Consider the following 51,867-nt stretch of genomic DNA (forward strand, 5'->3'; position numbering starts at 1 on the left):
GTGACGTGAGGGGCGTGAGGGAGAGATGACCGTTCGGATGATCAGCGGGTGGACCGAGATCGTCGATCTGCCCGCGCTCGGCCGGTGGATGGATGCGCAGGGACTGCCCGAGGGGGAGATCACCGACCTCGCTCCGCTGGGCGGCGGCACACAGAACGTCATGTTGCGGTTCGCACGCGGCGACCGTGACTATGTCATGCGCCGCGCGCCGAAACATCCCCGGCCGGCGAGCAATGCGGTGCTGCGCCGGGAGGCGCGACTGCTCGGCGCGCTGCGGGACACCGATGTGATCGCACCACGGGTGATCGCGGCCTGCACGGACGAATCCATGCTGGGTGGCTCGGTGTTCTATCTGATGGAACCGGTGGACGGCTTCAATCCGGGTACGGAATTGCCCGACCTGCATGCCGGTGACGGGTCGGTGCGGCACTCGATGGTGCTGTCGGCAGTGGAGGGCATCGCCAAGCTCGGCAACGTCGACTACGCAGCCTTGGGCTTGGCCGATTTCGGCAAGCCCGACGGTTTTGTGGAGCGCCAGGTGTCGCGGTGGCTGCGCGAGCTCGAGGGCTACCGTAGGAACGACGACTACGCCGGACCGGATATCCCGCATCTGGACAGCGTCGCGCGGTGGCTGGAGAACAACCTGCCGCGCAGTTGGCGTCCCGGCATCATGCACGGCGACTGCCACCTGGCCAACATGATGTTCCATTGGGACGGGCCGGAGTTGGCGGCCATGGTCGACTGGGAGATGTCCACCATCGGTGATCCCCTCCTGGATCTGGGCTGGCAGATCGCCACCACCCCGGCCGGTGCGGCGGGCGCCGCGGTGACCCCGGCGCTGGCCGCCGCCGGGGGAGTACCGACCGCCGCGGAGATGGTCGAGCACTACGCGAAGTTCTCCGATCGGGATCTGAGCGCGATCACCTGGTACACCGTGCTCGCGGGATTCAAGCTGGGAATCATCCTGGAGGGCACGTATGCCCGCGCCGCGGCGGGCAAAGCGCCCCGGGAGATCGGCGACAAACTGCATGGGATCACCGTGCAGTTGTTCGCCGAGGCGGCCGCACTCCTCGAGTGAGGCCGATTAGCGTCGTGTGCGCGGGTATTCCTCCCGCGCCTGTGAATGCCGGTGTGCACGACGCGATGCGTGGGGCGGCGATCCTGATCGAGGGTCACCGCCCCACTGCTGTGTTCAGCCTCGTGCCGCCCGCACCAGTGCCTGGGTCTCGGTCAGCTTGACCCGAGGCCGGCCCGCCGCCGTGCCCGCTGCCCGTTCCGCCGCGTCGATGGCGGCCCATCCGTCGCGGCCGACGACCTCGGGCTGACGCCGCGCCACCAGGTCGGCCAGCGCTTCCCGGCCTGCGCGCGGAGCCTTCAGCTCGCCGGCGACGAAATCGGAGATCAGCTGGTCGACAGTCTCTTTGGAGTCGGTCTTATTGGTGCCGATGACCCCGCGCGGCCCGCGCTTGATCCATCCGGTCACGTAGACGCCGGGAGTGACACGGCCGCGCTCGTGCGGTACGACACCGCGGGCATGGTCGAACGGCAGCCCGTCGATCGGTTCACCGCGATAGCCGATCGAGCGCAGCACCAGCCCGGCCGCCAGCGACTCGGTGGAATCGGTCGGTTCGGCCCGCAACCGGTCCGCGTCGCCTACCAGGGCGTTGCGCACGATTTCCACGGTTTCGGCCCGGTCGTCGCCGATGATCGCGGTCGGAGAAGCCAAGTAGCGGAATACGATTCGCTTGTTCCCGGAGACCGGGAGCCGGTCGGCGTACTCGCGGGCGAGGTCGACCTTCAAAACCAGCGACGGCTCGGCCTCCGGATCATCGAGCTGAGCCTGTGTGACGGGATCGAGCACCAGGTCCTGCTCGTCGACGATGACGTCCACGCCCGGCAGGTGCCCCAGCGCCAGGAACTCCGGAGTGGTGTAGGCCGCCTGCGCCGGGCCGCGCCGGCCCAGCAGGACGACCTCGCGAACAGCGCTGTGTCGCAGGGCTTCCAGTGCGTGATCAGCGATATCCGTGGTCGCCAGCTGTTTGGGATCCATGGTGAGAATGCGCGCGATATCGAGGGCCACATTGCCGTTGCCGATGATGATCGCGCGTTCGCCGGACAGGTCGAATCGCCGGTCCGAGTACTCGGGATGCCCGTTGTACCAGGCGACGAATTCGGTGGCCGAATGGCTGCCCGGCAGATCCTCGCCAGGGATGTCGAGGCGGCGATCGGTGCTCGCGCCCACCGCGTAGATCACCGCGTGGTGGTACTCGAGCAGTTCCTCATGCGAGATGTGCTCGCCAACTTCCACATTCAGGTGCATGCGGACGGCATCGCGGCCGAAGCCGATCGTGAAGGCATCGGTCACTGTCTTGGTGCCCGCGTGGTCGGGAGCCACACCCGCGCGTACGAGACCCCACGGTGTGGGCAGCTTGTCGAATATCTCGACTTCGACATCGGCGCGGGCGCGCAACTCCAGTGCCGCATAGCAGGCCGCCGGTCCCGCGCCCACAATGGCGACGCGCAGTGTGCCCAATTCCTTGGATGGCCGCGTCTGTACGGGCAGCGGCGCGAGATCCGCCTCGAGCGGATGCCGCTCGAAGTAGGCGGCGTTGATGTCCCGGTACCGTGCCAGCGAGGCGGTGAGCTCGTCCTCCGGGAAGATCGCCTGTACCGGGCAGCTGTCGGCGCACGCACCGCAGTCGATGCAGGTATCGGGGTCGATGTAGAGCATTTCGGCCGTGGCGAACTCCGGCTGATCCGGTGTCGGGCGAATGCAATCCACCGGGCATTCGGCAATGCAGGTGGCGTCGTTGCAGCAGCGCTGCGTGATCACGTAGGCCATGGCGCTCCTCTGTAGGCGTCTAGTCGAGCGATTGACTGACCGCCCGTACGGTCATAATAATGAGCTACATCGGCGCAGTAGAAAAGAGGGACCGATGGTGAGCGACAACAACGGCGTGCTTGCGGGTCGTATCGCCCTGATCACCGGCGGCAGCCGGGGCCTGGGCAAAGAGATGGCGCAGGCGTTCGCCGCCGCGGGCGCCGACCTGGTGATCGCCAGCCGGCGCATCGACGGCTGCCGGGAACTGGCCGCGCGACTGAGCGAGAAGTATGGCTGCCGCGCCCTGCCGGTGGCCGCCAATGTCGGCGATTGGGCCGACTGCGACGCGCTGATCGAGGCCGCCTACGCCGAATTCGGCCGGGTCGACGTACTGGTCAACAACGCGGGCATCTCGCCGCTGTACCCGAGCCTGGCCGAGGTGGGGGAGTCGTTGTTCGACAAGGTGATCGGAGTGAACCTCAAAGGGCCGTTCCGGCTCACGGCGGAAATCGGCACCCGGATGGCCGCGGCGGGCGCCGGGTCGATCATCAACATCACCTCGGTGGCCGCCACCCGCTCCGATGTCATCGCGCTGCCGTATTCGGCGGCCAAAGCCGGGTTGAACAACCTCACCGAGGGATTCGCGCAGGCATTCGGCCCTACCGTGCGGGTCAACGCGATTCAGTGCGGCCCCATCGAAACCGATATCGCCGCCCACTGGCCGGAGGAGTTCCGCGCCCAGTTCGCCACCACGGTCGCGCTCGGGCGGCCGGGCCGCCCCGACGAGATCATCGGGGCGGCACTGTATTTCGCCTCCGATGCCTCCTCTTTCAATACCGGGTCGATTCTGCGCCTCGACGGCGGCATTCGCTGAGCCTCCCACTCACTCCCGGCCGTGACCGGACGCCGACGACCCGCCAACGCATCCAGGGCGCCGACCTCACCGACACGGCCGACAAGACGTCCCACGCGTCCCGATCATCCGGCTCCCCGTACGAGGGCGCCACCGCATCAAGGCTCAGGACTTCTTCTTCCGCAAGATCGGCGAAACGGCTGGCCGGGGAGAGGGATTCACCACCGAGCCCCGCCTCCTAGGGACGGCCGTTGCGGACGTGCGCGGGATGGCCGCAGCACTCAGTGGCTCCCTGGGTGCCGCCGAAGAGCAGCCTGAGGAGATCTACAAGGTCGGAACCGGTTCGGTCCGATTCCTGCGCGCCACCGGCGATTTGCTGGTGGGCTGGTATTGCCAACGCTGTCCTCGGTCCGCACCGTGCTCGCAGACCAGGACAACGACCCCATGACCCTTGGCATCACCGCATTCTGATCCCCGCAGGGAACTGAGCGAACTGTCGCACTCTAACGCCGTCGCGGGGATTCGGATTGCCTGGACACGGCGCGCTCCCCGGGTCGCTTGCGGACCGTACAAGCGGTCAGCAGAGCCGTTTTCTCCACCCGGACGGTCTCTTGCTCGCGAAATCCGTTCGAATACTAGCCAACCGTACGGTCAGTGTGGTCTACTGCTTGCCTCCGGCTCATCACTGAGTCGCAGCTCACAGCGATGCGTGGACCGTATAGCCGCTCCTGTCGCGGTTCGCTCGCGCGTCGCCTTCCCGATTCCAGGACCGAAATGATGACAATGCGCCGATCCTCCCTCGCCCTCATAGCGGCCGGAGTGCTGCTGATCGCTCTCGCGGGCGTGCTGCGCTTCGCCGTGGTGCCCGCCCTGACGAAGCTGCCGGGCGATACCGATACCATCGCGCACTACGAGGGCAGGGCTACGCTGCTGAATTCGAAAGCGCTGCAAAGCGGTGACACCGCGAATGCGTTGATGACCGATGTGCCGATCACCGTGGACCGGCACATCTACGTATCGTCCACCACCGGTGATGTCGCCGTGCTGCACGACGATGCCGTGATCAACGGGCCCAACGGGCTGAAAGTCGATCAGACCCATACTTACGCGCTCGACCGCGTGACGCTCGGGAGCGCGCCCGCGCCCGCGGGCACCGAGGTAGAATCGCACACCGGTCTGACCGTCTCCCTGGCGCTGGATCCGCCGGCCGATGATTCACAGCGGTACTGGGATTCGGGCACCCAGACGGCAGTTCCGTTGACCTACAAGGGCTCCGACACGGTTCTCGGGCGCGAGGTGTACCGCTACGAGGTGTCCGCGCAGGGGCCGCTGAAGAATCCCGCGACGCTGCGCACCCTGCCCACCGCGCTGCCGAAGGCCCTTGTCGAACAACTGCTTCCGCTGCTGCCCGCCACGCAGCAGGACGCCCTCCGCGGCGGACTGCCGACCCTGCCGGATGTAGTGCCGCTGACCTACACCTCGTCCAATGCGCTGAATGTGGCAGTCGACCGCAAACTCGGGACACCGATCACCGCCACGCAGCGACAGCAGGTGGTCGCCGGCGTGGAGGTGGGCGGTCAGCGGGTGGACTTGCTGCCCGTCTCGGCCTTCGATATCAAAACCACCGAAGCATCCGCCAAAGCGAGCGCGGAGCGCGCGAATTCCGCTGCCAACAAGCTGCGACTGGTCGCCGATATTGTCCCGCTCGGGTCGATTGCTCTCGGTCTCGTTCTGCTCGTGATCGGTATCGTTCGTCGCCGCCCGGCCGCGCGCGCCTGAGCCGGCGGTCCCGCAACGCGAATGGCCGTCCCCAGGGCTGGGGACGGCCATTCGGTGTCTTCGACGGAATGTCTCAGCCTTGACTGGCCGATGCCGCCTCGTGCATGCACTCGTGCACGATCTTCGGCACGCGGCCGGTCGGATCGGACAGCGCGGTCAGGGTGAATCGGTCGATCAACAGTCCGCCGAGGGTCAGATCGACGAAGGCCGCGCCGACCTCGTCAGGGGTGCGCCGGCCCTTGGGGTTGAACCAGGTCCACATCCATTGCAGGGAACCGAAGATCTGCAGGGTGGCGAGCCCTTCGTCCACGTCGCGGAACACGCCCGAGTCGATCCCGGAGCGGATCTCCTGCTGCATCATGCGTTGCACATCGGAGCGGTGCTCGCGGATCTTCAGCATCTCGGGATCGCCTGCGAGCTGGACGAATTCGCGCTGGCTGGCGATGGTCGCGTCGCGATACTCGACTTGGTAGAAGATGGCCGCGTAGATCATGGCCGCCAGGCGCTCGGCGGGCGACTGCAGGCGCTCGAAGATAACCTCCAGCTCGCGTTTGCGCTGGGACATGTAGTTGTCCTCGAGCTCGCGCAGCATCTGCGCCTTGGTGCCGAAGTGGTGCACGATGGTGCCCTTGGACATGCCGAGCTCATTGGCGATATCGCCGAGATTGGTCTGGTCGTAGCCTCGTTCGGCCACATGACGAATGAACGTCTCCAGTATCAGATCGCGGCGCCCGGGTCGGCCTGCCACTTCGGTACCTCCTTGAAAGACTTTACCGCACGGACGGTCACTTCGACCGTATCACCTGGGCGGTCAGTGCAGCAGCAGGAGGACCTGTAGTTCGCCGATCAGGAAACCGAGGACCGCGCCGACGGCCACGATCTTCCACTCGTCCTGTTTGAAGGCCGGGCGCAGAATGTTCTCGTACTCGTCGTTGGTCATGAGCCGCATCTTCTCGATGACCATGGCGTGTACGTCGAGGGCCCGCATGGTGTACTCCTCGATCTGCCGGGTGCTGTCGGGCAGCCGAGCGCGCATGGTGTCGACCACCTCGTGCTTCATGGCTTCGAGGCTCGGGCCGATGGCGAATTCGACGAGGGGCTTCGCGCGGCCGAGTTGCTGATCGAGTACCCGCTGCACCTCGTATTCGACGAGGGAGAACAACCGATCGGACTGCGGGCCGGTCAGCATGGCGTGAATGATATTGGCCGGGGTCAGGATCTCGTTGGCGATGAGCCCGCCGTAATCCACGGCAACCTGGTCGCGGCGCTTGTGAAAGAGTCCCTGCCAACGGAATACGCTGAGGTAGCGCTTCGGCTCGATGGGCCGGAAGACCATCTGCAGCGCCAGCCAGTCGGTGGAATAGCCGACGAACGCGCCGAACAACGGCATGATCAGCGCGGAATGGGTGAACGCCCAGATGACCGCCTGCACGATGCCCAGCACGAAACCGAATACCAGGCCCGAGCGCACGATGAACCGCATCTCGGGCGCCGCGATCTCGCGAATCATCCGGACGGTCAGCGCCTTGTCGCGCATGAGCGCGTCGATGGCCATCGAGCGCATGTCGAAGACCAGATCCACATTGACCTTCAGGTCGTCCATCATCTGCGCGATCAGTCGCGGCGAATCACTTTGGATGCGGCGGATCAGTATGCGCCGCAACTGATCCGGCAGCAGCTCCCAGATTCCGGGCTGGTGGCGCATCATCAGCTCGTGCACAACATCGGCGACGGTGTCGAGCATCGGCTCCTGAATGTGCTTGGCCAGTTCCTCCGGATCGATGCGGTCGATGATCTCCTGCGGATCGATCAACCGTGCCAGCATGAGATCCACCGCCACGGTCGCCATCCGCGCCGAATACCTCGGAACCAGGCCCTGCCATCCGAGATACGGCGGGATGCCCTTGAATTCCAATGGGCGGAAGAGCATCTCGACCGCGACCAGCTTGGTGAACCAGCCGATCGCGGCCGCGACGAACGGCATCAGCGCGTACAGATGCCAGTTCTCCTGTAGGTCGGTGGCCACCGTCGACCAGTCCATGAATTCCCCCTCGGTGAGCGGGCCGCTACGCGGCGCGACGTGTGCGGTGCAGAAAGCGTGCGATCTCGGCGATGGCGTCCGCTGCCTCGGGCACGAGTCCCGCCAGCATCTGGAAGACGTGCACCTGACCCGGCCAAACCTGCAATTCGCACTGCACGCCAACGCTTTTCAGCGCGGATGCGAAACTCCGCGCGTCATCGAGCAGACATTCTCGCGTGCCGACCTGGATGAAGGTCGGCGGCCAGCGGCGATCCACCCCGTCGATCGGCGTGGTGCGCTGATCGCGAATGCCCGCACCGCCGAAATGGGCGCGAAGGGCCGGCGCCCAGAACGGCACGGCGAGAACCGGATCGCGGCGCCGCCGGTCCCGGGCCATGGCACTGGCCGCGGTCGGATCGATGACGGGGGAGAGCAGCACCACCGCGGCGGGCCGCGGCAGTCCTTCCCGAATGACATCGTTGATCAGCCCGGCCGCCAGATGTCCGCCCGCGGAATCACCCGCGACGACCAGTCGCGCCGGGTCCACGCCCGCGGCGAGCAGTCCCCGATAGGTCGCGAGTGCGTCGTCAGCGCCGGCAGGATGCGGATATTCGGGAGACAATCGATAGTCCGGCAGGCAGATTCGGGCATCGCAGGCCGCGGAAAGTCGCACCGCCAGGGCGGTGTGCGACCGCGACGACCCCACCAGGAATCCGCCGCCGTGCAGGTACAGCACGGTCGTCTCGCCCAGTACGGCACTGTCGGCCTGCACCCAGGTGCAGGGCACACCGTTGAGGGTGGCGGTCGATACCCGGTGCGCTATCCGGCGCGCCGAGCCCGAGGCGCGATCGGCCACGAAGCGAATGGCCCACAGGGTGTTGCCCCCGGGCTCTCCAAAACGAAACAGCGGCCGGACGGCCACTCCGAGAAGTATTCGCGCTGCGACACTTTGCCTGCTCGGCCGACCTGTCGGCGCCTGCGACCTCTCGGCAGCGGATCCTGCCAGTCCTGCGAGCGATCGCGCTGTCGAGTCCGCGCTCCCCATGGGTTGTGCTCCATTCGGCGTCATTGCCCGTGGATGCCTCCGAGGCATCGATATATCGGATGGTAGGCACAACCGTACGGACAGTCAAAAGGTAAGTCTGATCGACACTGAAGCCCTGCGGTGGCGAAGCCCATCCAGGAGGCTGGTCGTTGGCTCGGTGTTTGCCCAGTCAGACCCGAGGGCGTTGACGAGAGGTGTGACCCCGTGCACAATAGCTGCCCATATGCAATTGACCGTACGTACGGCTAAAGCTCGATTCAGAGGGGATGGAATGCGGGAGTCCGGTACACACGCGGGGGAGGAGGGACCGCCGATCGCAGCCGATCGCCTGGGGTTGCACGCGCTGCGCGACAACTTCTCCACCACGACGATGGCGAGCGTCGAAACCTTCGGTCGTGCCATGCGTTCGGGTGTGGAGGCGACGGGCGTGGTGATGACCGATCTGGTGCGGGGGCGGTTCCAGTGGCGGGAGACCCTGGCACAGGCGTGGTTTGTCATCACCGTGACGGCGATTCCTGGTGTGCTCATGGCTATTCCGTTCGGTGTCATCGTGTCCGCCCAGGTGGGGAATATGGTGAATCAGCTCGGCGCGGATTCGCTGATCGGCGCGGCCGGCGGACTCGGCGTGATCAAGCAGGGCGCGCCGCTCGCCACCGGACTGCTCCTCGGCGGGGCGGCGGCCTCGGCTATCGCTGCTGATCTGGGGGCGCGCACCGTGCGGGAAGAGGTCGACGCCATGCGCGTCATGGGCATCGATCCGGTGCAGCGGCTCGTCGCGCCCCGCCTGGTCGCCATGCTGCTGGTCGCACCGCTGCTCAACATCCTCATCATCGTGATGGGCGTGCTGGCCGGATATGTCGTGGCCATCGCCGCTCTCGGTGTCACGCCCGGAAGCTACTGGGAGTCGTTCGGTTCCTTCACCTCCGGTGCCGATGTGTGGGTATCGCTCGGCAAGTCAGTGGTCTTCGGCTTCCTGGTGGTGGTCATCGCCTGCCATCGGGGCCTGGAAGCCAAGGGTGGCCCGCGCGGTGTCGCGGACGGCGTGAACGCGGCGGTGATCCTGTCGGTGGTGTCGATCGCGGTGGTGAACGTCGCCATCACGCAGATCGCCGCCATGTTCCTGCCGGTGGAGCTGGCATGATCGCGACTCCGTATACGCCCAAAGGGTTTCGGTGGCTTCGCAGGCTGCGCACCCGGGTGCGGCCGTGGGGGCCGCTCGACACCCTCGGCTTCGTGCTCGGCTTCTGCTGGCAGGTGCTGTCGTCGATCCCCTTCGCGCTCCAGCACTATCGCAGCCAGACGATGATGCTGATCACCGATATGACCTGGGGGCGGGGCTCGATCGTCGTCGGCGGCGGCACCGCCGCTGTCATGGGCATCATGGGCGCCGCGGTCGGCGCTTCCACCGGCATCGAGGCCTACAGCGCACTGAATCTGGTGTCGCTGGGCCAGGTCACGGGTGTCATCTCCGCCTTCGCCAATACGCGGGAGCTCGCGCCGATCGCGGCCGGGGTCGGATTCGCCGCCCAGGCCGGTTGCCGGATGACCGCCGAAATCGGGTCAATGCGCATCTCCGAGGAGATCGACGCCATCGAATCGCTCGGTGTGCGGTCGGTGGCCTTCGTGGTGGCCACCCGAGTGATCGCGGGCCTGGTCGCAATCGTGCCGACCTTCCTGATCGCACTGATACTCAGCTACTTCGCGTGCGCGGTCATCGTGGTGCGGCTGCATGATCAGCCCGCGGGCGTGTACGACCACTACTTCACCATGTTCGTGGTCAGCTGGGACGTGGTGGCCGCCGTCGTGAAGGTCGCGGTCTTCGCGGTCGCGGTCATCGTGATCCATTGCTATCAGGGCTTTTTCGCCACCGGAGGGCCGGAAGGCGTGGGTATCGCCTCGGGCCGGGCCATCCGAGCGAGCCTGGTGGCGATCATCGCGCTCAATATGGTCATGACGCTGGCGCTGTGGGGATTCACCTCACCTGTCCGGTTCGCGGGGTAAGGGCATGCCCGCATTCGGACTTCCCGGCGTCGCGACCGACGCCCGCCTGTCGCGCCGCATCGGCATCGTCGTGGTGGCCGTGGCGGTTCTCATGCTCATCGGATGGCGCATGCTGCCGTCACGAAACGACGGCACCTTGTCGGTGGCGGTGCTCACCGACAAGGTCGGAACCGGTCTGAAGACAGGCAACAACGTGCGTCTCGACGGTGTGGCCGTGGGGCGTGTCTCGGCCATCGAATCGGCAGGTCAGCGTCAGCGCATCACACTGACCCTGCATCGCGATCAACTGTTCGGGCTCACCGACGCGTTCGGCGTGGATTACGTGCCCGGCAACCTGTTCGGCGTCGCCGAGATCGCGCTGGAACGCGGCCCGGGCGGGGCGGCCCTCGCCGACGGCGCGGTAGTCGACCTGACCGGGGCCCGTGCCGGCCAGGTGCGCGACGCGACCATTTCGACGCTGCTGCGCTCGGTCGGCACCTTCAGTAATGAGGTGCTCAGCCCGGAGCTGATCTCGATCCTCGATCGGATCTCCAGCGGCACAAGTGCTTTTACACCACTCATCGAAGCGGTCGTCGCCTCCGTGCGCGCGATCGCGGAGACCCAGCGGCTGCCCAGCTCCTTCCTACTGGGGCAGTACGGTGCGACGCTCGCGGGTCTGCCATCCACCACGCATGGACTCCTCGGCCTGCTGAGCACCGCCTACGACGCCGAATATCTGCGCTCACCGGAGAATCTTGCGAGATTCGACGCCAGCACTCAGATGATCGTGACCGAGTTCATTCCCGCCCTGGCGACTGTGTTGTCGACGGCCGAAACGCATTTCGCCGACACCGTGAGCACGCTCGTGCCGGTGCTGGCCATGCTGACACGCACGGTCCCCGACCCCGCCCGCTCCGGTGTCGAGCTGGGTGAACTACTGCGACGACTCGGTGCGGCCTTGCCCGACACCGCAGACGGTCCGGTACTGAACCTCGCCGTGGACCTGCGCGGCGTGCCCGGCCTGGCCGTCCCGCTGCTGGGAGGTGTGCGATGACGGCGCGCGCACTGTTGCTGCGACTGGGTGCATTCGCGGCGGTCATGATCGTCCTGCTGATCGTGGTCCTCCAGGTGATCGAACGTCCTGTGGAGGGCGAGACCGACAGCTATACGGCCGAATTCACCGATGCCAACGGACTCAAGGCCGGAGACGACGTGCGAGTCTACGGCGTGCGTGTCGGCAAGGTCGGCAACATCCGCCTGACCGGAAGCCTGGCCTCCGTGCAGTTCTCGGTCGGGCGCGAGCACAAGGTGTTCGACAACAGCACCCTCGCCATCCGATACCAGAACCTGAGCGGTGAGCGGTATCTCGACATTCAGCAGCCCGACCAGGCGGGCAATCGGCGTGCGCCCGGACGGGTCATCGGCGTCGACCACACCGTTCCGGCGTTCGACATCACCACGGTGTTCAACGGCCTGGAACCCGTGCTGGCGCAACTGACACCGGCGGACCTCAACCAGTTCGCCACCAGCATGCTGGCCGTCATCGAGGGGTCCGGCACCGGCATGGGCCCGGCACTCGACGCGATCGAGAAACTGAGCGGCTACGTCACCGACCGGCAGACCGTCATCACGACGCTGGTCCGCAATCTGGGCCTCATCTCCGAGCACCTGGGCGGCAAATCTGGTAACGCGGTGCAACTGCTGACCCAGCTGACCGCCATCTTCGTCAACCTCACCCAGAAGGTCGGCGGGCTCATCGAGTTCTCCCAGAAGATCCCGCCGGTGCTCATACCTGCCGAAAATCTGCTCGCCACAGTGGGATTCACGCCCGGAACCAACCCGGATCTGGAGAACCTGCTCCGGGTCGCCTTCCCGGACCCGAACGAGACGGTCGCGACCCTGAGCCGGCTGCCGGTGGTGCTGCAACAACTGAGCGCGGCGATTCCGTCACCGGTGCCCGGGCTGCAACCGGCCTGCTCGAACGGCAATGCGCAAGCGCCGCAACCACTTCAGCTGCTCATCGCGGGACAGAGGATCGCACTGTGCAAGAACTGATGTCACCCGTCCACGACGCGGCGCGGACCGCCGGGAGGTTCCCGTCGGCCCTCCGGCGACTCGGCTCGCGGCATCGGGCACCGCTCACCGATGCCGCCCGCGCCCGTGCCGACCGGCGCTGGGGATTGGCCGGTCTGGTGGGCGTCGTCGTGCTGGCAGCCGGATTCGGCCTCGTCCACGTCTCCGACTTCGACGTCCATACGCACACGGCCTATCTGACCGACGCGGGATCGGTGCGGATCGGCGATCCGGTCCGCGTCGCGGGTGTCACCGTCGGCGAGGTGAAATCCCTGGCAGCCCACGGGGACCGGGTCGAGATGCGGTTCACCGTCGCCGAGGACGTAATCCTGGGGGCGCAGACCACTCTCGCGGTGCGCATGCTCACCATCGTCGGCGGCCACTACCTCGCCGTCATTCCGGTCGGCTCGGAACCCCTCGGCGGCAAACCGATTCCAGCCGACCGGGTGCTGCTGCCCTACAGCCTGCCCAAGGTGTTCCAGGAGGCGATCCGGCCCGTCGGTCAGATCGACGGCGCCGTGCTGCGGCAGAACGTGGCCGCGCTCGAATCCGCGGTCAGCAAGAACCCGCAGGCCATCGGCACCACGCTGACCGCGGTCGGCACCATCGTCGACATCATGAACCGGCAGAACGCCGACATCTCCCGGTCGCTGAAGCTGGCCGACGAATACGTCAACGCCCTCGACGGCGGAAAACAGGTGCTCATCACCCTTGTCCAGAACTTCCGCATCCTCGAAACCCTGGTGGAGAACCACACACTCGAGGTGAACCAGGCCATGACCGTGCTGGCGCGCACGCTCGACCGGTCGGCACCGCTGGCACAGGCCTGGGACAGCACCCTGGCACCGATGGCGGGACCGCTGGCCGATTCGCTTCCCAAGCTCGACGAGATCGGAACCAAACTGCAGGCACTCCTGGATTCGCTGCGCGGGATCGGCGCACAACTGCAGCCGCTGGTCTCGGCGCAGGGACTGTCGCTCGATCAGTCCGCCACCACCCTCACCGGCACGGACATCTGCGTCCCCGTCCCCGGGCGGGTGTGCTGATGCTGAAACGAACCTTCGCCTCACGCGGATTTCTCTCCGTCGCAACGATTCTCGTCCTGGCAGCCGTGGCGGTGGTCGGCTACCGCATCGCCAAACCGACACCGGAGATGCGGAGCTACTGCGCACTCATGCCCGACGGCATCGGGCTCTTCGAAGGCAGCGATGTCACCGTCCTCGGCCTGCGTGTGGGTCGCGTGACTCGCGTCGAACCCAGCGGCGATGGTGCGCGGGTCGACTTCGAAATCCCCGCCGCGGAAAGCCTTTCGGTGGAGGTGGGCGCCACGACCCTGTCCGACACCCTGGTCGCCGATCGCACACTGGCTCTCATCGGCACCGCCGCCGACGGCGCACCGGCCTGGGACCACGAACGCTGCATCACCCGCACACTGACCCCCAAGAGCCTCACCGCCACCTTCAATGCCCTCGCGGGACTGGCGGACGAACTCAACGGCGGCGAGCAACCGGAGCGGCCCGACCTGATCAAGGACGGCATCGCGGCGCTCGACACTGCCACCGCCGGACACGGACAGCAGATCAACGACATCGTCCGAAAACTCGGCGCGGCACTGAATTCACCCGATGCCGCCATCGGTCACCTGGGCGGGCTCATCGACGCACTCGCCGACCTGGCGCACAGCGCCGCCAATGGCTGGGGCGACGTGAAGGACATGCTGACCCGGCTCACCGCCGCCCTGCAGGCCGCGAACGACCAGGTCGTGCCACCCATCGTGGACGTGGTCGAAGGACTGCGCGATGTGCTGCCCGCCGCCAACGAGGCCATCGTCACGCTCGGCGGGCCGGTATTGCGCCGCCTTGACGCTGCCGCCGACAATCTGCCCCTGCTGCTCGCCGGCATCGGTACCCTGCGCGAGCTCATCGCCCAGATTCCGCCACTGACACAGGCTTTCTCGACAGCTGTCGACCCTGCCACCGGGCGGACCGCGATCACCTACGCGCCGCCGGCCGTGGCATTGCCGGACGCGGCTGCTGCCGAGGTGTGCGCCGCCATCAACGCCCTCGCCGCCGGTCGCTGCACCGATGCCAGCGGGCTCGCGCAGGTGCAGGTGACCCAGCTGGTCCTCGGATCGGCAGGTGCGCGATGAGAATCCGGAAGACCTCGATCGCGATCCTGGCCGGCGTGCTCACCACCACGGCATGCGGGTTCGATCCAGCGCAGGTGAACGTGCCCGGCACCCGCGTCGGCGGACCGACCTACACCCTGCGCATCGAATTCCCGAACGCGCTGAACCTGCCGCTCGGCGCGAAGGTGATCGCCAACGGCGTGCTCGCGGGGAATTTGGACTATCTCGAGCTCGTCGAACCCGGAAGCACCTCGACGGGAAAGGGTTTCGTTGTGGCGACGGTGGATATCAGCGAATCTGTGCGCCTGCCCGCGAACGTCACCGCCGAACTGCGCCAGGCCACCCCGCTCGGCGATGTGCACATCGCGCTCACTTCCCCCGCGGACGCGACGGGACCGAACCTCACCGATGGGGCGACGATCCCCCTGCGCCAGACCGTCACTCCACTGCAGGTGGAGGACACTCTGGCCGGACTGGCCACGGCGATGGGCAGTGGTGCGATCCTCGACCTGCACAAGATCGTCCGGCAATTGAACACCGCGCTGCCCGAACATCCCGAGCAGACCGCGCGCATGTTCGCCGTCCTCGGAGCCGACTTCACTGATGTGGCCGCCCACCTCGATGACGTCGACGCCTTCCTCACCGGGCTGGAAGCCAACGCCCGCCAGGTCCTCGACGACGAGCCGATGGTGTCCAAGCTGCTCGCCGACTACGGCGTGGAACACGTGACGGCCGTGGTGAATTCGGTGGTCGGCGTACTGCTGGTCATGTCGGCCCTCGCCCCGGTGGCCACCAATGCGGCATGGCTGGCACCAGTTGTCGCGGGGCTCGACGACACCGCGAAAGCCGTGGTGCCGTTGCTGTTCACCAACCGGCCCCTGGACCTGAACGCGCCATCGAACCTCAACGCGCTGGTGGCCTTGTTGCGTGACAAGGTCATTCCCTTCGCCGAGCACGGTCCGAAGGTCAACATCGTCGGCGCGACCCTCGGCGACACGGACGCACCCGCTGCCTCCGAGGACGACCAGGTACAGCGCATCCTCGAGACCCTGCGCATGATCGGAGCCGTTCGATGAGCCCGATGCGATGGCGGCCGCGTGCCGTGAAACCCGCGTCCCTGCTGTCGCTGGCAGCCATCGCCGGCGTCCTCGTCCTGGGCATCGGCTACCTGAGTTTCGGTGTCCTGCACCTGGATCCGTTCCACGACCGGCACACGGTACGGATTCTGCTGGCCAACTCCGGCGGTGTCGGCACGGGCTCGCCGGTGCTGTTGAGCGGTGTCCCCGCCGGTAAGGTCGCCGGCGTCTCCACCGTCGCGTCCGGCGTGGAGCTGCGGTTGGATCTGCATGCGCGCTACCGGATTCCGGCTGCCAGCGAGCTGCGCATCGAAGCGCTGTCCGCGCTCGGCGAACCCTACGTCGAATTCGATCCGCCGAACCAGAACGGCCCCTATCTGGCCGACGGACAGCTCATCGACGCCCGCACCACCGCCCTGCCCATGTCCATTCCACAGGTGGCGGTGCGCGCCGTCCAGCTCATGCGGCAGTTCGACCCAGAGGCCATCTCCTCCCTGGTCGGCACCATCGACACCGCCATCACCGGCACCCGTGGCCACATGCCCGCCATCGAACACGCCTCCACCCTGCTGGCCGCCACCATCCTCAGCCGCACCGACCTCATCCGCCAACTGCTCACCGACATGCAGACCCTCGGCGGCGACATGAACTGGACCGGACCCGCACTCGATACCTCCGGCCCGCAGTGGGCCGGCTTCGGAGCCTCCCTGGACCGGCTCATCGTCGCCGCCTCCGGCCTGTACTCGATCGGCGACTCACCCGCCGACTACAACACCGGCGAGGGCATCGTCCCTTTCCTGCAACGACTCGACGCGTTGCTCTGGAAGATCGGCCCCCAGCTGACCGATCTCGCACCCGCGCTACGCCCCCTGATGGATACCGCCGCCGAGTCCGGAAGCCAGATCGATCTGGGCGCACTCATCTCGCAGGCCCTTGCCACCGTCGGTTCCGACGGTGCGATCCATCTTCGAATCAACCTCAAATAGACAGCAGGAGAACGACAATGAGCACTCTCACCGACGAAAAGGCCGACAGCGCGGCTCCCGAGGATTCGGCGACCTCCACCGAACCCCGGCGACTGGCGATCCGGCTCTCCACCGCCGTCACCGCTCTCACAGCCACCCTCGTGATCGTCGTCATCGCGACCCTGACCGCCCTGCTGGTCTCCGCCCGCGGCGACCTCTCCACCCGCGAGGCCGCTGCCGCGGACGAACAGCATGCCCGCCAGGTCGCCCTGGACTACGCCGTCGGCGCGTCCACGATCGACTACCGCGACACCAAGGCGTGGTACGGAAAACTCAAGGCCGACACCACAACCCAGCTGGCCGCCAAATTCGACGCCACCTCCGCGCAACTCGATCAGATCCTGCTTCCGCTGCAATGGACCTCGAAGGCCACCCCGATCGCCGCCGTCGTCACGCCCGAATCCGGTGGCATCTACAAGGTCAGCGCCTTCCTCAATGTCACCACCACGAGCGCACAGACCCCGCAGGGCGGCCAATCCACCGTCACCTACGCACTGACCATCGACAAGAACGCGGGCTGGAAGATCACCGACGTCGGCGGCATGGACAACGCGCTGCCCGCGAAATGAGGCTTCGATCGCATCTGAGGCTCGACCGGAAATCGTTCGCACGGATGGGAATTCGCACGCGGTTGCTGGCGATCGTGCTCGTCTCCAGCATTACACTGCTCACCATCGGCGTGGGGGCCGCCACCTACCTGGTCAAGACCGGCCGGGAGGCCGAGAACTGGGCCGAATTGGCCAGTCGCATCACGGATCCGGCTCGGGCGATGATCGAAGCGTTCCAGGACGAACGGCTCCAGTCGCTGCGGTACCTGGTCGACGAGCCGAATGCCGCGGCCGACCTTTACGCAGTCCGTGGGCGCACCGATGTCGCCATCGCGCAGGTGCAGGATCTACTCGAGGTGGGCCGGGACATCGATCCGGATGGTTCGGCCGATGAGATATCCGGCTATCGCGAACTGTACGAACGATTTCCGGCGTTGCGGGGTTCGATCGATGCTCGCCGAGTCACACCGGAACAGGTCTTCGACCTGTTCGGCAAGGTGATCGGCAGCGCGTTCACCGCGGCGATGCTGGCGGCGCGAGTCGCGCCGGACTCGGCGATCGCCGTCGAGCTTTCCTATGCCGTCGCACCGCTGCGTACCGCCGAGTCGCTCTCCTGTGCCGTGGCATTGGGGGCGGTCGTCCTGGGCCCGGGACGACCGGAAGCGCTGCAGCTCAACGCCTTCGGAGACTACGTCGGCGAGTATCACCGCGAAGCGGCCTACGCGGCGTCGGTGCTTCACGGCGAGCGGTTGATTCAACTGCAAAGCATCACAGCGGGTTCCGACTGGCAGCTCCTGGCCCGCCGAGAGCAGCACGCGCGAGCTTGGGAAACGATCACCGCCACCGAGGCGGCGGAGTGGCGGAATGCCGCGACCCGGGTACGTTCAGCCCTGCTGAAACTCTGGCAGGACCAGAGCCGCGACGCGCACGCGCTGGCCCGTGCGCACGGCGAGCGCGTCGCCACCACCTCGCTGTACGCGGGCGCCGCGGTGCTGCTGGTATCGGTGCTGGCCTTCACCATCGCGTTGGTCATGGCCAACCGAGTCGTCGCGCGGATGCAGCGCTTGCGCAACCACACCCTCGAACTGGCCGACCAGCGGCTGCCCGATCTCATGCGCCGTCTGAACGCCGGCGAACAGGTCGACCCCGGTGCGGAAGTCGAAGGTCCGGAATTCGGAAGCGACGAAATCGGCCATGTGGCAGCGGCTTTCCACCGCGCCCAACTCGCCGCCGTCTCCGCGGCGGTCGCCGAATACAAGACCAGTGCGGGCGTGAACGCGGTCTTTCTCGATATCGCGCACCGCAGCCAGCTCGTGGTGCACCGTCAGCTGGCTCTGCTCGACGAAGCCGAACGCACCGAAGAGAATCCGGCACACCTCGACCTGCTGTTCCGGCTCGACCACCTGGCTACCCGCGCTCGGCGCAATGCGGAGAACCTCCTCATCCTCGGCGGCGCGCAACCGGGCCGGCGCTGGCGAACCCCGGTGCCGCTGGTGGACGTCGTGCGAGGTGCGGTCGCTGAGAGCCTGGACTACACCAGAATTCGGACCGGCCGCCTGCCCCAGGCCCACATCGCCGGACAGGCCGTCACCGATCTCATTCACGCCCTGGCCGAGCTGATGGACAATGCCACCGCGTTCTCGCCGCCGCACGCTCCGGTCGCGGTCTCGGGAGCCAGAGTCGGCCGGGGCGTAGCGGTCGACATCGAGGACCAAGGCCTCGGAATGCCGGCCACCGAGCTGGCCGAACGCAACGAGTTTCTGGCGCATCCACCCGATTTCAGTGTGGCGGCTCTGACCGATGACATTCGGCTGGGACTGTTCGTTGTCGCGAAACTTGCTGCCAAGCACGGTATTTCGGTCCGTCTGGGCGAGTCGGTCTACGGCGGCGTCCGAGCCGTCGTGCTGATTCCGTCCAGTGTGATCACCGATCTCGATGAACGGGACCAGCTTTCGATCTCTCCGCAGCCCGACGCCGACCCGCTACGCACGCCCGACCATCGCCCACGGCTGCCGCAACGCACCCACCGCGCGGACGTTCCCGAACCGGTGGCCCCGCCGCCGGAACCCGTGCGGCAACGGACCGCGGACGAAGCCCATGCCCGCATCTCGGCCGTGATGGACGCCGGCCGCAGTGCCCGTCGCCGACATCCAGACGCCGCACCTCCCCACGAAAGGTGACGATGACCGCCGCGAATACTCTCGACTGGTTGCTCGACGACATGATCTCCCGCCTCACCGGAGTCCGCTGTTCGGTGGTGCTGTCCACCGACGGCCTGCTTCTCGGCCGCTCGGCGGCACTCACCCGCGTCGACGCGGAACGCTTCTGCGCCATGGCCTCCGGGATGCACGGCCTCGCTCGCGGTGCCGACCTCGGGATGGCGGCCTACGAGGTGAATCGCGTCGCGGGTCGCGTCGGTGCGCACCTGTCGGTACCCGTTCTGAATGGGGACGGTAGGACGGTGATGATCCAACATATTGACTGTACGGACGGTCGGTGAGACTCTTGTTGTGCGGGTCACACAGCAGTGGCCCCGAGGAGACGTAGTGAACCAAGCCACGATCTTGTGCGAAGTCTTCCGGCGCGCGGCGACCGCGCGCCCGGATGCGACAGTCTGCGGACGCGGGGTCGAAGGCGGGTTCACCTGACGCTCCAAGCGGATACGGATGTGGCGGCAATCCGGATCCCCGGATGGCCGCCACTTCACCCCTCAGATATTCAGGTCTGCGTGGGACGCCGGACGCTAATTCATCGGCGGCCATTGCCAGGCCCCGCTGTTCCAGGAGTAGGACACGATGACGAATCCCACGACAATGTGCCAGGCATTTCAGGCCACCGTGAAAGGCGACCCGGGAGCGGTCGCCCTGCGCATTGTCGGAGGCGCACAGACAGTGACCTGGCGTCAGTGCGCCGACAAAGTACGCGCGCTCGCAGGTGGCCTGGCTGGGCTCGGAGTCGGGCGTCAGGACACCGTCGCATTGATGCTGACGAACAGGCCGGAATTCAACATTGTCGACGTCGCCGCCTTTCACCTCGGGGCGGTCCCGTTCTCGCTGTACAACACCAACTCGGTGGATCAGATCGCCTTCGTGCTGGCGAACGCGGGTTCCCGTGTCGTCGTGTGCGAGCGACAGTTCCTCGACAAGATTCGCGCGGCGGGCGGACCGGTCGAGCACATCGTCGTCGTCGACGACGCACCCGAGGGCACCATCAGCCTGGACGGGCTGGAGCAGCTCGCTGAGCCCGGCTTCGACTTCGAGGCGGCTTGGAAGGCGGTCCAGCCCACCGATGTGCTGACAATCATCTACACGTCCGGCACCACCGGTGATCCGAAGGGTGTCCAGCTCACTCATGCCGGCATGCTGGCACAGATGGATGCGCTCTCGCAGGTCATCGACTTCAAACGCGGCGACCGGCAGATCTCCTACCTGCCGTCGGCGCACGTCGGCGATCGGTTCAGCGCGCACTACGCCATGATCGTCTACGGTGTGCAAGTCACGACCGTGGCCGACCCGCGCGCGATCGCCGCGGCGCTGCCCGAGGCGCAGCCGACGATTTGGGCTGCGGTTCCCCGGGTTTGGGAGAAGCTCGAGACCGCGCTCGGGCTCGCGTTCGAAGAGGCTGAGGGCACCAAGGCCACGTTGCTGCACAGCGCGCTCGAGTTGGCGAAGCGGAAGGTCAGGGCGCAGGCGCGCGGCGAGGACCTGGGCTTGCTCGACAAAGTCAAGTACCAGGCGCTGGACAAGATCGTGCTGTCCAAGGTGCGGGAGAAGCTCGGTCTCCAGGATCTGCGCTGGGCATTCTCGGGCGGCGCGCCGATCGTGGCCGAGACAGTCGAGTTCTTCCTCGCCCTCGGGATCCGGATCTGTGAGGGCTGGGGCATGTCGGAGATCGGCGGCGGCGTCGCTCTCAACCCACCCGGCAGGCCCAAGGCCGGTTCGGTCGGCCCGGTGCTGCCCGGCAGCGAGATCAAGATCGCCGAGGACGGTGAACTGCTGGTCCGCAGCCCCTCGGTGATGCTCGGATACCGCAACGATCCCGTCCGCACCGCCGAGGCTATCGATACGGAGGGCTGGTTGCACACCGGCGACGTCGGCCGGGTCGACGAAGACGGCTACATCTTCATCACCGACCGCAAGAAGGACCTGATCATCACGGCGACGGCCAAGAACGTCGCCCCGGCTGCCATCGAGAACGCGGTGAAAGTCTGCTGTTCGTTGGTCGGTCAGGTGGTGCCGATCGGCGACAACCGCAAATACATCTCGGCGTTGGTGGTCCTCGATGCTGACGCCGCCGCCGCGTTCGCGAGAAAGCACGACCTCGACCCGTCGCCGGAGGCGCTCGCCGTTAACCCCAAGCTCGTCGCGACTGTCACCGCGGGGATTGCCGAGGCGAACGGCAAGCTGAATGGTGTCGAACAGATCAAGCGGTTCCGCATCGTCCGCACGTTCTGGGAACCGGGCGGTGACGAGGTGACCCCGTCGATGAAGGTTCGCCGGCGCGCCGTGATGACCAAGTACGCCGCGGAGATCGAGTCCCTGTACGCGGATTCGAGCGGTGAGGTGCACGAGGTGCGCACCCGGTAGCTCGACTGTGGTGGTCCGGGTGCCGGACCACCACCCCGTCGCTCAGATGCCCAGGCCCGCTTCGACTTCGGGCAACGCCTCGGCCAGCACCGACAGCCGCTGCGGGTGCGGAACGGTATCCGGGCAGGCGGTGATGGTGCACCAACAGGTCGCGCTGCTCGACGAAGCCGAGCGCAGCGAAGCGAATCCGGCCCACCTGACCTGCTTTTCCGGCTCGACCACATGTCCACCCGGGCCCCGCGCAACGCCGAGAGCCTGATCATCCTCGGCGGCCAGCAACCCGGGCGGCGCTGACGCAAGCCCGTGCCGGGGTGTCGTTGTCGAAATCGAGGATCAGGGTCTGGGCATGTCCGCCGAGGATCTGGCCGCACGCAACGAAATGCTGGCCAGGCCAGGGGATTTCAGTATCGTGGCGCTGTCCTCCAATATTCGGCTCGGCTTGTTCGTGGTGTCGAAGATCGCCGCGAACCACGGCCTCTCGGTCCGGGTTGTCGGAATCGGCCTACGGCGGTGTGCGGGCATGGTGCTGATTCCGACTACGATGATCGTCGAGTGCGGTACACACCTGGACGTGGCTCCCGTTCCAGCGCAGCCTGTTCGGTGCGCCTGCCCACGACGACGCCGACCTCGGTATGGCCGCCTACGAGGTCAATCGCACGGTCGACCGTGCCGGTGCCCACCTGTCGGCGTCGGCGCGCACCGGGTACCGTTGAAATCCCGCTCGTGACACGTTTGTGGGACGCCGCGATCGAGTGGGAAGGGTGGGATTGCGCAATTATGTTGTCCGACGGGGCCAAACTGCTGTTCTCGCCCACGGTGAACCAGGGATCGCGGACGAAGAAGTTGGCGTAACCGGTCTCGCCTGCGGCGGCTTTGTCCGCGTCGTTGAACAGCTGTGGTCGCAGCGCCTCGAGGCGGGCGGAACTCGCTCTGGGAAACGACCACGCTCCGCAGCGGCGCGAACTCACTGTCCACACGGACCTCCATCGTTTCAGCAACGATGAGATCCGAGCGTAAGTAACCGTATGACGTACGAGACAGTTCGCAACTATTTATGTCCCGTGCCGATGAACCTGAGCCAGCGATCGGGCTGTGACCTTGGTGGCTCACTTTCAGTGATAAGGGTTCCGGAGGCGGATTGTCATTGAAGGTGAGCCGAGTTGGCGTTTCTGCGTGGTCGTGGGCTGGGGCCTCGGATGTCGGTGAGGTAGTGCCGGAGCGCGCTGTAGGAGATCTCGGCGTGGTGCTGGTCGAGTAGCTGGTTCCAGATGTCCTGGACTGTCGCGGTGGGTGTGGCTTCGAGGATCGCGGCGATTTCCGGGATGTGATGCTGGATGCTGGTTCGTTCGCGGGCCCGGTAGTCCTTGCGGGGTGGCGGGTTGTCCAGGGTGAGCGCTGCGCGGACGGTGCGATATCCGACGTTGTGCTTGCGCTGGATCTCGCGCCCCGACAGACCCTTGTCGGCGTCGCGGCGAATGATGACATAGAGGGCCTGTTTGATGGAATCGTTGCGCTGCTTGGCTTCTCGTCTGGCCTGGGTGGTTCCCTGCTGTTTGGGACGGCGACGTTCTGCCAGCTCGGGAAACATGCGCATGAGGGCTGGGATTGAGCGGCCTGAAACCGCGGCGAGCTTGGCCGGTTCGATGCAACCGGTTCCCTGTCGGCCCGGTGTGATGTAGCGACGAAGGTAACTGGGCCGCAGGTGGTTCGCGATGGCTAATCGGATGACGAAGGACTCGGCGGTCTCGCCAGGTCCGGGTCGCAGCCGGACCGGTAGCGGTGCAGGAGCGGTGTCGGAGGTCATGAGGTTCTGCGATTGCGATGGACGGAATCTGTTGCGGCGTGGTCGAGTTCGATGGCGTCGAGCATCTGTTTGGTGATCTTCTCTGCGCCGGTGAGGATGGCTTCCAGTGCTGCTTCGCGAATCAGTGCTGAGAGGCTGCCCATCATCCCGTTGGTGCGTTTGTGCAGGTAGCGGTCGAGGTCGGTGAGTGTCCCGAGCGTGTGGTTGTGCAGGCGGAGGGTGTTCTCCAGGGTGGCGACGACGGCGCGCCAGTCGGCGGTGTAGGGGAAGCCGATGGTGCCGATCATGGTGAATCGGCCGGCGATCTGTTCGCCGCGGGTGCCGGAGAACAAGCCTTCGCGCTCGACGTTGATCCCGGCATAGACGAAGGTTGCCGGGATGCGTTCGGAGAAGTATTTCAAGGTGTCGGAGACCTCGGCTCCGGACTTGGTGGCCAGCGAAATGTTGTGCAGCTCATCGCAGATCACCACGCTGGTGCCGGTGTCGCAGCAGACGCCGCAGACCGCTTCGATGATGTCGGTGAGGTTCGCGCGTTGCGTGACCGGCAGGCCGAGAAACCGCGCGAACTCCGCGGCGAGCATGCGTGGCGTCGCCGCCGGTGGGACGGTGACGTAGAGGATCGGGATGCGGTCGTTGCGGTGCGGGTGACGGGCTTGGTCGGAGGCTTCGTGCATCTTGCCGAACTGAGTGATCGCGGTGGTCTTGCCGGTGCCGGCCGCTCCGGACAGGATCAGGCCCCGACGTGCGCTGACCGCGTGCCGGTTGAGCAGGGTCAACCGGCGGCCCTTCTGCGCGACGTTTCTGACCGTGGAGGTCGCGATCACGGTCAACCGAGTGTGGTAGTCGATGCGGGTTTCGTCGTAGCGGATGCGCTCGGCCTCATCGAGCCGCTCGAATTCATTCGCGGGCAGCAGTTCCGGGATGGTGGGTTTGTCCCGGGTGAATTGCCGCCAACCGGTCAGCGTGGTCAGCTGGCGGACCGGCTCGGTCACCGGATCGGCCGCGATGCTCACCAGCGTTTCCTCGCTTCCTCGAATGGATCGAACACGCCCAGCGGAATCACTTTCGCCATTGGCGCTTCGGCGATGGCAGCGGGCTCGGTGTCGTCGTCCTGCTGTGGTGCGGGTTTCGGTTGTGCGCGAGCGGTGGCTTCGGTGCGGCCGACGACCCTGCGGGTGCGGGCGCTGGATTTCGATTCGTTGGTCGGCGGGCCGTTTTCGGCCCGGTCGAGCAGATCCGCTGCGGCGTGCGCGATTTCGGCTTCGGTGGCGTGGTCGTTGCCGCGGCGAGCAAGGATTTCGCGGGCGTGCTGCCAGGCCAGTTCCCCGAAGGGTGTCGGGGTGGTCCGCAGGTGTGTCCAGGTGGCGGTGATCCAGCCGCCGTGGTGGTGGTTGCGGATCCAGACTCGGGAGACGTCGTAGGGGTCGTAGTGCAGTTCCCAGCGGCCGTTCTTGTGGTCGACGCCGGAGTGCTGGCGGCGGTAGGGATTGAGCGCTTTCGCGTCGTAGGTGCGTCGCGCGATCCGGATGCCGTAGGAGTTGATCACCCGCCAGGTGGACGGCAGCAACTCGACAAAGTCGTCGGCGCTCAACGGGACGGCGACGTGACCGGCGGCCGCGACCAGCGCGGCGTATTTCTCGTTGGGGCTCAGTGCCTTGTCCGGAGTGATCGGGTCGCGCAATCCTTCGTGGGGGCGGTTCTGCCAGACCGTGATCACCCATTCATCGAGCAACCCCTGCAACTCGATCATCGACCAGGCCGCCGACTCTTCGGCGCGGCGGCCGCGGCGTTCGATACTGGAACCGACGTAACCGGCGACGTGCTGGGCGAACAGGGTCGCCACCGATCCCAGGGTGCGCTCAACCACGGGCTTGTCAGTCGGGGTGTCGGGGTGCGCCGGTTGCAGGCTGATTCCCAAAGCTCGTGCGGCGCTGCGGAAGTTCTGCGACAAGAACACCTTGCCGTGATCGAACACGATCGTCTCCGGCGCGATCACCGGCCTGGCCGCGGCCTCGGCCAGGCGCTGATCGACACTCGTCAGGCTGCGATGCGGCAGCACCGACCGAGACATCCGCAGCGCATCGCTCCAGCCCGGCCGCATCGGCTCGGGCGTCAACGCCCGGGCCAGCAGCAACGCGGCGTCGACCGACTTCGTCGACGGTGCCAGCACCAGCGCGGCGATCGACCGCGTCGCCAGATCGACCAATCCGGTCATCTCGACCCGATCGACCTGGCCATCGCTCAGGACCACTCGAACATCCAGCGGTGTGGAGTCGATCTGCATCAACTCCCCGGGCCGGGCGGCGACGAGCGTGGAGAACGGGCCTTCGGGTTGTTTGGCCAGCGACCGGCGGGTTCGTGCCGACCCGAATGTGTGCTTGCCCTGCGACAACCGTGCGACCAGCCGATAGAAGGTGCGCTGTGCGGGCAAGGCGACCACTCCGGGCCCGTGCTCAGCGGCCAGCAGCTGTTCGGTGCGCCGCCGCAGCCGTGAAACCGTGCCGGTGGAGCGATCGGTCTCCTCGGCGATGGCGCGGGCAACCGCCTCGACCACCCTCGCGTCGACTCGGCCGGCCGGTGACCGGCCCCGGGTCGCGCGCTGATCGACCAGGCCCCAGATCCCGTCGCGTTCGTAGTCCAGACGGCGCCGTTTCAGCGTGCTCCAACCGATCCGGTGCCCGGCCAGCGTCAGCTCCTCGACCTTGGCCAGCTCGCGTTGCCGCAACGACCGTAGCCCAGCGTCATATTTGGGCTTCGACCGCTGCCGCGCATCCGGATCGGGCGGCAGACCAGTGAGGACCTCGACGATATGGCGTTCCCACCAGCGCGCCGCCTCGACCACCTCTGCGGGCAGGCTGTCGAGGCTTCGCAGCGGTGCAATCGTCGGGCCTGACAACACTTCCAGAGCCGGGTCGCCCAGCAGATCGGGCAACCGGGCGACCGTCGGCGCTCCGGCCGCGTCGACCAGACGAACGTGCTCGGCAGTCAGCGCCGCGACGGTGAATGCGTCACCGCCCCAACGGATCTCATCACCGACCCGCAGGATCGTGGAACGCGGGGTCGGCCTGGTCACCGCGAGCTCACCAGTGTCGAAGGGCCGAGTATCGCCGAAGACAGATCAATGACCAGCCGCTGCGACCACAACAGATGGAACAACGTCGGCAACACCACGATCGGCTCGCCCACCACGCTCGCTCCGGCCAGCAACTTCGTCGGCTCGGCGAAGACCGCCAGCAGCTCGGCCGCCAACCCCGACCGTAAACACCGCGGGTGTCGGTAGCCCGACAACCAGCGCAGATTCGCCGACAGCACCGCATCCAGGGCGCCGACACGGCGATAGGACCACCCGACCGCCGCGCAAGCCCGCCCAGTCGCCTCGAACGCTTCGGCATCGCGGGCCGCAATCCGCTCGTCGGCGCGGACATCGATAACCACCGCACCGCCGTCACGGGTGCGCGCGAAGAAGTCGGGAGCATGCCGCCGTAACCGGCCGTCCTCGTCTCGCCAGTGGATCCAGAACGGCTGGGCCGCAACCCCTATCACGTCCGGATCGGCGTCCAGGACGATCAGATGGTCCCGCTCGAGCCAGGACTCATGGCCGACATGGTCACCGGTCGTGGCCATCCACCACCAGCCCGGAAAGTTGGTCTGACCACGATAGGAGGCGAACTGCCGGACCGGGCTGCACCGCTCGAACGCCATGTTCCAGCACTGCGCCAACGCAGATGTCGAGACCTCGCCCGTGCGCGGGCTGTACTCCAAGACAAACGCGTCCAAACCGTCGACAACCGAACCCGACCACGACGCCACTGAACCCAAATCCAGTCCCCACCAACCGATGTCGAGCCCACCAGGACGGCCCAACTGTAGTGGCAAGCATCACCGCATGGCTTGGTTTTAGTGGCAATAGCCCATATTCACCGACAACGGACAATTTAGCAGCCGACTTTCGAGGAGATCGTTGGCTGGTTCTATCGGTGAATCGCGAGACCGTTGATCGGTGAATCCTGGTACCGGTTCGGTTCGGAAGTGGTTGGTATCGGCGAATTTTGGCACCACCTGACGGGTTGCGGTGGCAGGATCACCCTGCTATCACTCTGCATCGGCCCGTAGGAGCTGACCCGTGCCGCCGAACCAATCCAAGGCACAGCTGTATGCGGCGATCCGGCGGGACTCGCGAGCGGGGATGTCGGGGCGGGAACTACGGCGTAAGTACAACGTCGGCTACCACACGGTCAACGCCGCACTGACCTCGGCGTTCCCGGAGAAACGCAAGGAGTATCCGGCGCGGGCGTCGAAGCTGGATCCGTTCAAACCGTTCATCGACGAGACTCTGCGGGCGGATCTGGATGCGCCCCGCAAGCAGCGGCACACGATCAAGCGGATCTTCGAGCGGCTGATGGATGAGCGCGGCATGACCGACGTCGCCTATCAGACCGCCCGTGATTACGTTGATCGGCGCAAACCGCAGATCAGGGTCGAGGCCGGCCGCGAACCGCCGCAGGTATTCATTCCGCAGACACAGACGATTTGGCGCGGCGGATCGGAGCGCGGGCGCGCACGATCGGCGAGCATTTCGCGGTGGAGGCGCCGACGCTGAAACGGCTGCCTGTCGAGGAGTTCGAGACCGGATCGTGGCTGGCTACCCGGGTGGATCGGTATTCGATGGTCGCGGCGCGGACCAACAATACAGTGTCCCGATCCGGTTCATCGGCCGCCCGGTCCGGATCCTGTTGCATGCTTCCTGGCTGGTCGTCTGTGACTGCCGCACCGAGATCGCCCGCCACGAACGCTTGATCGGCAAGGCGTTGACGCGGGTGGAGCTCGATCATTATCTCGAAGCGATGATCCGCGAGCCCGGCGCGATGGCCGGGGCCACCGCGCTCCAGCAAGCCCGCCAGAGCGGCAAGTTCGCTAAAGCCACGACGCGTGGTGGGCCGCGGTCCGCAAGGCCCACGGCGAGCGCGACGGCACCCGCGCGATCATCGAAGTTCTTCTGCTGCACCGCAGCATGCCCCACGAGCAGGTCGTCGCCGGCTTGGATGCCGCGCTGCGCGTTGGCGCGCTGACCGCGGACGCGGTCGCTCTCGAGGCCCGCAAGGCGGCCGAAGCCACTCCGCGGCGCGCTCACGTCGTCGATCTCGACGAACCCGACCAGGATCCGGATCCGGTTGCGTCGCTGACCGCGCGGCGCCTGGCGCACCTGCCGCCCGATACCCGGCCCCTGCCCTCGGTCGCCATTTATGACCAGTTGCTTCGCATCACCAAACCGAGAACCGCCGAAGGGAATCCCTAGATGACCAGCCCGACCCCGCGCCGCCACGCATGACCGACCAGGCCGCTGACACCGCCGTCGACCAGGCATGCCGGATGCTGCGCCTGCCCAGCATCCGCACCCAGTTCAACGACCTCGTCGAAACCGCCACACGCGACCAGATGAGCTATCGGGCGTTCTTGGCCGAGCTGCTGCTCGTCGAATGCGATGACCGGGCACGGCGGCGCTCCGAACGCCGCATCCGCGCCGCCGGATTCCCGCGCGATAAATCGTTGCGGGCCTTCGACTTCGACGCCAACCCCAACATCGACCCCGCAGTGGTCAACACCCTCGCCAATTGCGACTGGGTGAAGAAAGGCACCCCGCTTTGCTTGATCGGGGACTCCGGGACCGGCAAGAGCCACCTGCTGATCGCGTTGGGCACCGAGGCCGCGATGCGCGGTTATCGCGTGAAATACACTCTGGCAACGAAATTGGTGAACGAGCTGGTCGAGGCGGCCGACGAGAAGGTCCTGGCCAAGACGATCGCCCGCTACGGGCGAGTCGATCTGCTTTGCATTGACGAACTGGGATACATGGAGCTCGACAAGCGCGGCGCGGAGCTGTTGTTCCAGGTGTTGACCGAGCGCGAGGAGAAGAACTCTGTCGCTATCGCCTCGAACGAGGCGTTCTCCGGCTGGTCGAACACCTTTCCCGAACCGCGGCTCTGCGCGGCAATCGTCGACCGGCTCACCTTCGGCGGGCAGATCATCGAAACCGGCACCGACAGTTACCGACTCACCCGCACCGCCGCACTCAACAACACCGTCAGCACCACTGCTCAGGCTTCCATGGCGCAGCAACCGGCATTCACCGACGCTCAACAGTCACTGGAAACCGTGCTCTGACCAGCAGATTATCGGCGAATTACGAGCCATCACCACAGCGAACGCGGCCGGGCCCGCGACACAAACCGCTTACCCCGACACGCTTCGCGCCGGCGGCTTCGCGACTACAGTCGCTGGTGACGGTGAGGAACGTCTGGACCTCGCGACCTCATCGTCCCGCAGATCATGCCTCACTCAGGTTCATCCAGGCCGTTCCGGCTCAATGACTTCCAGACGACCATTCGTTGGTATTGAGCGCGTTTCGTGAGATCGCGCTGTCCGCCGGACAGCGCGATATGCGGCATGCTCGGCGCCGCCACCAATCTCACCGACATCATCACGGCTTGCCTCCTGACACGCCCGGCGACCTGACACGCCGAGCGAGGTGACCTCAAAATTCGCCGATACGGCTGCCCTGGATCGCCCCTGAGTGACCTCGGAATTCGCCGATAACCGGTCTCGGAATTCACCCTTACAGCCACGTTGCCGAACGGGTTGAGCTATTTCCTCGCGAATTCGCTCAGATACAGGCAGATTTCGTCGATCGCATGGTTGGCCTGGGGGAACAGGGCGACCTCGGAGAGGAAGCCGTGAAAGACGCCGGAGTATCTGGTCAAGGTCACCCGAACTCCGTCGCGCCACAGCCGTGCCGCGTATGCCTCTGAGTCGTCGCGGAGCGGGTCGACTTCGGCGGTGATGATCAGGGCGGGTGGGAGATCGCGAAGTGTTGCGGCGCGCAGGGGCGCGGCGAGTTGGTCGCCGCCGGGGTGGTTCGGGCCGACGTACTGTTCCCAGAGCCACTGGGCGTCGGCGGCGCTGAGCAGCGGTGCGTCGGCGAACTCCGTCCATGCGGGGGTGGTGAAGGTGTCGTCGACGGCGGGGTAGGCCAGGATCTGGGTGCGGGGGAGGGTCAGGCCCGCGTCGCGGCGGTGCAGACACAGCGCGGCGGCGAGATTGCCGCCGGCGGAGTCGCCCGCGATGGCGATTCGATCCGGGTCGATGCCGAGTTCCGAGGCGTTCCGGATCAGCCAGGCGAAGGCGTCGACGCAGTCGTGTAGCGCTGCGGGATAAGGGTTTTCGGGAGCCAGGCGGTATTCCAGGGAGACGACAGTCCAGCCCGATCCCGCGGCGATCGCTCGGCACAGCTCGTCCGCACCGTTGAGGGTGCCGAGGACGAATCCGCCGCCATGCAGGTAGACGACAGCGGGCGCGAAGTCGCCGCTGGGCGTCCCGTCCGGGCGATACCGGCGGGCGAGGATCGCGCCGCCGTCGCGCGTCGATATGGTCAGTTGATCAACTTTATCCAAAGGAATCATCGGCTCGGGTGGCGCGTCCGTATTCGCCGCAGCGCGAGCCTGCTCGGGCCCCAGCTCGCGCAGAGTTTTCGGGATGATCTGGCCGAAGATGCGGGCCATCGCCGCGGCATTGTCGTCGAGCAGATTCCAGCACTCGGGGGTCTGGTCGTTCATGGAAAGCCTCGCAAGTTATTGACAGGGAGTGATCTGTGCCTCACTATCATAGTCACATGACTCAGTCATTTGACTATGAAGTCGTGTTACCGGGATCCACCGCCGCTGGTCTGCCGCGCACGCGATCTCGTCGAATCGAAAGGACAATCAGATGACCGAAACGACGATCGGACTCGCAGTACGCGGGTCCGGCACGGTCGGCGGGGTCGACATCCGGATCGAGGACGATGCCAGTCCGATGGTCCGGTTGATCGGCCGTACCATCGCCGATTCCGTACGCGCCCAGGGCGGGGACGCCGTCGCGGCGTGCGCGGGCACGATCGCGGTGCGCTCCCATGACACCCCGCAGGCCGTCACGGTCACCATCGCCGACGATGTCGTCGCGGTGTCGAGCGGCGTGTTCGCCGAGCCCGATATCAGCGTGACCGTCGACCTGAACGGCCGGTGCGCCCTCGTCGGGGAGCTCAGTGACGCTGACGATCTCGCGGTCGCGGTGCAGGCGCTGCTGTCGCCGCCGCTGCCGGAATGGCGGGCGGCCGCGGAGTCGTTCTGGGCCGCCGCGCGATCGGTGCCGGGCATTCCCAACATGCTCGTCGCGATCACGGAGGGCCCGGACGGCATCGATCAGCATGTCGTCGGTGCGGGCGACACCCACTATGTCATCGCGGGGCCGCCGGAACTGCTGGCCGGGATCTTCTCCGGTGCCGACGATCTGATCGCCGCGCTGTCCACCGGTCTGGTCGGCGTGCGCGGCACGCTCTCGCAGCTGTCGGTGCTGGTCGCTGCTTCCTGGAAGGTTCGTTACGATGTTTGAAATCACCACCGCCACAGTCGATCTCGATGACGCGGTGCACACCGTCCGGCTCGAAGCCACCAATCATGAGGGCTGTTTCCTCGGAAAGAACGTGGCACGCAAGAAGTTCGCCGCGAGCGCGGGCTCCGGGTTCGCGATGGCCGATCTGCTGTTCGGGCTCGACCTGGGCAATGCGCCGACCTTCGGATTCCCCTTCCCGGAGTGGCGTGGGCACGTCTCCGACGTGCAGTTCCGGCCCGACCTGTCGACGTTGATCGAGTGGGAGCCCGGCCTGCGCTCGGTGATCGGCGACTACTGGCAGGCCGACGGCAGCCCGATCGGGATCTGTCCGCGCAATCTGGCCCGCACCCTGGTCGACCGGCTGGCGACACGCGGTTACACCGCGACCATCGCGGTGGAGATCGAGGCGACCCTGTTCCAGGAGTCCATCCACGAGGCGCGGGCCAAGGGATACCGCGATCTGACCCCGCTCGGCGGTTCCGCCGGGACCGCGTATCACCTTGCGAAATCGAAGGATTGGGTCGACTACATGTCGGCGGTCGCGCGACGCCTCGACCGGATCGGCATCGAGTGGGAAGCCTGGAGTGACGAGGACGCGGCGGGCCAGGTCGAGCTGAATCTGGTGCCCGGCGATCCACTGTCGGTGTGCGACAACTGGGCTCGCGCCCGGCAGGTCATGCGCGAGGTCGCCTTCGAGCTCGGCCACACGGTGACGTTCATGGCCAAGCCGACCGCCGGGTACGGGCAGGCCTCGCACGTGAACCTGTCCCTGCAACGTGACGGAGTCAACGCGTTCTACGCACCCGACGGACCGTCGGACACCATGCGGCACGCCGTCGCCGGACTGCTCGCGACCATGCGGGGCGCGACCTCGGTGATGCTGCCGCAGATCACCTCCTACCGCCGCCTGGTCGATCTGAGCGGTCCGCCGACCACTGTGACCTGGGGTATCGCCAACAAGAGCACCGCCGTGCGCGCGGTGTGCGGGCATCCGGCCCAGTCCCGGCTCGAGTACCGCCTGCCCGGCGCGGACGCGAACCTGTATCTCGCGGTCGCCACCATTCTCGCGGGCGTGATCGCCGGACTCGATGGTGCGCTCGAGCCACCCGAGCCGGTCAGCGATCTGGCCTGGTGTGTACCGGATTTGGAGCGGCTGCCCGACACGATCACCAAGGCGGCCGCCGCGCTCGAAACCGATCCGATCCTGCGCGAGCAACTCGGCGACGAATTCGTCGGCTACTGGGTCGGCACGCGACGCTGGGAGTGGATGCAGTTCCACACCACCGGCGGCGACCAGTTCGCCGAGCTCTCCGAATGGGAATCGGCACGATACTTCGAGTTCCCGTGACCGCGCGTGAGACGATCCGGCCGCTGATCGGCACCACCGGCCGGCGGGTCCGGCTCGGATTGATCAAGGGATTGGATTCCCGCTACGGCCATCTGTTCGCGGACGCCTTCATGTCCGACTTCTCCGAGCGCATCGCCGGGGCGGGCGGAGTTCCGGTGAACCTGCCCTACGACGCCGATCCGGAAGCGTTGTGCCACTGGCTATCCGGGGTGATCATCACCGGGGGGCAGGATGTGCATCCGGCGTGCTGGGGTGGTGATCCGGCGGCGGTCGCGGAGGTGGATCCGCGCGATGATCCGATGGTCCACGATGTCGAACGCGACCGCTTCGAAATCGCGCTGGTGCGTGCCGCTTTGGATCAGAACATCCCGGTGCTCGGCGTGTGCCGCGGCCTGCAGATCCTCAATGTCGCGCTGGGTGGCACCTTGATCCCGCATCTGCCGCCGGGCTCGATAGAGCACCTGTCGATGTCGCCGCCGGTCACCGACGGCGCGGACGATCACAAGGTGCGATTCGAGCCCGGATCGGTCGCGGAACGGATCTTCGGTGCGAGCGCGGTGACGAATTCTTGGCACCACCAGGCGGTCGACCGCTGCGGCGCCGGCTTGGTCGTCACCGGCCGCACGGCCGACGGCGTAGTGGAGGCGGTCGAACTGCCGGGCCGGCCGGTGCTCGGTGTCCAGTGGCATCCGGAGTGGATGGAACGGACGGATCCGTCGTTGAACTGGCTGGTCGCCGAGGCGGGCAGGCTCAGCGCGTGCTCACCCACGACATGAGCGGGCGCGGTGCCTCCTCGGGGGCGGGCCGTGCACTCTGTGCGCTGAGCTCGGACCCGAGATTGACGGCCATCCAGGCGTCCAATGCGCCCAGGGTGAGCTCCATCTGGCGTCGGGCCGCGGCCTCATCGGTGAACACCAGCCAGTTGAGGGCGAACCCATCCGACAGGGTGGTCACCAGGTAGATCAGCGCATCGAGGGTGTCCGGCGCGATCGTCTCGCCCGAGGCGGTCGCGGCGGACTCGATGATCGTGCGCATCGTCGTGAACGCCTCGCTGTAGACCATCTCGGCCTGCTTGTCCGATTGGCGGCGAGCCCAGCTGATCAATTCGATGATGGCCGCGGCGAGCTCCGGGTTCGCGAGGTACCACTCCATCACCCCGCTCAGCAACGCCCGCGCACCAGTTCGCACATCGCCGTGAATGTCGTTGCGCGTCAGCACATCCCGGTACTGCGCGGCGACGTGCTCGAAGACGGCGGCGAACAGCAGTTCTTTTGTGGCGAAGCAGTAGTGCAGAGTCGCGAGCGGGGCGCCGGCCTCTTGCGCGATGCTGCGGGTCGTCGCCCCGTCCACGCCGCGAGCGGCGATCGTGCGCACCGCGGCGGCCACCAGATCGGCGCGACGTTCGGTGGAGGGGATGCGTGCCATGCGCTACTCCTGTCCAGTTTTCTGATCACTTGATCAAGTCAATTCTGACACTACCAGTCGTCAAGGTGAATTGATGCCGGACAGCCTGCGTTTTTCATCGACTGAGTCAAATGACTTGATCAAATGATCGTATCGGATTATCGTTATGACTGGCATCACAAGCCGGCTCCCGTCTACGAGCCGCTCGCCATCGCAAATCTCCGAAGAGGACCCCGTGATCCACGAAGATTCAGTTCATCCAGATCGGGCCGGCGACATCGCAAGCCTGGCCATGGACCCGCCGATCGACACGCTTGTCGGGCTCCTGGCGCATCAGGCCAGGCATTCCCGGGACCGTGAGTTCCTCCGGTTCGAGGAGGGTTCCTGGACCTTCGGTGAGATCGCCGACTGGACCGCGCGTCTGGCGCGGCGGCTGGTCGAGGAGGACGGTGTCCGTCCGGGCGACCGGGTCGCGATCATGCTGCCCAACGAGGTGCGGTGGCCGGTCGCCTGGCTGTCGATCCTTGCCGCGGGCGCGGTCGCGGTGCCGGTGAACTCGTCGTATCGGCGCGCCGATCTGGAATTCGTGCTCCGGGATTCCGGTGCGCGGCTGGTGTTCACCGACGCGGCGCACGCCCCGCTCGTCGACGAGGTGCGCACCGCGAACAGCGATCTGGCCGATGTCCGGGTCATCGACGTCGCCGCGCCCGGGGAGCTCACCCGGTTTCCTGTGGACGCGCCCGCGGCGGAAATCACCGGCGGCACGCTCGCGAACCTCCAATACACCTCGGGGACAACCGGATTCCCGAAGGCATGCATGCTGACCCACGACTACTGGGTCAGGCTCGGGTGGGTTTGCGCCCATGCGGCGGGCCTCGGCTCCGACGATGTGGCGCTCACCTCGCAGCCGTTCTCCTACATGGATCCGCAGTGGAACACCGCGCTGTGCCTGACGATCGCCGCGCCGCTGGTGGTGCTGCCCCGGTTCTCGGCCTCGGGATTCATGGCCGACGTGCGCAGGCATCGGGCCACGTTCTGTTATGTGCTCGGGTCGATGCCGACGCTGCTGTTCAAGCAATCGCCCGATCCCCAGGACCGCGACAACCGGCTGCGCATTGTGCTGTGCTCGGCCATCCCCGCCGCCCTGCATCAGCAGCTGGAACAGCGCTGGGGTGCGCCGTGGCGAGAGATCTTCGGGATGACCGAAAGCGGTGTCGACCTGGTCAGCCTGCCCGAGGACAGCGCGGATGTCGGCAGCGGACGGCTGGGCCGCCAGGTACCCACCAAGCAGGTCCGGGTGGTCGACCCGCACGGGATCGACGTCGCCGAGGGGCAATCCGGTGAGCTGATCACCTCGGGCCTGCCGATGATGCTCGGTTATTGGAACCGGCCCGGCGATACCGCGCAGGTGCTGCGCGGCGGCTGGCTGCACACCGGCGATGTGGCGGTGCGAGAGGCGGGCGGCTACCGCCTGGTGGGCCGGCTCAAGGACATGGTCCGGCGCGGCGGGGAGAACATCGCCAGCGCGGAGGTCGAAAGGGCGCTCGAGCGCGATCGCGTCGTCGTCGCGGCGGCGGTGCTCGGCGTCCCGGATGAACTGTTCGGCGAGGAGGTCAAGGCCTTCGTGCAACTCGCTCCCGGCGTCGAGGGGTGCGAGGAGACCGCGCAACGGATCGTCGACGCCGCACGAAAAGAGTTGGCGCGCTTCAAGGTTCCGCGCTACGTGGAATTCGTCGACGACTTTCCGCGCACACCGTCGGAGCGGGTGTCGAAGCCGGCACTGCGGGCGCGGGCCGCCGAGCGACCCGGCGTCACCTATGACCTGCAACCGGCACGGCACGGCAGAGGGGGACCGGATCTGACCGGCAATCACTTGGACATTCGTATCGACGACGACGTCGCGGTGCTCACGCTGAATCGTCCCGACAAGCTGAACGCGCTGGATATGCGCACCCGGCTGCTGCTCGCGCAGACCATCCGCCGTTTCGGCGCGGGCGAGCGAGTTCGCGGGATCGTGCTCACGGGCGCGGGCCGGGCCTTCTCCGCCGGCGAGGATCTCCAGCAGGTTCCGGCCACCTATTACGAGATCCGGGCGGCGTTCGCGACCTTCCACGACATCACCCGCGCGATTCTCGAGACGAAAGTCCCCGTGATCGCGGCCGTCAACGGGATCGCGGTCGGCGGCGCCTCGGAGCTCACCCTGTGCTGCGACGCCCGGATCGGCAGCCCGGCCGCCGAATACTTCCAGCCCGAAAACCATCGCGGAATCATCATTTCCAACGCCTCGAGCATTCTCCTGCGCCGCCTGGTCCGCAATCACGCGATGCGAATCATCCTGGGCTCGAACCGGATCGGCGCCGACGAGGCGCTGCGGATCGGCCTGCTCGACGAGATCGTCGCCCCGGAGGCACTGGTGGATCGCGCGGCCGCTGTAGTCCGCGAGTGGAATTCCGATCCCCGCATCAGCGCACTGCATCTGGGACTGCTGCGCCCTCGTCCCGAAGACATCGAGGCCGCTTTCGCACGGGAAGACGAAGCGGCCCGCCTGGCCTGGGAGTCCGGCGCCTTCAGCGAAGGCGTCGAGGGCTTCTGGGCGGCGAAGAACGCGGCGCCGCCGGCGCCCGCACCGAGCAAGTAGATCGGAGACGACAATGATCACCACCGAAGCGGCGCTGCTCACCGCGCTGAACGAACCCCTGGAGTTCACCGAGATCCAGGTGGACGATCCGGAGCCGCACGAAGTCCGTGTCGCGGTCTCGAATGTCGGCCTGTGCCACAGCGATCTGCACTACATGACCGGCACCGTGCGCGCCGACCTGCCCGTGGTCGTCGGACACGAGCTCGCGGGCGTCGTGGAATCCGTTGGGTCCGCGGTGACTTCGCTGCGTCCCGGCGATCGAGTGGTCGGCGCGCTGACCCCGTCGTGCGGGCTGTGCCGCAACTGTCAGGTCGGGCATTCGACCCAGTGTCAGCGTGCCGCGCAGATCCGGCAGCGTCCCCGGCCCGCCTTCCAGTTGCCCGACGGCCGGGTCGTCGAGCGGCTCGGCGATGTCGGCGCGTTCTCCCGGCACACGCTGATGCGGGAGAACTCGCTGGTGAAGATGCCCGCTGCGGTGGGTCTCGAGGTGGGCTGCCTGCTCTCGTGCTGCATCATCACCGGTATCGGCGCGGTATTCCGCGGCGCGCAGGTGCGACCCGGCGCTACGGTCGCCGTAATCGGTTGCGGCGGTGTCGGTTCGGCCATCATCCAGGGTGCGCGCCTGGCCGGCGCCTCGGCGATCGTCGCCGTGGATCTGGACGAGGCCCGGCTCGCCGCGGCGCGAACCTACGGTGCCACGCACACCGTGCACGGTGCGTCCGACGTTCCCGCCGAGATCAAGGACCTGCTCGGTGACGGCGTGGATTACGCGTTCGAGGCCGTCGGATCGGCGCGGACCGCGGCCACCGCGCTGTCGGTGCTGCGCGCCACCGGTACCGCGTGCCTGGTCGGAATCGCACCCGACGGAACCGAATTGACGCTCCCGGCCTCGGATTTCTTCTTCGGTGAGAAGCGCCTGATCGGCTCTTACATGGGGTCGGGCCAGGCCCATGAGGACATCACCCAGTTCGCCCGCCTGTATCTGCAGGGCAGCCTGCTGCTCGACGAGATGGTCAGTGACGTCATCCCGTTCCGCGCGCTCGACAAGGGTTTCGAGGCGATGAAGTCCGGCGAGGTGACCCGCATCGTCGCCGACCTCACCGTCTAATCCCATCGAACCCCCAAGGAACCTGCAGATGTCGAATCCGCAACTGCCCCAGCCGATCAACTACATCGCCGACGAATGGTCCGAATGCGTGGCCATCCCGGATGCCTGGAATCTCGACCCCAATACCGGACATCCCGTGCACCGCGCCGTCACCACCCGTCCCGCGGACGTGGAACGCGCCCTACGCCATGCGGAACTGTCCTACGGCTTCGCACGCTGGGACGACGCGGCGAGCGCGGAACGGGCCGCCGTGCTGGACCGCGCGGCCGACCTCGTCGCGACCCGGATCGAGGACATCGCTCGGACCGATGCCCTCACCAGCGGTGTCCCGATCGCCAAGACGCGACTGGTCGCGCAATTCCTGTCGCATCGGATCCGTTCCGCCGCAGCGGATCTGCGCACCATCCCGCGCCACACGGCCCTGCCGGCCGACGGGCGCGACGTGCGGCTGTACAAGGTCCCATGGGGACCGGCGGCCATCCTCACCCCGTGGAACGGCCCGAGCTTCATCCCCGCCGCGAAGGTGGCCAGTGCGCTGGCCGCCGGGTGCCCCGTCATCCTCAAGCCCTCGGAGCATGCGCCCAGTAGCGCGCAGATCATCGTCGAGTGCTTCGTCGCGGCCGGATTACCCTCGGGCGCACTGCAACTCGTGCACGGTGCGGGCGATGTGGGTGCCGCGATCACGGGCGATCATCGGGTGCAGATCGTCTCGTTTACCGGCGGCCCGAACGCCGGTCGCGCCATCGCCCGGGCGGCGGTGGAGGACTTCAAGGTGCTCCAGCTCGAACTCGGCGGCAACAATCCGGCGCTGGTGCTGGCCGACGCCGATATCGACGTCACCGCCGACGGCCTCCTCGACGGCATGACCAAACTCAACGGCCAGTGGTGTGAGGGACCCGGAAAGGTGCTGGCGCACAACAGTCTTGTCGAACCGCTGCGTGAGGCACTGCTGGATCGCCTGGCCCGCCTGGAGATCGGCCACTCCCTGGACGAGAACACGCAGCTGGGCCCCATCTCGAACGCCCCGCACTTCGCCACCCTGCACAACCGCATCGACGCATTGCGCTCCCACGGAGCGATCATCGATCAGCCCGCGAAACTGCCGGAGCTCGAAGGCTTCTTCCTCTCGCCCACTGTCGCCTCGGGCATCGACCCGGCGGTCGCGACCGCGGAGCTGTTCGGACCGCTCATCACCCTGCACGGCGTCGAGTCCGACGAAGACGCCCTGCGCGCGGCCAACGCCAACCCCTCCGGCCTGGACGCCTACGTCTTCGGCCGCGACGTGGACCACGCCATCGACATCGGCGCGCGCATCCGGTCCGGGGAGGTACGCGTGAACGGCGCGAAGATCGCCGATCTCGCCGACGGCTCGGCCCAAAGCTTTTGGGGCACTGCGGGAATCGGCGGTCACGCCCCCGGCGAATCGGTCCGGGTGTTCTGCGGCGACCGCGTGGTCGGCGTCGATTCCCCCGACCTGCCCCTGTAACCACCACTTCGACGAAAGCGCACTCTCCATGAACTCCACTCCCACCGCGGACAACGGGATCGTCGACGTCATCGGCGTCGGCGCCGGATTCTCCGGCCTCTACCTCGCACACCGGCTCACCACCGCCGGATGGTCCTTCGCGGGCTTCGAAGCCGGACCCGATGTCGGCGGCACCTGGTTCTGGAACACCTACCCGGGTGCGCGCTGTGACGTCGAGAGCATCTACTACTCGTACTCGTTCGACGAAGCGCTCCAACAAGAATGGACCTGGAGTCAGCGCTTCGCGCCGCAGGCCGAGATCCTCGCCTACATCAACCACGTCGCCGACCGCTTCGACCTGCGCAAGCACTTCACCTTCGGTACCCGCGTGGTCGCCGCCACCTGGAATGCGGCCGAGCGGTTGTGGGAAGTAGGGCTGGACAACGGCGAAACCCGCCGCGGCCGTTACCTGATCTCGGGCGCCGGAGGCCTTTCCACCCCAAAGGATTTCGACGTGCCCGGTCTCGGGAACTTCACCGGACTCCAGGTCTCCACCAGCAGCTGGAACATCTCGCTCGACGACCTCGCGGACAAGCGGGTCGCCGTAATCGGCACCGGATCGTCCGGGGTGCAGGCCATTCCACTGATCGCGCAAGTCGCCGAGCACGTCACGGTTTTCCAGCGCACGCCGAACTATGTGATGCCGGCCCGCAACGCGGAACTGCCCGCGGCGCAGGTCGAATCCATCAAGAGCGAGTACCCGGCGATCCGAGAAGAATGCCGGCACTCGCCCGGCGGCATCCCCGACCGCCCCGCCACCGACCGGGCATTGGACGTACCGGCCGAGGAACGCCGCCGACGCTACGAACGCGCCTACCAGCTCAGCGGATTCAACGGCGTCGGCGCCGAGTTCGCCGACCTGCTCGTCGACGCCGAAGCGAACCGGACCGCGTCGGAATTCCTGCACGACAAGATCCGGGAAATCGTTCGGGACCCGGCCACCGCCGAACTCCTGGTGCCCAAATATCACCCGTTCGGCGCCAAGCGCAGCTGCTTCGGAACCGACTACTACGAGACCTTCAACCGGCCCAACGTCTCGCTGGTGTCGCTACGCGAGGAGCCGATCGAGACGATGACCGCGAACGCGATCGTCACCCCGAAGAACACCTACGAGGCCGACGCGCTGGTGCTCGCTATCGGGTTCGACGCCTTCACCGGCCCGCTGTACGGGCTCGGGCTCACCGGCGCGTCCGGCCGGAAGCTGCAGGACGTCTGGCAGGACGGTGTCCGCACCTACCTCGGGATCATGACCGCGGACTTCCCCAACTTCTTCATGGTGGCGGGCCCGCAGAGTCCCGCGCTCGCCAGCAACGTGGTGATGACCATCGAGCAGGCCGTCGACTGGATCGCCGACCTGATGGAGCACGCCCGCGAGCGCGGCGCCACGGTCGTCGAGGCCACAGCCGAAGGTCAAGACGACTGGGTCGACGTCACCGAAAAGACCGTTGCCGCAACGCTGTACGCAACCACCGAGTCCTGGTACCGCGGCTCGAACGTGGCAGGCAAGCCCAGCACCTTCATGGGCTACGTGGGCGGCGTCGGCAAGTACCGCCGGATGTGCACCGAGATCGCCAAGCGCGGCTACCCCGGCGTCGAAATCGACGGGCAGGCGCAGTGCCGCGCGCTCGGGCCGATCCACGAGGAGATCTCATGAGCACGGCAATCCACCGGCGGTATGTCGCCTTCTCCGATGCCCACTACGCCGGTAACCTCGTCGACGGCGCGTTCGCCTTGAAACTGTTCGGCGACGTCGGCACCGACCTGTCGATCGCGATCGACGGTCATGAGGGCCTTTTCGCCGGATATTCCTCAGTCGAATTCCTTGCCCCGGTGCGCGGCGGCGACGTCGTCGAAGCCGAGGCCCGGCTGGTGAAGAAGGGTAACCGGAGCCGCACAGTCGATTTCGAGCTCCGTGTGGTCTGCCGCGCGGCCGGGGAGTCCGGCCGTTCTCGAGTCCTGGATTCACCGCTGCTCGCGGTACGTGCCCGTGGCACCGCGGTGATCCCCCATGAAGAGAAGGGATCGTCATGAAACTGCTTCACGAAACCGGTTGGGCGGCAACGCCTGCCACTGCGGAACCGCCGTTGGACGAGGAGATCACCTGCGATGTCGTGGTGATCGGCGGTGGTGTGGGCGGCATGTCGGCGGCCTTGCGCGCGGCCGAGAACGGCGCGGATGTGGTGCTGCTCGAATCCCACACCCTCGGTTGGGGCGCCAGCTCCCGCAACGCCGGGTACGTCACCAACTCCATCGCCGCCGACCCGGAGCTGCTGCGGCTGCTGCTCAAACCCGAACGCCTGCGAAACCTGTACCGGTACGCCGAGAATTCGGTGCACTTCGCCGAAGAGGCCATCATCCGCCACAACATCGAGTGCGGCTTCCAGCACGAGGGCATCGTGATGGCCGCCGTCTCCAAAGGACAGTTGCGGCACGCACGCCGCAACGCGAAGGCGATGGCCGAGGCCGGATCCTCGGCCGAATTCGTCGAGGGCCGGGCGGCGGGCCTGCCGGAGGGCTTCCTGGGCGGCGTACGCGAGGGCGTCGGTGGCACGCTCAATCCGGGTGAGTTCGTTCTCGGCCTGCGGGCCGCGACGATCGCGTCCGGTGTGCACGTCTACGAGCACACCCCGGCAAGCGATGTCACCGACACCGGTGACCAGGTCATCGTCGCGACTCCGGATGGCCGGGTGCGGGCGCGAAAGGCGTTGCTGACGACCAACGCTTACAGTGCGGGCCTGTCCATCGCGCCGAAGCGTCTCGCCAGTCCGGTGTGGACTTCGCTGGTCGAGACCGAACCCGTCGCGGCCGAGCGGCTCGACGAGATCGGCTGGACCAGTCGCGCTCCGATGGTCACGCTGCACATGATCCTCGAGAGTTACCGCGTCACCCCTCGGGGCACCATCGTGTTCGGCACCCGCCGGCTCCAGACCGGCCGGAACCCGCTGCCGGACCGCACACCGGACCAGAAGGTCGCCGACGACCTGGTCCGCGGATTCCACGAGCGCTTCCCAGGACTGCGAGATGTCAAGGCGCAGAGCGCATGGGGCGGCTGGATCGGCATGAGCTCCACCTGGCTTCCAGTCGCCGGCGAGGCCTCCGACAATGTGCTCTACTCCCTCGCCTGCAACGGCCACGGCTTCGCCCAGGCCCAGTACGTCGGTCATCTGCTGGCCGACCACGTCGCCGGTAAGGCGCTGCACGACGACCTGGCCGCGATCTGGCACGGGCGCAAGCGTTTCGGCCCGAGTTTCGTCAGCGGGCCCGCGCTCTACGTGGGCTGGCTCGCCGACCGCGCCTCGGACCGTCTGGCAGTCCTCACGAAATAACCCTCCGCTCGACCCGACCGCACGGCGCTCCGGCCACCCGTGCAGGTCGTCTGATTTCCCGATTCAAGGAGTAACAATGTCCATTCGAGAACTGCTTTTCGCGGCTGCGGACATCTGGATGATCGCCGTGGGATTCACCTACGGCATCAAGTTCATTCGCAACTACAAGAATTATCTGCTCGGCCTCGAATGGATCATTGTCGCCACCTCGGGTACGAACTTCCTGATCTACGGGCTGATCAAGGCCGGACATGACAGCCCCATGTACGCCTTCGCGTACTTCCTGGACGCGTTCTCCCGGTCGGTCGGCATCACGCTCATCCTCGTCCTCGGATTGATGGGCGTGACCCACCGATACAAGCCGTCTGTCGGGGTGGACATCGGCGTGTTCGCTCTGGCAGGCGCGGCGGGCTTCGTGCTCAGCCAATTCGCCGAGGAGATCGGCACTCCCGGCAAAATCTTCTACATCGTGGTGAACGTGCTCACGACGATGTTCTTGGTCTACTTCGCCAAGCGGCTGTGGAACATCGGCGAGCGCGGGCACGCCGTCTGGACCGCGGTCGCCACGGCCTGCGGATTCGTTATCGCCTCGATCTACGACTTCATCCACATTCCGGGCGACGATGCCGAGCACACCCTCTTCTACATCGGCGCTTTGTCCACCTGGGGCCTGCAGATGTTGACGTACTTCCGCGCCTATCGAGTGTTCGATGCGCACAACCAGCGCACCGAAGTCAAGGCGGTCAACGGCGCGCCGGCCAAGGCTTGAATACCCCGCCTCGACATCGATCGGAACAAAGGAGTTCGAAATGACAACGCACGAATCACATGAAGAGACCACCGCGGTAGTCGTCATCGGTGCCGGAATCGCGGGATTGACGGCCGCGACCACCCTGTCCACAGAAACCGACGTGGTCGTTCTCGAGGCCGGCGATCGCACCGGCGGCCGCGTCGAGACCGTCCGCCAGGGCGATTACTGGATCAACGTCGGCACCCAATTCACCGAGGGCACAGGCACATTGATCGAAGCCCTCGACCGGCACGGCATCGAACGAGGCTCGCTCGCAGGCAAGAGCGTCGCGCTGCACCTGAACGGCAGAACGGTCGACACCTCGAATCCCCTCGCGCTCATGTTCCGTACGCGCATGTCGATGACGGACCGCATCGGCATGGCCATCGTCGGCGCCCGCATCCTGGCGGCCATGCCGTTCCTGGAATCGCAGTCTCGTATCGCCCAGCGGGTCCGCGCACGGCTCGACGCCAAACCGGCCTCATATCTGCTGAAGGGTGTCCGGTCCGAGCTGGCCGCCGCCGTCGTACGGTCGTGGTCGGCGCAGTGGATGGGATGCGAGGTAGGGGAGACCGCCGCGACGCAGCTCGTCACGTCAGTAGGCATCGCTCTGGCCGATCCGGCGAAGATCCCGAACTTTTCGCTGCCGGTGGGCGGCAATCAGACGCTGACCGATGTACTCGCGGCCGACCTGGGCGAGCGCATCCGGCTGAACACGACGGTGCGATCGGTGCGGCCGGACGGCGACGGCGTCATCGTGGACTACCTCCACGGCGACCGGCCGGCGCGACTACGCGCCGAGCGCGCGATCGTGACCGTCCCTGCCGATATCGCCGAACAGATCATCCCGGATCTTCCACCGCGGTACGCGGGTGCTTTCGACGATATCGCCTACGGCCGCTACGTGATCGTCGGATTCTTCACCGACGATGTCGGCCCGCAGCGCTGGGACGACTACTTCGCCGTCTCGACGCCACAGCTGTCCTTCCAAGCCATGTTCAACCACGCCGCGGCGATGCGCACGGGCGATGATCGCAAACCCGGTGGGGCACTGGCCTGTTTCGCGGGCGGTGCTCAGGCCGACGCCATGTTCGACCTGTCGGACGCGGAGATCGTGTCACGCTTCACCAAAGACCTGCTCGCCGTATTCCCGGAGCTCGAAGGGAAATTGGGCGAAGGCATCGTGCGGCGGCACCATCGGGTCGTGCCCTACTGGGGGCCCGGCCGACGGACCTCGCTTCCTACGCTGCGGGCTCCCCTGGGGCTCATCCACCTCGCCGGCGACTATCAGCTCGAGCTGCCCTCGCTCGCCGACGCGGCCGCATCGGGCGAGCAGGCGGCGCAGGCGGTGCTGGCGAGCCTGCGCCGATCGCCCCACCAGGCACGTTAACCTCTTGCCATGACCGGGGTCGCGCGGCTCGTTGTCGGACTGGTCGCCGGCGTGATCGCAGGTGCGACCGCCTGGACCACCTCGGGACAATGGCCGTTCGGACTGCTGATCCTCATCATCACAGCCGCAGCGGTCAATGTCGTCTGGACCCTGAAAGTCCTGCTGCCCAAGGACTTCGAGGCGACCCGCGCCCATGCCGCCGCCGCGGACGTCGACGACCAAGTCGGCGATATCGCGCTGCTGCTCATCCTGGTCGGCAGTCTCGCGAGTATCGGAATATTGCTGGTCTCGGGCACCGACAAGAACAAAGCCCTGTACGCGGGCCTCGCGATGACGGCCGTCCTCACGGTCTGGGCGCTACTACACACGATGTACACAGCGCGATACGCACGGGTCTACTACCAGGCGCCGGAAGGCGGCATCGACTTCAATTCCGAGACGCCACCCCGCTACACGGACTTCTGCTACTTCTCGTTCAATCTCGGTATGACCTACCAGGTTTCGGACACAAACGTCTCCGATTCCGGCATCCGCTCCGAGGTCCTCAAGCACTGCCTCTTCGGCTATATCTACGGCACAGTGATCATCGCGTGCAGCATCAACCTCGTCCTGGGCCTGGTCGGGTGAGGATGACTGCGGGGCGATCAGCGGCGAGCCACACCCGCGAATTAAGGCAAGGTGTTCGACAGCCCGGCTTTTCGGCACCAGGCAGACTCGGGTGAGGCCGGGTTTGGTCCTGCTGTCGGCGCGTGGCTTTGCCTCGTCTAGGGGCTACCTGCTGGTCTGAGTTGCCAGACCAGGCTGTGGTTGCCGGTCATCATTGGGTTGCACCACATGGTGCGGCCTGCGGCGTCTCGAGTCGTGGCGCCTTCCACGAAACAGGCCTGCCCAGGGCTTGGTGGTGGCTGCGCGTGGGCCGGTCCGGCTGTGAACGCGATTGACGCGGCTATCGCTATTGTCGCTGCGTAATGCCGTGTGCTCATATCGACCACCTTCGCTGGTCGGGAGACTGCATTGACGGGATTGACGAGCTACATGCCAAGTGTATTGACCTGAAGCGACCTGCATGTATTTCAAATCGACGTCGTTGTGGACGTCGCAGCCGGGAGCGCTAGCGATCGGCGGCTATGCCGGGGCGGGTGTGCTTCGCAGGGTTCGGGTGCCCGGTGTAGGTGCGAGCCGGTGCTGAACCTGTAGTGGCGTTCGACCCAGCGCGGTGCCGTATGACTGAGCTACTGATATGCGCCCGGTTGCTTGGTGGTGTGTTGGCAGACATGGCAGCGGGGGACGATGAGTGCCGCGTCCGGCGCGAGGGGTGTGATGTCGAGGAGTGCCTGGGGCCGCTCACCGTCGCTGATGCGAGTCCATTTCCCTTTGAGATCGATCCACTCGTCGCGGTCGGCGAATCGGACGCGGCCTTCCAGGTTGGCGTGCTGGCGGGAGCCGGCGGCGAGTTCGAAGCAGAGTTGAGCGATCAGGAGTTGATCGTCGGGGTGGAACTCGGGGTTGTGGTGGCGCCATCCCGCGAGTGGACTGTCTGGCGCGGTGAGCCATTCGTGGACGAATCCGGACTTGAGGTCGACCAGTGCGACTGCGTGGCCGTCGGCAATCGGCATGTGCCGCACGGCAATTGCGCATGGGTCGGGGTGGATCTGCGGTTGCTGGTTCCCGGTGATGTCGCAGACGACCGCGCGGATGGTTCGTTGCGTTGGGTGGTTGGTAACTCGCGCGGCGAGGTGGAGTTGCCGCGGGCTGCCGTCGTCGAAGCTGCTGGTGAGGGTGCCGGTCCAGCGGTCGGCTGGGGCGGCGAGGTTGAACAACGAGAGGAAGCCGGTTCGGTCGTCCCAGTGGTGGGCCGCGGCCAGGATTTCTGGAAGGGTCAGCCCGGTGAAAGCGGCACCTGGGGGTAGCCGTAGCAGGTAGTTTGCGGCGGATGTGGCAGTGGCGATGCCGGCGGGGTTCCATTCGATCACCCCGACGACGGGCAGCGTCGGGGGTTGTTCGGTGACGTAGCCCGCCCAGACCGCGGCGGCGTCGACATGTCCTGAGGGGCCCAGGACGGGAACGGCGAGCATGTGTACCGCGCGGCCGTCAGGCAGTGTGGCGGATCTGTCGCGGGTCTGCCTGGACTCGACGCACTCCCAGATCAGTGGAGCGAGATTGGCTGAGGTGGTGCGAGCGCGGGAAATGCTTGCGCGGGTCAGTTTGGAGAAGGCTCGGGGCTGGGATCCGTCGAGGACCATAGAGCAGTCGTCCGGGCCGACCGTCGTCTCCACGACCACCCAGCTGCGGGCCGTCTGGAACCGTGCGGCATCAGTGCAGAGACGTGCAGGTGGCTCGTTTGGCGCTGTCGCTGGTGCCGCCGCTATGGCGCGGTGGGCGAATGGCTGGCGAGCGCGCTCTGTCGGCGCCTGCTCGGCCTCCACGCCTTGACGGCGGGTGTTCGGAGCGTCCATTGCCGACCTCCTTCCGGTCGGCCCGGATCTGACATACCGGGCTCTGATTCGAGCCTGATTCGAGCCATAAGCGCAGGCCAGGAAGTTTCCACGGATGGAAAGAACCTTGATCGAGGCATAGCATTGTGATATGAGTCACCCGGCTCTCCCTCCTAGGCGTCCGGTGCAGGCCGGACGTGGATACGGGGATCCCTCAGTCGGCAACGAGCCGTTTGCTGAGACGAGGCTTCGAGCACCGGGGTCGGGGTTGACCAAGCCTCAGCCACTCGGAGCCATCGCCGAAGCCGGCTCGTTGACTATGGCGGACCTGGCGTGTGTGGCGCACGTTCCGAGTAGCACGCTGGCGCGGTTGTGGCTCGATCCGATGTGGCTTGACGGGGTGACTGGGGCGACCCTCCAGAAATTGCTGCCGGCGGTACCGGGGCTGGCGCGCTACCTCGAGGACCGCAGCCATTCCGCCCGGCTCGAGGCAGCGCTGCATCAATGCGTCGAGTCCGGACTCGACATCCAGACCGGCCGACTGGGCCCGTTGATCGAGAGCCGATCGATCCAATATGTCGCGACCGCGCTGGAGGCGGCCGCGGCGACGATGCGGCTGGACGCGCGTGGCACCGTGTCGAGTCTGGCGCGGTGCTGGGGCGGCAGTCAAAGCCTGGCCCTCGACGCCGTGATCGACCCAGCGTGCGGGCTGATATCGGAGCCGAACCTGTTGATCGAGAAGGCTGTTCAACTCACCGACCTCATCGACACCAGCGCCAACTCACTGCACACGACCGTCGGCTACGGGATCCTTGTGCACAAGGTGACCAAGCTGACCGGTTCCGTCCCAACCGATAGTCCACCGGCGACTAGGTGCTCCGCCTTCGCGTACCGCAGCGGCGTCATCGGCATGCTCCTGCGCACCGGAGATCCAGACGCCGCGCGTGCGTACCGGCGCGAGCTGGAAACCCATCCGCTGTTGCAGCGCAACGAGTTGTGGTCCCTGGCCACATTTTCCGCCGACATACCCCAGACCCGGCAGTTCAACGTCGACTCGAGGACCGGGTTGGCGCACACCGCCGCCGACGTGATCGGCGATCTCTCCGAGCTCAACGAGGCATACCTGCACTACCTGGTTACCAGCGCGATCCCGGTCCTGCTGCACTATGATTCAACCTTCGGATCCCGAAGAGCTGTACTGGTGAACACGCTGGGCGCGCGACTCGAGCGCGGTATCGAAGATGCTCGAACACGCTCTGTGAGTGTCGGTTTCATGAAGTCCATACGCTAGACCTCCCCACGGAGCGAGGAGCAGTCGTGCTGGGTGACGAGCGAGTGTCGGATGCCTACGCCAAGAACGCCGAATTCTGGATCACGATCGTCCGCGACAAGCTCGATCCCTACCAAACCCTGCTGACCGACCCGGCGTTGCTCGACTTTATCGGTGACTGCGAAGGCCTGTCGGTCCTCGACGCCGGCTGTGGCGAAGGCTATCTCACTCGAGAACTGATCCGTCGCGGCGCCGATCACGTCGCTGGGGTCGACACCTGCCGAGAGTTCGTCGACGCGGCCATTGGACATCCGGAGCACCAACCCGGGCGAGCCAGCTTCCATCATGCCGACGTCGCAGACCTGCCGCTGGCGGAGGACAGCGTGGACCTGGTCGTGGTCAACCGGCTCCCGAATGGAATCGACCAGCCCGAGACACGTTTCCGCGAATTCGCGCGCGTCTTGAAACGGTCGGGCCGGCTGATCCTGCTCGGTATGCATCCGTGCTTCTACGCCGCACGTGCCGAGCGCACCGCCGCGGGCAGCGACGACTTCTCCATCGACGACTACTTCGGTGTCCGGACCGTCGAGCAGCGCTTCAACGTCGAGGGAAAGGTCTCACCGGCGGCCTCGGTTCAGCAGTTCTACTCCCTCGAGGCGTATATCCAGATGATCACTTCGGCTGGATTTGTCATCGCGGATCTGCGTGAACCTCACCCGACCGTGGAACAGCGACGGCAGAACCCATGGTGGGATCAGAATTTCCGACGGCCGCTGTTTCTCATGCTGGAATGCATTCCGAATAACTGACTGCTCGGTTGCTGCGAGTGTTCGGCAGCTATGGGATGTTCGAGCTACTCGACTTTCTGTGTGGAATTTACTTGCGCTGTTTTGTGGCGTGCGTTACATTCGAAGTCAGTCCTTGATCTTGAGGATTTCTCCCGGCAACCGCCGCTGCGGAACCGGATGACGCGAACCGAACAAACTCCCCGCACCGCCTCTGGCGGTGATGGCGCGCGCGTGACTCGATGCGCATAGCGGAGTTTCCGGTGTGACTCATCAGCCCCCATGGGCACCGAATGCCTTGACGCTCAATGGTGTTCGGCGGTGCACGGTCGGACGGGAGAAGCCCATGAAGATGCTCGAAACGCGCACATGCCTGGCTCGCCTGGTTGGACAGCATCAACCGGCCGCCGAGTGGGACGACGCGCTCAGTGAGAGATGCGAACGTCTCTACGACGAAATTATCGATGTTGAGCGACGCTTGCGCCGCCACGCTCGATTGCGGCGTGAATTCGACGATGAATGAAAGCGGTCCGAGGACGTTCGATCGCTGACTCGGTCACGCTCGGCTCTGCAGACCTGTCTTGAATCGGCATTGCGCTCGGCGCTGCTGTGGCGCAGTCGAATTCGTTCGAAATTGCTTGGAGGTGACACGTATGCCTGAAAAGCCTTGTGAGCATTGTGGGCGTGCCCGCCGCGATCCGGTTCTGAATATCCGTCAGATCAGCGCACGAACCGGACATTCACCCGATCGAATCAGGCATCTACGAGTTGAAGGACACCCACTGTATTCGCTGGCATGGAAAGCCGGTGATGCCCGGAACGCGCCTTTGATGCTCGAAGCCTCCGTGGTCGAAGAGTGGCTCAAAACGTATAAGGAACGGGGGCTATCGCTATGAAACACAACAATGCTCCGAGACCACCCGGTTGCCGCGCGCGAGATCGTGCGCTGGTTCTTCTCACCGCCAGCGCCCTCGGCGCTACAGCTCTCGCAGGCGCAGGTGTCGCTGCGGCGAGGCCTGGACCGAAGCTGGCCGCCGCTGGGTGTCCGGCCGTGGCCGGCGTGTTCATGGCGGGTACGTGGGAAACGAACGCCAACGCCGATGAACGCGAGGCTGTTGGACTACTGGGCCCGGTAGCCACAGCGCTGGCAGAAGAGTTCGGGCCACGGTTCGAGTTCCGATTACCTGCCTACGCGGCAGCAGCATTCGACGGAATGGCCTACGGCGATAGCAAGGCGACCGGTATAGACGCCGCCCGGCGAGTGATCACCGAGATTGCCGAGCGGTGCGCGGCAACAAAGTTCGTACTGGCCGGCTACAGCCAAGGCGCCGATGCAATCGGAGAAGTTGCTGCCTCCATCGGCTGCGCCTCGGATCCAGTAGCCGCAGACCGGATCCTGGCCGCCGGCCTGGTGGCCGACCCGCGACAGGGAACCGCGGGTGGGAAGCTCGTGGGCCCGGCAGTGGAAGGCGAAGGGATCGCTGGGCCGCGCCCGAGCGGATTCTGCGGGTTGTCGGCAGTCACGGCCGAGATCTGTGCGCAGCAGGACAAATACTGCGCGACATCCGCCGCGTCGAACCCGATCCTGGCTCAGCTAGGTCGAGTGCTTTCCCAGCCAACCGAGGATAAGCACGCCGCTGACCCCGGGGTTGACGCCGACCTGACCAGGTCGTTGGTCTCGGACTT

General features: G+C 66.3%; 49 protein-coding genes and 1 pseudogene (1 of these 50 cut by a window edge). 37 read left to right on the top strand and 13 right to left on the bottom strand.

Features of this window, described 5'->3' with window-relative positions:
* On the top strand, positions 1-4 hold the end of the coding sequence (locus tag ON39_RS15160; RefSeq protein WP_051186643.1) for an alpha/beta fold hydrolase. Its footprint begins 959 nt before the window's first position; only the last 4 of its 963 coding nucleotides appear in the window; its start codon lies off the left edge, out of view; the stop codon is at positions 2-4.
* Positions 5-25: 21 nt separating this feature from the next.
* Complete coding sequence (locus ON39_RS15165; RefSeq protein WP_085998186.1) at positions 26-1,078, top strand: phosphotransferase family protein; 1,053 nt, start codon at positions 26-28, stop codon at positions 1,076-1,078.
* Between the two features lie 114 nt (positions 1,079-1,192).
* Here ON39_RS15165 and ON39_RS15170 read toward each other — a convergent pair whose 3' ends face one another.
* Complete coding sequence (locus ON39_RS15170; RefSeq protein WP_040734685.1) at positions 1,193-2,842, bottom strand: FAD-dependent oxidoreductase; 1,650 nt, start codon at positions 2,840-2,842, stop codon at positions 1,193-1,195.
* A 115-nt stretch (positions 2,843-2,957) separates the two neighbouring features.
* On the opposite strand from ON39_RS15170, the gene ON39_RS15175 reads away from it, so the two are divergent.
* From ON39_RS15175 to ON39_RS15180, 3 genes and pseudogenes are all read left to right on the top strand, one after another.
* Complete coding sequence (locus ON39_RS15175) at positions 2,958-3,695, top strand: SDR family NAD(P)-dependent oxidoreductase (RefSeq protein WP_040734730.1); 738 nt, start codon at positions 2,958-2,960, stop codon at positions 3,693-3,695.
* A gap of 124 nt (positions 3,696-3,819) precedes the next feature.
* A pseudogene (locus tag ON39_RS51430) lies at positions 3,820-4,062 on the top strand (acyl-CoA dehydrogenase C-terminal domain-containing protein); the annotation flags it as partial.
* Positions 4,063-4,457: 395 nt separating this feature from the next.
* Complete coding sequence (locus ON39_RS15180; RefSeq protein WP_157195470.1) at positions 4,458-5,453, top strand: porin PorA family protein; 996 nt, start codon at positions 4,458-4,460, stop codon at positions 5,451-5,453.
* Between the two features lie 73 nt (positions 5,454-5,526).
* Here ON39_RS15180 and ON39_RS15185 read toward each other — a convergent pair whose 3' ends face one another.
* The 3 genes from ON39_RS15185 to ON39_RS15195 form a co-directional block, all read right to left on the bottom strand.
* The gene (locus ON39_RS15185; protein WP_040734686.1) at positions 5,527-6,201 is read right to left on the bottom strand and encodes a TetR/AcrR family transcriptional regulator; all 675 of its coding nucleotides are present in this window, start codon (positions 6,199-6,201) and stop codon (positions 5,527-5,529) included.
* A 63-nt stretch (positions 6,202-6,264) separates the two neighbouring features.
* Entirely contained in the window at positions 6,265-7,494 is a 1,230-nt protein-coding gene (locus tag ON39_RS15190; protein WP_040734687.1) for a DUF445 domain-containing protein, read from the bottom strand.
* 25 nt (positions 7,495-7,519) lie between these two features.
* Positions 7,520-8,329 (bottom strand): alpha/beta hydrolase, encoded by an 810-nt coding sequence (locus ON39_RS15195; RefSeq protein WP_157195471.1) that lies wholly within the window; start codon positions 8,327-8,329, stop codon positions 7,520-7,522.
* A 559-nt stretch (positions 8,330-8,888) separates the two neighbouring features.
* On the opposite strand from ON39_RS15195, the gene ON39_RS15200 reads away from it, so the two are divergent.
* The 12 genes from ON39_RS15200 to ON39_RS15255 all read left to right on the top strand — a co-directional run bounded on the left by ON39_RS15200 (position 8,889) and on the right by ON39_RS15255 (position 21,934).
* Complete coding sequence (locus ON39_RS15200; RefSeq protein WP_246003127.1) at positions 8,889-9,659, top strand: MlaE family ABC transporter permease; 771 nt, start codon at positions 8,889-8,891, stop codon at positions 9,657-9,659.
* Positions 9,656-10,519, top strand: a complete 864-nt coding sequence (locus ON39_RS15205) for an ABC transporter permease (protein WP_040734688.1) — start codon at positions 9,656-9,658, stop codon at positions 10,517-10,519. The genes ON39_RS15200 and ON39_RS15205 overlap by 4 nt, the downstream gene beginning before the upstream one ends.
* Before the next feature lie 4 nt (positions 10,520-10,523).
* Positions 10,524-11,552 (top strand): MlaD family protein, encoded by a 1,029-nt coding sequence (locus tag ON39_RS15210; protein ID WP_040734689.1) that lies wholly within the window; start codon positions 10,524-10,526, stop codon positions 11,550-11,552.
* Positions 11,549-12,553, top strand: coding sequence for an MlaD family protein (locus tag ON39_RS15215; RefSeq protein ID WP_040734690.1), 1,005 nt, complete (start codon positions 11,549-11,551; stop codon positions 12,551-12,553). Before ON39_RS15210 ends, ON39_RS15215 begins: the two co-directional genes overlap by 4 nt.
* Positions 12,541-13,617: an MlaD family protein gene (locus tag ON39_RS15220; protein WP_146251311.1), complete on the top strand. Its 1,077-nt coding sequence runs from the start codon at positions 12,541-12,543 to the stop codon at positions 13,615-13,617. The genes ON39_RS15215 and ON39_RS15220 overlap by 13 nt, the downstream gene beginning before the upstream one ends.
* The gene (locus tag ON39_RS15225) at positions 13,617-14,720 is read left to right on the top strand and encodes an MlaD family protein (RefSeq protein ID WP_040734735.1); all 1,104 of its coding nucleotides are present in this window, start codon (positions 13,617-13,619) and stop codon (positions 14,718-14,720) included. The genes ON39_RS15220 and ON39_RS15225 overlap by 1 nt, the downstream gene beginning before the upstream one ends.
* Positions 14,717-15,775 (top strand): MlaD family protein, encoded by a 1,059-nt coding sequence (locus ON39_RS15230; RefSeq protein ID WP_083894457.1) that lies wholly within the window; start codon positions 14,717-14,719, stop codon positions 15,773-15,775. Before ON39_RS15225 ends, ON39_RS15230 begins: the two co-directional genes overlap by 4 nt.
* Positions 15,772-16,761, top strand: coding sequence for an MlaD family protein (locus ON39_RS15235; RefSeq protein WP_083894458.1), 990 nt, complete (start codon positions 15,772-15,774; stop codon positions 16,759-16,761). Before ON39_RS15230 ends, ON39_RS15235 begins: the two co-directional genes overlap by 4 nt.
* A 17-nt stretch (positions 16,762-16,778) precedes the next feature.
* Positions 16,779-17,369 carry a hypothetical protein gene (locus ON39_RS15240; RefSeq protein ID WP_040734692.1) on the top strand — a complete coding sequence of 197 codons (591 nt, stop codon included), beginning with the start codon at positions 16,779-16,781 and terminating at the stop codon, positions 17,367-17,369.
* 44 nt (positions 17,370-17,413) lie between these two features.
* Positions 17,414-19,528: a sensor histidine kinase gene (locus ON39_RS15245; RefSeq protein ID WP_051186647.1), complete on the top strand. Its 2,115-nt coding sequence runs from the start codon at positions 17,414-17,416 to the stop codon at positions 19,526-19,528.
* A gap of 2 nt (positions 19,529-19,530) precedes the next feature.
* A complete protein-coding gene (locus ON39_RS15250) occupies positions 19,531-19,848 on the top strand; it encodes a roadblock/LC7 domain-containing protein (RefSeq protein WP_051186648.1) in 318 nt (105 codons plus the stop codon).
* Between the two features lie 295 nt (positions 19,849-20,143).
* Entirely contained in the window at positions 20,144-21,934 is a 1,791-nt protein-coding gene (locus tag ON39_RS15255) for an AMP-binding protein (RefSeq protein WP_040734693.1), read from the top strand.
* 42 nt (positions 21,935-21,976) lie between these two features.
* Here the strand turns inward: ON39_RS15255 and ON39_RS15260 are convergent, their stop codons facing one another.
* The 5 genes from ON39_RS15260 to ON39_RS15280 all read right to left on the bottom strand — a co-directional run bounded on the left by ON39_RS15260 (position 21,977) and on the right by ON39_RS15280 (position 27,515).
* Positions 21,977-22,156: a hypothetical protein gene (locus ON39_RS15260; protein WP_040734694.1), complete on the bottom strand. Its 180-nt coding sequence runs from the start codon at positions 22,154-22,156 to the stop codon at positions 21,977-21,979.
* Positions 22,157-23,075: 919 nt separating this feature from the next.
* Entirely contained in the window at positions 23,076-23,738 is a 663-nt protein-coding gene (locus tag ON39_RS15265; RefSeq protein ID WP_040734695.1) for a TniQ family protein, read from the bottom strand.
* Positions 23,735-24,751: a TniB family NTP-binding protein gene (locus tag ON39_RS48170; protein WP_211336442.1), complete on the bottom strand. Its 1,017-nt coding sequence runs from the start codon at positions 24,749-24,751 to the stop codon at positions 23,735-23,737. The genes ON39_RS15265 and ON39_RS48170 overlap by 4 nt, the downstream gene beginning before the upstream one ends.
* Positions 24,748-26,706, bottom strand: a complete 1,959-nt coding sequence (locus ON39_RS15275; protein WP_085998190.1) for a Mu transposase C-terminal domain-containing protein — start codon at positions 26,704-26,706, stop codon at positions 24,748-24,750. The genes ON39_RS48170 and ON39_RS15275 overlap by 4 nt, the downstream gene beginning before the upstream one ends.
* 101 nt (positions 26,707-26,807) lie before the next feature.
* Positions 26,808-27,515, bottom strand: coding sequence for a TnsA-like heteromeric transposase endonuclease subunit (locus ON39_RS15280; RefSeq protein WP_083894468.1), 708 nt, complete (start codon positions 27,513-27,515; stop codon positions 26,808-26,810).
* Between the two features lie 346 nt (positions 27,516-27,861).
* Between ON39_RS15280 and ON39_RS51435 the strand changes: the two genes are divergently transcribed.
* Genes ON39_RS51435 through istB form a run of 4 tightly spaced genes read left to right on the top strand, consistent with a single transcriptional unit; the run spans position 27,862 to position 29,900 of the window.
* Positions 27,862-28,338 (top strand): hypothetical protein, encoded by a 477-nt coding sequence (locus tag ON39_RS51435; protein ID WP_040734697.1) that lies wholly within the window; start codon positions 27,862-27,864, stop codon positions 28,336-28,338.
* Positions 28,339-28,372: 34 nt separating this feature from the next.
* Complete coding sequence (locus ON39_RS50565; protein WP_246003124.1) at positions 28,373-28,807, top strand: Mu transposase domain-containing protein; 435 nt, start codon at positions 28,373-28,375, stop codon at positions 28,805-28,807.
* Positions 28,777-29,034 carry a hypothetical protein gene (locus ON39_RS50570; RefSeq protein ID WP_246003125.1) on the top strand — a complete coding sequence of 86 codons (258 nt, stop codon included), beginning with the start codon at positions 28,777-28,779 and terminating at the stop codon, positions 29,032-29,034. Before ON39_RS50565 ends, ON39_RS50570 begins: the two co-directional genes overlap by 31 nt.
* A gap of 29 nt (positions 29,035-29,063) precedes the next feature.
* Positions 29,064-29,900, top strand: coding sequence for an IS21-like element helper ATPase IstB (gene istB / locus ON39_RS15295; protein WP_083894462.1), 837 nt, complete (start codon positions 29,064-29,066; stop codon positions 29,898-29,900).
* 170 nt (positions 29,901-30,070) lie between these two features.
* Here istB and ON39_RS48800 read toward each other — a convergent pair whose 3' ends face one another.
* Both ON39_RS48800 and ON39_RS15300 read right to left on the bottom strand, forming a co-directional pair.
* A complete protein-coding gene (locus ON39_RS48800; RefSeq protein WP_157195472.1) occupies positions 30,071-30,220 on the bottom strand; it encodes a hypothetical protein in 150 nt (49 codons plus the stop codon).
* A gap of 159 nt (positions 30,221-30,379) precedes the next feature.
* The gene (locus ON39_RS15300) at positions 30,380-31,348 is read right to left on the bottom strand and encodes an alpha/beta hydrolase (RefSeq protein WP_040734699.1); all 969 of its coding nucleotides are present in this window, start codon (positions 31,346-31,348) and stop codon (positions 30,380-30,382) included.
* Between the two features lie 151 nt (positions 31,349-31,499).
* Between ON39_RS15300 and ON39_RS15305 the strand changes: the two genes are divergently transcribed.
* Genes ON39_RS15305 through ON39_RS15315 form a run of 3 tightly spaced genes read left to right on the top strand, consistent with a single transcriptional unit; the run spans position 31,500 to position 34,286 of the window.
* A complete protein-coding gene (locus ON39_RS15305) occupies positions 31,500-32,162 on the top strand; it encodes a hypothetical protein (RefSeq protein ID WP_040734700.1) in 663 nt (220 codons plus the stop codon).
* Complete coding sequence (locus ON39_RS15310) at positions 32,155-33,510, top strand: glutamine synthetase family protein (RefSeq protein ID WP_040734701.1); 1,356 nt, start codon at positions 32,155-32,157, stop codon at positions 33,508-33,510. The genes ON39_RS15305 and ON39_RS15310 overlap by 8 nt, the downstream gene beginning before the upstream one ends.
* Positions 33,507-34,286 (top strand): gamma-glutamyl-gamma-aminobutyrate hydrolase family protein, encoded by a 780-nt coding sequence (locus ON39_RS15315; protein WP_040734702.1) that lies wholly within the window; start codon positions 33,507-33,509, stop codon positions 34,284-34,286. The genes ON39_RS15310 and ON39_RS15315 overlap by 4 nt, the downstream gene beginning before the upstream one ends.
* On the opposite strand, the gene ON39_RS15320 is transcribed toward ON39_RS15315, so the two are convergent.
* Positions 34,261-34,935: a TetR/AcrR family transcriptional regulator gene (locus ON39_RS15320; protein WP_040734703.1), complete on the bottom strand. Its 675-nt coding sequence runs from the start codon at positions 34,933-34,935 to the stop codon at positions 34,261-34,263. The genes ON39_RS15315 and ON39_RS15320 overlap by 26 nt on opposite strands.
* 271 nt (positions 34,936-35,206) lie before the next feature.
* On the opposite strand from ON39_RS15320, the gene ON39_RS15325 reads away from it, so the two are divergent.
* The 9 genes from ON39_RS15325 (at position 35,207) to ON39_RS15365 (ending at position 46,318) form a co-directional block, all read left to right on the top strand.
* On the top strand, positions 35,207-37,552 hold the full coding sequence (locus ON39_RS15325; RefSeq protein ID WP_051186650.1) for an AMP-binding protein: 2,346 nt from the start codon (positions 35,207-35,209) through the stop codon (positions 37,550-37,552).
* Positions 37,553-37,565: 13 nt separating this feature from the next.
* Complete coding sequence (locus tag ON39_RS15330) at positions 37,566-38,660, top strand: Zn-dependent alcohol dehydrogenase (protein ID WP_040734704.1); 1,095 nt, start codon at positions 37,566-37,568, stop codon at positions 38,658-38,660.
* Between the two features lie 28 nt (positions 38,661-38,688).
* On the top strand, positions 38,689-40,146 hold the full coding sequence (locus ON39_RS15335) for an aldehyde dehydrogenase family protein (RefSeq protein ID WP_040734705.1): 1,458 nt from the start codon (positions 38,689-38,691) through the stop codon (positions 40,144-40,146).
* 28 nt (positions 40,147-40,174) lie between these two features.
* On the top strand, positions 40,175-41,839 hold the full coding sequence (locus ON39_RS15340; RefSeq protein WP_040734706.1) for a flavin-containing monooxygenase: 1,665 nt from the start codon (positions 40,175-40,177) through the stop codon (positions 41,837-41,839).
* Positions 41,836-42,216 (top strand): hotdog domain-containing protein, encoded by a 381-nt coding sequence (locus ON39_RS15345; RefSeq protein ID WP_040734707.1) that lies wholly within the window; start codon positions 41,836-41,838, stop codon positions 42,214-42,216. Before ON39_RS15340 ends, ON39_RS15345 begins: the two co-directional genes overlap by 4 nt.
* A complete protein-coding gene (locus tag ON39_RS15350; RefSeq protein WP_040734708.1) occupies positions 42,213-43,511 on the top strand; it encodes an NAD(P)/FAD-dependent oxidoreductase in 1,299 nt (432 codons plus the stop codon). Before ON39_RS15345 ends, ON39_RS15350 begins: the two co-directional genes overlap by 4 nt.
* A 76-nt stretch (positions 43,512-43,587) precedes the next feature.
* Positions 43,588-44,280 carry a hypothetical protein gene (locus tag ON39_RS15355; protein ID WP_040734709.1) on the top strand — a complete coding sequence of 231 codons (693 nt, stop codon included), beginning with the start codon at positions 43,588-43,590 and terminating at the stop codon, positions 44,278-44,280.
* A gap of 40 nt (positions 44,281-44,320) precedes the next feature.
* Positions 44,321-45,691, top strand: coding sequence for a flavin monoamine oxidase family protein (locus ON39_RS15360; protein WP_040734710.1), 1,371 nt, complete (start codon positions 44,321-44,323; stop codon positions 45,689-45,691).
* A 9-nt stretch (positions 45,692-45,700) separates the two neighbouring features.
* Complete coding sequence (locus ON39_RS15365; protein ID WP_040734711.1) at positions 45,701-46,318, top strand: DUF1345 domain-containing protein; 618 nt, start codon at positions 45,701-45,703, stop codon at positions 46,316-46,318.
* Positions 46,319-46,923: 605 nt separating this feature from the next.
* Here the strand turns inward: ON39_RS15365 and ON39_RS15370 are convergent.
* Positions 46,924-48,147, bottom strand: coding sequence for a GAF domain-containing protein (locus tag ON39_RS15370; protein WP_146251312.1), 1,224 nt, complete (start codon positions 48,145-48,147; stop codon positions 46,924-46,926).
* Between the two features lie 349 nt (positions 48,148-48,496).
* Here ON39_RS15370 and ON39_RS15375 point away from each other — a divergent pair, with 349 nt between their 5' ends.
* The 4 genes from ON39_RS15375 to ON39_RS45910 form a co-directional block, all read left to right on the top strand.
* Positions 48,497-49,417, top strand: coding sequence for a hypothetical protein (locus ON39_RS15375; RefSeq protein ID WP_169335884.1), 921 nt, complete (start codon positions 48,497-48,499; stop codon positions 49,415-49,417).
* A gap of 26 nt (positions 49,418-49,443) precedes the next feature.
* Positions 49,444-50,205 (top strand): class I SAM-dependent methyltransferase, encoded by a 762-nt coding sequence (locus tag ON39_RS15380; RefSeq protein WP_040734714.1) that lies wholly within the window; start codon positions 49,444-49,446, stop codon positions 50,203-50,205.
* Positions 50,206-50,527: 322 nt separating this feature from the next.
* Positions 50,528-50,704 carry a hypothetical protein gene (locus ON39_RS48805; RefSeq protein WP_157195473.1) on the top strand — a complete coding sequence of 59 codons (177 nt, stop codon included), beginning with the start codon at positions 50,528-50,530 and terminating at the stop codon, positions 50,702-50,704.
* 528 nt (positions 50,705-51,232) lie between these two features.
* The coding region (locus ON39_RS45910) for a cutinase family protein (RefSeq protein ID WP_157195474.1) at positions 51,233-51,867 on the top strand (635 nt) is incomplete at its 3' end.

Source organism: Nocardia tenerifensis NBRC 101015 (genome assembly GCF_000308715.1).
GTDB lineage: Bacteria > Actinomycetota > Actinomycetes > Mycobacteriales > Mycobacteriaceae > Nocardia > Nocardia tenerifensis.

What these genes read in the sequence shown, in the direction of transcription:
- ON39_RS15165 (WP_085998186.1), top strand. Translation starts at nt 26, where the DNA reads ATGACCGTTCGGATGATCAGCGGGTGGACCGAGATCGTCGATCTGCCC.
- ON39_RS15170 (WP_040734685.1), bottom strand. Translation starts at nt 2,842, where the DNA reads ATGGCCTACGTGATCACGCAGCGCTGCTGCAACGACGCCACCTGCATT.
- ON39_RS15180 (WP_157195470.1), top strand. Translation starts at nt 4,458, where the DNA reads ATGCGCCGATCCTCCCTCGCCCTCATAGCGGCCGGAGTGCTGCTGATC.
- ON39_RS15190 (WP_040734687.1), bottom strand. Translation starts at nt 7,494, where the DNA reads ATGGACTGGTCGACGGTGGCCACCGACCTACAGGAGAACTGGCATCTG.
- ON39_RS15200 (WP_246003127.1), top strand. Translation starts at nt 8,889, where the DNA reads ATGGCGAGCGTCGAAACCTTCGGTCGTGCCATGCGTTCGGGTGTGGAG.
- ON39_RS15205 (WP_040734688.1), top strand. Translation starts at nt 9,656, where the DNA reads ATGATCGCGACTCCGTATACGCCCAAAGGGTTTCGGTGGCTTCGCAGG.
- ON39_RS15210 (WP_040734689.1), top strand. Translation starts at nt 10,524, where the DNA reads ATGCCCGCATTCGGACTTCCCGGCGTCGCGACCGACGCCCGCCTGTCG.
- ON39_RS15215 (WP_040734690.1), top strand. Translation starts at nt 11,549, where the DNA reads ATGACGGCGCGCGCACTGTTGCTGCGACTGGGTGCATTCGCGGCGGTC.
- ON39_RS15225 (WP_040734735.1), top strand. Translation starts at nt 13,617, where the DNA reads ATGCTGAAACGAACCTTCGCCTCACGCGGATTTCTCTCCGTCGCAACG.
- ON39_RS15230 (WP_083894457.1), top strand. Translation starts at nt 14,717, where the DNA reads ATGAGAATCCGGAAGACCTCGATCGCGATCCTGGCCGGCGTGCTCACC.
- ON39_RS15235 (WP_083894458.1), top strand. Translation starts at nt 15,772, where the DNA reads ATGAGCCCGATGCGATGGCGGCCGCGTGCCGTGAAACCCGCGTCCCTG.
- ON39_RS15240 (WP_040734692.1), top strand. Translation starts at nt 16,779, where the DNA reads ATGAGCACTCTCACCGACGAAAAGGCCGACAGCGCGGCTCCCGAGGAT.
- ON39_RS15245 (WP_051186647.1), top strand. Translation starts at nt 17,414, where the DNA reads ATGGGAATTCGCACGCGGTTGCTGGCGATCGTGCTCGTCTCCAGCATT.
- ON39_RS15250 (WP_051186648.1), top strand. Translation starts at nt 19,531, where the DNA reads ATGACCGCCGCGAATACTCTCGACTGGTTGCTCGACGACATGATCTCC.
- ON39_RS15255 (WP_040734693.1), top strand. Translation starts at nt 20,144, where the DNA reads ATGACGAATCCCACGACAATGTGCCAGGCATTTCAGGCCACCGTGAAA.
- ON39_RS15265 (WP_040734695.1), bottom strand. Translation starts at nt 23,738, where the DNA reads ATGACCTCCGACACCGCTCCTGCACCGCTACCGGTCCGGCTGCGACCC.
- istB (WP_083894462.1), top strand. Translation starts at nt 29,064, where the DNA reads ATGACCGACCAGGCCGCTGACACCGCCGTCGACCAGGCATGCCGGATG.
- ON39_RS15300 (WP_040734699.1), bottom strand. Translation starts at nt 31,348, where the DNA reads ATGAACGACCAGACCCCCGAGTGCTGGAATCTGCTCGACGACAATGCC.
- ON39_RS15305 (WP_040734700.1), top strand. Translation starts at nt 31,500, where the DNA reads ATGACCGAAACGACGATCGGACTCGCAGTACGCGGGTCCGGCACGGTC.
- ON39_RS15310 (WP_040734701.1), top strand. Translation starts at nt 32,155, where the DNA reads ATGTTTGAAATCACCACCGCCACAGTCGATCTCGATGACGCGGTGCAC.
- ON39_RS15320 (WP_040734703.1), bottom strand. Translation starts at nt 34,935, where the DNA reads ATGGCACGCATCCCCTCCACCGAACGTCGCGCCGATCTGGTGGCCGCC.
- ON39_RS15325 (WP_051186650.1), top strand. Translation starts at nt 35,207, where the DNA reads ATGGACCCGCCGATCGACACGCTTGTCGGGCTCCTGGCGCATCAGGCC.
- ON39_RS15330 (WP_040734704.1), top strand. Translation starts at nt 37,566, where the DNA reads ATGATCACCACCGAAGCGGCGCTGCTCACCGCGCTGAACGAACCCCTG.
- ON39_RS15335 (WP_040734705.1), top strand. Translation starts at nt 38,689, where the DNA reads ATGTCGAATCCGCAACTGCCCCAGCCGATCAACTACATCGCCGACGAA.
- ON39_RS15340 (WP_040734706.1), top strand. Translation starts at nt 40,175, where the DNA reads ATGAACTCCACTCCCACCGCGGACAACGGGATCGTCGACGTCATCGGC.
- ON39_RS15345 (WP_040734707.1), top strand. Translation starts at nt 41,836, where the DNA reads ATGAGCACGGCAATCCACCGGCGGTATGTCGCCTTCTCCGATGCCCAC.
- ON39_RS15350 (WP_040734708.1), top strand. Translation starts at nt 42,213, where the DNA reads ATGAAACTGCTTCACGAAACCGGTTGGGCGGCAACGCCTGCCACTGCG.
- ON39_RS15355 (WP_040734709.1), top strand. Translation starts at nt 43,588, where the DNA reads ATGTCCATTCGAGAACTGCTTTTCGCGGCTGCGGACATCTGGATGATC.
- ON39_RS15360 (WP_040734710.1), top strand. Translation starts at nt 44,321, where the DNA reads ATGACAACGCACGAATCACATGAAGAGACCACCGCGGTAGTCGTCATC.
- ON39_RS15365 (WP_040734711.1), top strand. Translation starts at nt 45,701, where the DNA reads ATGACCGGGGTCGCGCGGCTCGTTGTCGGACTGGTCGCCGGCGTGATC.
- ON39_RS15370 (WP_146251312.1), bottom strand. Translation starts at nt 48,147, where the DNA reads ATGGACGCTCCGAACACCCGCCGTCAAGGCGTGGAGGCCGAGCAGGCG.
- ON39_RS48805 (WP_157195473.1), top strand. Translation starts at nt 50,528, where the DNA reads ATGAAGATGCTCGAAACGCGCACATGCCTGGCTCGCCTGGTTGGACAG.